Source organism: Candidatus Sororendozoicomonas aggregata (assembly GCF_031528575.1).
Taxonomy (GTDB): domain Bacteria; phylum Pseudomonadota; class Gammaproteobacteria; order Pseudomonadales; family Endozoicomonadaceae; genus Endonucleibacter; species Endonucleibacter aggregata.
Genome location: NZ_JAVLSP010000011.1, coordinates 1 through 57,671, shown reverse-complemented (window position 1 = coordinate 57,671; position 57,671 = coordinate 1). Strand labels below are relative to the sequence as shown.

The following is a 57,671-nucleotide window of genomic DNA, read 5'->3' as shown; positions in this document are numbered from 1 at the left end:
AAATCAGTACACAGTACACTATTTTATCTTGAGGATACCATAGACTGCCTGTTTCTGGGGCTTATTGTTTCCGTAACCTTGTACGTAGCTATACGTTTGATTTCTTTCTGACCACCGACCTGAATCCGGTATTCCGACTACCCCCTTTGACCGGGTACCGGTATACTGTGCGTTTTGATTAAACGAAAGATGGTTCATTGCTTTGTCATCTGAATTGACTAAAAAACTGTACATCAAAACCCACGGTTGCCAGATGAATGAGTATGACTCCGCTCGCATGGCAGACCTGTTGGGCGAAACTCACACGCTTGAGCTGACGGACAATCCTGAAGAAGCTGATGTAGTCCTGGTCAACACTTGCTCTGTGCGTGAGAAAGCGCAGGAAAAGCTCTTTCACCAGCTAGGGCGCTGGAAAAAACTAAAGGCCAACAAACCTGATCTCGTCATTGGTGTTGGCGGCTGTGTGGCCAGTCAGGAAGGTGACGCTATCCGTAAGCGGGCTCCCCATGTGGATGTGGTCTTTGGGCCCCAGACCCTGCATCGTCTACCTGAGATGATTGACGCGACCAAGTCCAGTCACATACCCGTGGTGGATGTTACTTTTCCGGAGATTGAAAAGTTTGACCGCCTGCCAGATCCCAGTGTCGATGGCCCCACTGCTTTTGTATCCATTATGGAGGGGTGCAGTAAATACTGTACATTCTGTATAGTGCCATACACCCGTGGTGCTGAAGTGAGTCGTCCAATGGATGATGTTCTGGCTGAATGTGTCAGTCTTGCTGAAAAAGGCGTTCGGGAAATCAACCTGCTGGGTCAGAATGTGAACGCCTATTGCGGAGAAAAAGACGATGGTACAACCTGCGACCTGGCCGAACTCATCACCATTGTGGCAGCCATTGATGGTATTGACCGTATTCGTTTTACCACCTCCCACCCCATGGAGTTCTCGGAAAGTCTGATCAATGTCTATGCCGATGTACCTGAGCTGGTCAGCCATTTGCACCTTCCTGTGCAAAGTGGTTCAAATCGTATTCTTGCCCTGATGCAGCGAAATCATACCATTGATGAATATACCCGTAAGGTTCGCAGACTCAAGGCTATTCGCCCAAACCTGAGTATGTCTTCTGACTTTATTATTGGCTTCCCCGGAGAAACTGATCAAGATTTTGAAGACACCATGAACCTGATTGCTGAGGTAGGCTTTGATACGTCATTCAGCTTTATCTATAGCAAACGCCCTGGCACACCAGCCTCGGATATGCCCGATGATGTACCCGGGACAGTGAAAAAACAGCGCCTGAAAATTCTGCAAGATCGCATCAACCAGCATGCCATGCAAATCAGCCGCCGCCTGGTGGGTTCAACACAAAAGATCCTGGTGACCGGTTACTCGAAAAAAGATCCGGGGCAATTGACCGGTCGAACGCAGTGCAACCGCATTGTCAATTTTCCTTGTGATGACCCGCGTCTGATCAGCCACTTTGCCGAAGTGGAAATCACAGAAGCGCTCCCTCATTCCCTGCGTGGCTGCTTGACAGGTTCTGAGTTAGACACTTTGTCTCAAACAACTTGACGTGACGCGCCAGCCCATATCGCTGCGCGCATTAGCACATTAAATGACACCCTCGGGGCATCAGAATTTAAGGCAGATTTTCAGGGGAGGGAGGTTCGCAAAGCCTGTGAACCTGGTTTTCCCAACAGTCCAATTCGGCCACTGATCCTCAGGGTGAGCAGTTGAACGCCGCTTTCCCTGTGAAGAATAAGGCTCCCCGCAAGTTAACAGCGATCAATTGCTGAACTCAGGTGCGTCACGCCATGGGAATGACTTCCCACTACGACTCTTTGACAACATCGGCTCGAGACGAAATCCCAAACTCTTCCGACAGCATCCCTTTTTCTTCCGGCTTGTTTTTCGGAGCGTAGTCTTTTGGCTGCTCAACTGTTTTTGAGCGCACTGTATGGCCTTTGGTGAGCTTGCCAGAGACAAACGAATTGCTTCTCAGCAGTGCGTCACCCAGGCCTCTGTGTACTGACTCATTCTGGCACAGGCTGTCAGCCCCGTTAGCCATATGTTCATGGACTTCTTTGTAGGTGTCGGTCATCTTGTTGATCAGATGGGCAGTGGTTGTAAAATGGTCAGACACTTTGTCTTTATATTCCATATACTCACGCTGCACATCGTCCAACTGACTGGTTAGCTTACCGTTTCGGGCGTTAGAGCCAGCAAAAATATGGTACAAAAGCGCACCACAAAGAGCTCCTACCAGAAACGCCAGACTACCTACCAGCCAGATTTCATTGATATTATCCACTGTGTTGCCTCACTCGGTGGGGCTTTGCCCGTTTAACTCACTTGTCTGTTTTTGTTGACACAAGTTCATCCTAGTTGCTGTGCCAGCATACCACAGGTACATTGTATGTGCTTTTTTCACTATCCTCATTGAGAGTTTTGCCCAGATGCCAGCGACACCCGAACAACGTTACCAAAAGGACTTATCAGAACACGGGTTCAAGCCAGATCCGGCGCAGGCTAAAGCCATTGAACACTTGCAAGCCGTGTTTGAGCAACTCATCTTACCGGAAAAACGTTCATTGAATCCATTAAAATGGATAAAAGGTAACGCAGTAACACCCGTTAAGGGGTTGTATCTTTGGGGTGGTGTCGGCAGGGGGAAAACCTGGCTGATGGATACCTTTTACGATTGCCTGCCGTTTAAGAACAAGCGCCGAATGCACTTCCACCATTTCATGAAGTATACGCACGATGAGCTTCGTCACCTGGCAGGGCGGAAAAATCCCCTAAAAGAAGTCGCTAGAAGACTGGCTGGTCAAGCCCGGGTAATTTGCTTCGATGAATTTTTTGTGACAGATATTGCCGATGCCATGATTTTAGGGGGGCTGCTTGAACATTTATTCAACCAGGGCGTCACACTGGTTACCACCTCAAACATTGAGCCTGACGGACTTTACCAAGATGGCCTGCAACGGGCGCGATTTTTGCCCGCGATTGCCTTGCTTAATAAAAACACGGTAGTGCTGAATGTTGATAGTGGCACAGATTACCGCTTGCGTATTTTGGAGCAGGCGGAAACCTATTATTTTCCTCTCGGGCAATCTGCCAGCAAGCGGCTACAGAATACCTTTGATAATCTGGTGCCGGACCCTGCACACAGGGTCAATGACAGGCCACTGCTCATTGCCGGTCGCCATATCCCCTGTAAACACCAGGGCAATGGCATCGGCTGGTTTACCTTCCTGGCACTGTGCGACGGGCCACGCAGTCAGAACGATTATATTGAAATAGCCTGCCTGTTTCATACGGTACTTTTGGAGGGGCTGCCTGTACTTTCATCTGCCACTGATGACCAGGCCCGGCGCTTTATCAGCCTGGTGGATGAGTTTTATGATCGTCATGTCACGCTGATTATTTCAGCAGATACCCCTATTCATGGTATTTATACGGGGTCAAAGTTAGCCTTTGCTTTTGAGCGCACCATCAGCCGGTTGCAGGAAATGCAGTCGACTGCATTTTTATCACGGGAGCATATCGGTGGATAATGCCCGGTTGTAATGCATTGGCCGTGTATGCAGCCAAAAGAGAATCTGATAATGAGCGGTATGTGGCGCTTGATGGCAAAAAGGCATTGCCCAGAGACAGGGTGAGGTGTTTTGATACACCCCCCCACAGGGAAACTCCAGGAAAAGTAGAGTTACAGAAAAATACATATTGACCTTGCCACCGGGTATGAAATCAGTTTTTGTAGGCCTCCGTTTCTTCAGGGTCACAACTGATGGCAGCATGGGGCTGCCCCTGAAGCAATTTTTTGAACTGCGCTTTTGCAAGCCGGATCAATTCACGGTGATTGCCCGCTTCTACATAAAGGTCCTGCAGGGAGTTCAATTCATCATCCCAACAGCTATACAGACCATAAGCTGTGCCAATGGCGGGCACTGCCCCCTGCTCACAATCCGGGAAAAGGGCATTTAGCTGTGCCTCTGTGGTCAGATGAAGCTGGCGGTCTATCCTGCTATTTAACCATGGCAGCATCAACTTGTTTCTTGACGGCATTATAGCCATTACATATCCACTGTCGTCATTAAGTATGACACCTTTTGTCATATTTTTTACAGGAATACAGGCTGAGTGTGCCGTACTGACTGCTCTTTCTGAATAGGGATGGCTGACGACTTCATATTCTATATGATTATCCCTGAGGAACGTCTGAAGTTTTCTGGCGATGGACATAAAAACCTCATTTTAGCTACAGTATGATTTGAGCCCAAAGTACCACTACAAAAGTGTATATCTAATTAGCTAAAACTGTGTTTTTACAGCGTATGGATTGAATAAAAAAATTATCGAAAGCAGGTAAAACCCCATACACCCTGTGCGGGAGCGTTAGCTAGGAGCCTGACGGAGTTAAGACAATTTCGGCCTGAAATCCAGAAAGCGCGAGAAAGCGCGGCCAGAATTTCCGATCAATTTGCTTAAATAGGTCAACTATTCGCACAAATTTATCGAAAATTCTGACTCGCCCTACTGAATTTTATACTCGAAAGCATAAGTCCGACAGGCTCCTGGGGGAAAGCGGCTTGAGTCAGTGCCATCAGCCAATGACCGGGAGTATTTCTACTCGCTGGCAGTTTGATTATATCCAGAGGATGGCTCCTCTCGTTCCACTGACCCTGATACAACAGTGCCTTATGGGTCGGGACCCAAAGGTCAGCCAGCGTTATTCCACAAGCAGTACTTGGAACCAGTCTTAAAAATCATGCTCCTATTGCGGCTACGATAAATGGATCTAAAAAGTCGCTTTTGTTCGTCAAATAGTCCCGCTATTCTCCTCACAAAAGCGACTTTTTATCCGCCATTTCTCGCAGTCCTCGCAACGGGCAGACTTTTAAGACTGCTTCTTACAACTGAAGCAAATTTTTTTTAAAGTGACTACACTACTCATTAATGAATTCAAAGATGGGCGTTTTACCGCAGGTGAGCACTTTGTCGTTACTATGCTCGTCCACAGGTAGCAAGGTGAATGTCTGTTTTTGGCAAAACATCCACCCTAGCCCGGATATTTCATAAACATGCTCCTAGCCTTGCTTGCTCCTTGCGGCTCTAAGGGAGTTTTGCTCAGTCGACCGTACTCCCCGGTACGGCGCTCCTTCGCGAAATTCCTTGGAGCCGCAAGGTTCCGCGCAATTCTCAGGGCAGTTTATGAAATATCCGGGCTAGATTAATGGCTTAAGTGTTGTCGGCAGTAAAATAAAGTACAACTTTAGAAGAGGAGACAGGGTATCTTGGAGGACAGGTTATCTCTAAAAGAAAATGACCCTGATTATACTTGAGTAAATTTTTCTTATTACTGTTTTTGGTTTGTCAAATTGCTGTAGCTGGTAAGGGTAAGGATGGGAAAAAGCCAGAAGAAAGCGCGGCACGTTTAATTGATTGCCACGTTGCTAATGGTCACTTGTTTTGCCAGCAACGCAATATAAATGAAGAGACATATTCACAAGAGCACAGGATACGGCTTAATAGTCTGCCGGGAATAAACACACCCTCTTCGGTTGTTAGAATTGATGAGGGAGAAAAGCCGACTTTCTGTGTCCTGGATAGTAAACTGGGAGCGAAGGATGTTATAGCGACTGTCCTCAACAGCCAGGTCACTGATTGTAATAGCGCACAGTTGCTGACAACAGATCAAGAAAGTAGTCAATGTGAGTTAATGTCATTGACTATTGCCGGTGGTGAAATCGAGCCTTTATTTAATGGAGAACTGCTGCGAGAAGAAGATATAAACAAATCGCAGGTTAATTATTTATGTGATAATTGCGCTAAAAATTTTCAAACGTCAGAAGCCTGCAATGAGCACAGAATCAAATGCGGAAAAAGTGACAACACAAGGCCCAGTGATAATCAGCCCCACAAAAACAAGCCTGATAATGCTTGTCAGAGGAAAAAAGTTGCCTGCATTGCGCCCGGGTGTGATAAGGTATTCACTACTAATAGTCATATGAAAACACACCATAAAGTCGCCCATGAGGGTAAACGATATCCCTGCGATATCTGTGATAAGTCATTCACCTCCATGGCTCATATGAAAAGACACAAGATAAGCTTGCATCAGGGGGGGTGCTCAGAGTGTGGCAAGTTCTTCGCTCACGTCACTGATCTGAGAGCGCACAAAAAAAATGAGCACCAAGGGGAACGGCATACCTGCGCTGAGCCCAAGTGTAATCGATCATTCGCTTCGGTCGCTGCTCTGAAAGCGCACTGTGAAAACATTCATCAGGGTAAACGATATGCCTGCGCTAAGCCCGGATGTGATGAGGAATTCACTACAAAGGGTAACCTGAAAGAACATCTTCGCAGCGTCCATAACAGGACACGATATGCCTGCAAAGCGCCCGGATGTAAAAAGTCATACTCTCGGAAATATACTCTGGAAAAACATCAAAAAGAATGCCATTAACATCAAGTTCCATCTAAGTCAGGAAAAAGAAAATAGTCGGGTGTATTATCACCCAAGCCCTGATGAGGCGGCTCAGACTAAAAATACACCTTCAGCTTTTGTTCAGCTGCGCTGTTATACGCCTTCAGTTAAAAACGTTCTTTTTTATACTGAACCATAGCCGTTTAACAAAATATTTTCCCGATAACGCCCTTAACCATCCTCAACGTCGTGCGCCTTGAGCGCACCGGTAAAAGCGTCAGCATCCGTGCGGTAGATACTCGCCAGACCATTTCAGTGCCCATGGACGTTATTTAAAAAAACAAAGCTGAACAAAAGCTGAACAAAAGTTGAACAATAAACAAACAAAGAGATTTCAAGTCAGATTGAGTATTAGAATAGCCACGACATATTCATAAGGAAGCAATAATGTTGACAAGCAAACAATTGGTTTCAGCAGGTGTTTTAGCAAGCGCACCAGCACCTGCTTTTGCCAGTGATGGCATACTTCACATGACACAAAACCCTATTGCCTGGGCCTGTGTAGCCGTCTTCATTTTGGCGTACTGTGCTGTGATTGCCGAAGAGCAGCTTAACCTGCGTAAATCCAAGCCCGTGATGCTTGCGGCGGGAATTATCTGGGCGTTGATTGCCTGGTTAGCCAACAGTGAGGGAGTGTCCCATGAGCTGCTGAAGAAAGCCGTTATGCACGACCTGGAAGAGTATGCGGCGATGTTTCTGTTTCTTTTGGTGGCGATGACGTATATCAATGCCATGGAAGAGAGAGGTGTTTTTTCTGCACTAAGAAGCTGGCTGGTAAGGCAGGGATTAAACTTCAGACAGTTATTTTGGGTGACGGGGGGACTGGCATTTTGTATTTCACCCATAGCGGATAATTTGACCACGGCCCTGTTGATGGGTGCTGTGATCATGGCAGTAGGAGTGGGCAACTCACGGTTTGTTACCATGGCAATGATCAATGTGGTGGTGGCCGCCAATGCCGGTGGTGCCTTCAGCCCATTTGGGGATATTACCACGCTTATGGTATGGCAGGCAGGCAAGGTTGAGTTTTTCACCTTCTTTGCGCTGTTTTTGCCCTCTGTGGCTAACTTCCTGGTGCCCGCTTTGATTATGAATGGCTTTATTGATAAAGGGCTGCCCACCGCCGTGGATGAGAGAACACCCATCAAGCATGGCGGGATAGGCATTTGCGTTTTGTTTCTGATTACCATTGTTCTCGCTGTATCTTTTGAGAACTTTTTTGGGCTACCGCCGTTTATGGGCATGATGACCGGACTGGCGTTGTTGATGATTTATACCTGGTTCCTGAAAGCAGGTGGGCTGACCAGCAGTCGTCGAATTGACTCACACCATGGTGAAGATATTTATATTTATGAGCGCGTGGCACATGCCGAGTGGGATACCTTGCTGTTCTTCTTTGGTGTTATCTTTTCTGTGGGTGGGTTACGGTACCTTGGCTTTTTAGATCTGGCATCCCAAACCATGTACACCGACCTTGGTGCCAGCTGGACTAATATTATCGCGGGGGTGATTTCTGCCATTGTTGATAATATCCCGGTAATGTTTGCTATTTTGGGAATGAACCCGCAAATGGACGTATTCCAATGGTTACTGGTAACGCTAACGGCAGGTGTAGGTGGCAGTTTACTGTCAGTAGGTTCTGCGGCAGGGGTTGCTTTAATGGGAGCCTCAAAAGGCAACTACACGTTTATGAGTCACCTGCGGTGGAGTTGGGCTATTGCTCTGGGTTATGGAGCGAGCATTGCTGTCCATTTCCTGGTGAATGGTTAACTGTCCGCCAAATTAAGAAGATAAGCGCCCAACACTGTTTTTTGTGCTAGGAGCGTGTCGGGCTTAAGCTTTCGAGCATGAAATTCAGTAGAGCGAGTCAGATTTTTCGATGGATTTCAGGCCGAAATTGCCTTAAGTCCGACAGCCTCCTAGGTGGGGAAGCGTAGCCGGAAGGCTACGCGTTATCCCAATGGAGAAACGGCATTACAGGCAATCATTAATGCACGTCTTTCCAGTATTCACGCTTCAGCAGATAAGCAAATACCAAAAATACCAGCAGGAACAGGAAAACATAAATGCCTAACTGTTGACGCTCCGTGCGCATTGGCTCAGCAGAGTAGGACAGGAAGTTGGTCAGGTCATACATGGCCAAATCAAACTCTTCCGGTGTCATACTTCCTTTACGCTTTGGATCTACCACCAAACCACACATTTTGTCCCCCGTCAGTGGGTCACGCGCTGTTGGATCTGCGCCCTGACAGGTATCAACCTGAACCCCTTGAAGTTCCATTAATGCGTGAGGCATGCCTACATCAGGAAAGACCTTGTTATTCACGCCCCAGGGACGTTTAGGGTCCTCATAGAAAGAGCGCAGATAGGTGTACAACCATTCTTCACCCCGCACACGGGAAACCAGTGTCAAGTCAGGCGGTGCGCTACCAAACCATTGCTTGGCTTCTTTGGCATCCATACTGTTGGTCATCAGGTCACCAATTTTGGCGCCCTTGTTAAAGACCAGGTTGTCCAGCATCAAGTCATGGGGAATACCCAGATCATCAGCTACCCGCTCATAACGCTGAAAGCCAGTGGCGTGACAGCCTGAGCAATAGTTCTGATACAGTGCCGCGCCACGCTGTAATGACGCCTTGTCAGAATGGTCTGTCTCAATGGGGTCCAGTGGGTAACCGCTGCCACCGGCAGCTGCCGCCATCCCCGAAACAAGGGTTAACATCAGAGTCAGAAATACGTGCTTCATTATCCGGTCACCCTCTCCGGTACAGGTTTAGTTTTCTCCCATCGGGTATAAAATGGCATCAACAGGAAGAACGCGAAGTAAAGTAGTGTACACAGCTGCGCAACCAGTGTTCTGCCTTCAGTGGCGGACTGGGTGCCAAGATAAGTCAGAACCATAAAGACGAGGGCAAAAATCACCGTGCTCGTCTTGCTAATCCAGCCTTTGTAGCGCCAGGATTTCACTGGGCTGCGGTCCAGCCAGGGCAGAACAAACAAAATGGCTATGGCACCACCCATGGCAATAACGCCACCGAGCTTCGCTTCAATAAAGCCAATATCAAAGGTAATGGCTCTGAGGATGGAATAAAATGCGCCGAAATACCAGACAGGGGCAATATGCTCGGGTGTTTTAAGACCGTTAGCCTGCTCAAAGTTAGCGTACTCCAGGAACATGCCACCCATCTCTGGCATAAAGAACACGACGCCACAGAATACAAACAGGAACACAACTACACCGACAGTGTCTTTTACGGTGTAATAAGGGTGGAAAGGAATACCATCTAATGGCACACCGTCAGGCCCTTTGTTCTTCTTGATTTCAATACCGTCCGGGTTATTGGAACCCACTTCGTGCAAGGCAATAATGTGCAGAAACACGAGGCCCAACAGGACAATAGGCAGCGCAATCACATGCAGCGCAAAGAAGCGATTGAGGGTAATGCCGGAAATCAGGAAGTCACCACGGATAAATTGCTGAATATCCGCCCCTATCACCGGAATGGCGCCAAACAGGGAGATGATCACCTGTGCGCCCCAGTAAGACATCTGTCCCCAGGGGAGCAGGTAGCCCATAAAAGCTTCTGCCATCAACACCAGATAAATAGCCATACCAAAAATCCACACCAGCTCACGTGGCGCACGGTAAGAACCATAAATCAAGCCCCGGAACATATGCAGATACACCACAACAAAAAACATGGAGGCACCCGTGGAGTGCAAATAACGGATGAGCCAGCCGTACTCCACGTCCCGCATAATGTATTCCACCGAGGCGAAGGCCTGCTCAGCGCTTGGCGTATAGCTCATGGTCAGCCAGACACCGGTCAGTAGCTGATTGACCAGCACTAACAGTGCCAGGGAGCCAAAATAGTAGAAGAAGTTAAAGTTTTTTGGTGCGTAGTATTTGCTGAGGTGATCTTCCCAGACTTTTGTCACTGGTAGCCGGGCATTGACCCAGTCTAATAATTTCCCTGACATTATGCAGTCCCCTCACTACCGATTATCAGAATATCATTTGTCTCAAATACATAGGGAGGGATTTCCAGGTTGGTAGGGGCCGGTACACCTTGATACACACGCCCTGCCAGGTCAAAGCGAGAACCGTGACATGGACAGAAATAGCCCCCTTGCCACTTGGCATCAAACTCCATGGGCTTGACCTCTGGCATAAACTTGGGTGAACACCCCAGGTGCGTGCAAATCCCCAATAATACCAGATATTCGTCTTTTAATGCCCGCGCCGGATTCTTCGCGTACTCAGGCTGAGTCGACTTTTCAGAGAGCGGGTCACGTAAACGGTCATCTTGCGTTTTCAGTGTCGCCAGCATCTCCGGTGTTCTTCGTACCACAAAGACCGGCTTGCCTCGCCATTCGTAAACCACCTGTTGACCCGGTTGCAGCTTGCTGACGTTCACCTTCACTGGAGCGCCAGCCGCTTTCGCTTTGGCACTTGGATTCCAAGACTTTACAAAAGGTGTGGCTACCCCTACAGCTCCAGCGGCCCCGACCACTGAAGTTGCTGCCACGAGGAAGCGGCGTCGGCTAGTATTTACGCCGTTATCACTCATCAATGACTCTCCCACTGAATTCACTCTATTAATGTCATTCTTGTATCGATGATTTTTTATCAGTACCGAATATTGTCGTGTATCAAAATCACCTTACTTTCTGAGGGTAATGATACTTCTTTTGCTTAGTTCGAAAAAGTCTATGTGGAGTGTCAGTCAAAGAATTACGGAAAGTGCGTAAAACCTTTTACTTTGAGGACGGTGAAGAAGGTGAGGAGAAAGGTGAGGCATGCGCAGCAAGCCCCTTGTGCTATTTTTTACGATGCAGCCTGATTTTGTCGTATGCCCCCTGAATCTCCTGCGTCTTTTGTTTGGCTACCTCCATCATCTCCTCTGGTAAGCCTTTGGCAACCAGCTTGTCGGGGTGGTGCTGGCTCATCAGTTTGCGGTATGCCTTCTTTATTTCCGCATCGGTCGCGGTGCTGGCTACGCCCAATACGTCGTAAGCATGTTTCAGCTCATCAGCGGTGCTGGAGCGCTGGAAATTACCCTGATGACGCGAATGCCCCTGATAAAAAGACCTTTGTGCCAGAAAGCGGTTGTGCAACATGTCAAAACTGAGACTACTAATACCTAGCGTACGACAGATAGAGCTAAACACATCTCGCTCTGCCTGTGTTAAATCCCCATCGGCATACGCTGCCTGTAGTTGTATCTCAAGAAACATTGGAATCAAGGTGGTGGAGCCTGCAATCTGACGAAAGGCGCGAATAGCCTCTTCAATATTCGTATCAACTGCCTTGCCCTGGTTGAACAGCTCAATCGCCATGCGGCGCTGGTGATGAGATAACCGCATTTCCTGCATAATGGTGGAGGCCATTTGAATCTCGTCTTCACTGACACGACCGTCAGCTTTGGCCAGCCGCCCCATCACCAGGAAGGTGGCATTAAAAAAGGCACTTTGTGCCTGCTGCCGGTCAAAGCCTGTGCGACGCGTATTACGGGGGTTGTTCTGGAGGTAATTGTTGTTGATCCAGGCGCCGAGCATGCCTCCAAACAGAGCACCAAATGGTCCACCAAACGACAACCCTAAAAAGACACCTATCAGTATCGCGGTCATGAAATATTCTCTTACCTCCTGGCCAGACTCTATACAAACGGTTTTTAATGGATGTAGGGTAGTTGAAGGACTAACCTGTGCTCAACTGCTTTTCCAATTGTTGCAGCCGCTCCAGAGTGCCGACATCTACCCAGTGCCCTTTGTAAAGTTCACCGGAAACCTGTTGATGAGTCATTGCCCGGCGCAACAAGGGGATCAAACTGAAACGGCCTGGCTGACAGTGCGCAAACAAGGCTTTAGAGAGCACGCTGATACCACTGAAGGTGTGCAGCGGTGAACCTTGCTCTGAGACAAAGCCATCGGAACAGGCAAAATCCCCCGTCGTCTTGAACGACGGGTTATCCACCAGCACAAGGTGAGCCTGACCTGGCAAAGGGCGGCGTAAATTTTTCATGGGGTAGTCGGTATACACATCGCCATTAACCACAACGAAGGTGTCCTGGTGCTCCGTCAGTCTGGGCAGTGCCTGTAGAACTCCTCCACCGGTCTCCAGTGGTTCCGTTTCGGCGCAATAGCTCAGGTTCACGCCCCAGCGAGCACCATCACCCAGAGCACAGAGCAGTTGCTCACCGAGCCAGCAATGATTGATCACAATATCATCAAAACCCGCTTTTGCGAGGTTTTCAATATGGTAAACAATCAGAGGCTTACCCAAAACCGGCACAAGGGGTTTGGGCATAGTCAGTGTTAATGGCCGCAGACGCTTTCCCAACCCGGCAGCCAGTATCATCGCTTTCATGCTGTACTCACTTCTTTTTTAACCCGGTCAATACTGGCTGACAATACTGGCGCCACCCGCTCGCGCAACCACTTGGCATGGTGTTTCAGTTCCGGGTATTGCTGACAGGCAGTGATCACATAGTCCAGTGTTTTGGGGAGTTCGCCTAAATAACCTGAGCGACCATCCCGTAGCCATAATCGGGAAAAAATGCCCAGGCATTTCAAGTGGCGCTGAAGCCCCAGCCAGTCGAACCATTGCTTCTGGGTTGTTGTCGATACCTGTGCCAGTTCCGGCATTCCATTGGTGAAAAGTTGGAACCATTGATTCACTTTCTCTTCCGGCCAACAGTGATAACAGTCCTTCAACAAAGATACAATGTCGTATAACAAAGGCCCGTGTAAAGCACCTTGAAAATCAATCACCCCTAACTGACCATCAGGGCATAACATCAAGTTACGTGAGTGATAATCCCGGTGAACAGTCACCCGGGGCTGTGCCAGCGCACTAGTGACCAGGTTATCAAATAATCGATGCAATGCCTGTTTTTCAGTGGCACTCAATGCCAACCCCAGCAGCCCCTCCAAAAACCATTCAGGATAAAGAGACAACTCAAGCCGCAACAGGGGTTCATTATATTCAGGTAACGTGTCGGCAGGTAGTTGCTGGATGTTTTTTAGTACGCCTATAGCTTCACTGTACAGGCTGTCGGATGACCCTTTATGAAGTCGATCACCCAGCAGGCAGTCACCAAAATCCTCCAACAACATAAAACCCCGTGCCAGATCAACACTGTATACTTCAGGTACTTTGATCCCTTCTTGTTTCCACTGCCTGGCAATAGTAACAAACGCTGCGGTGTCTTCTGTTTCAGGGGGTGCGTCCACGGCAATAACTTCGCCATGCACGCCCTGAACCCGGTAGTATTGACGAAAGCTGGCATCGTTGCCCATAGGTTTTAACAGGCTGGCTTGCGCGCCCGGTGCCAGTTGCTGTCCCACCCAGGTGGCCAGCTGGCTGTGTCGCTCAGACGCCTGTGAGCTTCGGAGAGCTTGACTTTTTTGCTTGTTTACCATGAACTCAACGACCCTGCTCTGTACACCTGGTTTGGGAAACGCTTACGGGTAATTCTGCCAGCACTTTATTGTGCGACATTGCGCAACATGAATGGTGCGACATGAATGGTGCGACATGAATGACTCGAAGCGACACAGTGTTAGAAGATTTCATTGAAACTATACCAATTGCATTACTGGACTACGACTACAAAGGTAACAAATTTTCCCTTCATTGCACGGGTAATTGGTATTGACAGCAATCAATGGTAAGTTATTGCATAGGAGCCTGTCGGACTTAAGACAATTTCGGCCTAAAATTCAGAAAGTGCGGCCAGGATTTTATGCTCGAAAGCATAAGTCCGACAGGCTCATAGGAAATTAAGAATATCACAGACTGAAAACAAATCGTTGACTGAAAACATCCCATCCCTGAGGGCGGATGCTCTGTTGCCTGTTCTGACGTCTGTTGTCGGATTCTTTTAAGAATCTACTGATAATCTAATAGCCATCATGCGCTGGTGAGGGCATCGAAAATCATGCTCAGTGCAATGCACCTTACGCAGGCTGATCATTAGGCGTATACTCCAGCTACTTTAAACAGGCACGGTCAGTGAATGTAAAAACCCGCCCCAGGATTGTCGAACTTATGGAGATGCATCCATTACCTTTCACGCCCAAGACGCTGGCTTTGGCGATTGCCGCAGGATTGCTGGTCAGTCAATCGGTAACAAAAGCCCATGCCGACAGTCCACCCGAAAATGAATGGATCTGTTCTCCCGATGCGCAAGGAGGCTGGTCCTGTGGCTTGGCGCCAAAAAAGAAAAGTGCGATCAAACGCTCCCCTCTGCCCGCGGAGGTAGTCACCGTTAATAACATTGCCCCTGGCATGCAAAAAGATACCGCAAAAAAAGTATCAGCAAAAACCAGGACCGCGCCTCCTGCCACAGAAACAGTGGCAGTAAGCCCGGCACAAACAGCCTTGCGGAAAACGCTTGACTGGGTACCGGCTTCCCAGCTGACACCTGCTCAGCGCGCTGGGCAGCAATTTTACAGCTGTGGCGCCTACATCGAGCCTGAGCGCCCGGGAAAAGATTTCAAGGGCAACCCTGATACACAGCCCATTCATATTGACGCGGACGATGTGAAATATGACCAGGAATCCATCGCAAGACTCAACGGCAATGTCACACTCCGTCAGGCTAATCGCCTGTTTGAGGGCGACAACCTGACTCTCAATAAACTGGAAAACACAGCAACCTTCAGGGGAAATACACGCGTCAGGGAACCCGGCCTGCTGGTATTAGGTCAATATGGCAGCGCCAACCTGAATACCGGAGAGGCTACTGTTGATGATGCGGCCTATGTGGTCCATGCCAGCAATGTCAGGGGGCAGGCAAAACGGGTTGTCCGTAATGGTGATGCCACCATAGAGCTGACGGATGCCACTTATACCAGCTGCCCGCCAAGTAATAACGGGTGGCTGTTATCTGGTCAGAAGGTCAGACTTAATCCGAACACGGGCTTTGGTTCAGCAACCAACGCTACAGTTAAGGTGCATGGGATTCCGGTACTGTACACACCTTATATCTACTTTCCCATTGATGACCGCAGACAATCCGGCTTTCTCTACCCTACCATTGGCTCCAGCAGCAACAATGGCTTTGATGCGTCTATTCCTTATTATTTCAACCTGGCCCCCAACTACGATGCTACGTTGACGCCACGTATTATGTCCAAGCGGGGAGCGCACCTTGAAGGTCAGGCACGTTATCTCACGGCGCAAAATAAAGGTGAGATAGGTGCTGCCGCTCTGGCAGGGAAAGATGCCTTGAAAAAGGAAAACCGCTATTACGATCAACAAAGGTGGTTAATCAGCTGGAATCACACAACGACACTGACACCCCGCTGGACGATGGGTATTGATTATGCCAATGCCAGTGACAAACAATATATTGATGATTTTGGCACACAGCTGAACCTGAGCAGTTCAGGCCCTCTCAACCAGCGGGTGGGGACAAAATATCTGGGCGGGGATGCTGACCATGACTGGCAGCTGAAACTCGATGCCCATAAATTCAAAAACATGAGTGAAACCAGTGACGACCCTTACGACAAGCTGCCACAAATTGAGCTTAAGGGCACCTGGTTTACTGCTGCTGAAATCAATGTCAATTATCTCGTCGACTACACCCGATTCTCCCGTAGCGATAACTGGCACTACGTAAATGAGGTGCCTGACCCTGACTTTAACCCCGGGGATGACGTCAAAAAAAGCCTTTACGACCAGGGCTACGGTATTGAGCGGGCTGAAGGTGACCGGGCGTATTTTGAAAGTGGGGCCAGCTTCCCATTCACTGCCAGCTATGGTTTTATTACACCGGCAGTGAAAGTTCAGCATGTTCAGTACTCGTTGACCAACCTGAACAAGCAGGAAGTGATTGACGACTTAAAACACTACGGCTTCAAAGAAGACGACTACACAAAAACCCCTAGTACAACAGTACCGACTTTCAGCCTGGACTCTGGCCTGTATTTTGACCGGCAAATCACCTTTGAAGAAACGGCCTATACCCATACCTTTGAGCCGCGCGTGAAGTATCTTTACGCGCCCTCTGTTGAGGGGCAGGCAATGAACCCTGTCTTCGACACCGCATTGATGGATTTCACCTACAGTTCCCTGTGGCGTGACAGCCGTTTTACTGGCTATGACCGCCTTGGTGATGCTAACCAGCTATCCATTGGTTTCTCCAGCAGCTTGCTGAGGGAGAAGGACGGCTTCGAACGCCTGCGCTTTGCTCTGGGTCAAACACTCTATTTTAAAGATCGCGACGTTTATATTGACCCTCGGACAGGTGAGAAAAATAAAATCCACTGGGATATTAATGAACAGGAGCAGTACGCTCGCCTCAAGGATGAAATGGAGGAACCAACATCTCCGCTGGTCTCTGAGCTGGTCTACACTATCAACCGGGCGAGCAGTGTCCAACAGGATCTGGCCTGGAATACCAATAGCAACCAGTTGGATAATTACGGTATTTATTACCGCTATCACCCGCAGTCCCGAAAAGTTTTTAATATTGGCTACCGCTTCCGCAGTCAAGCTGACCGTTATGTCAAGGATGAGTTTGATAACAACGTGATAGACAGTGCCGGCCATTACGAGACTGCATCCAACGACTTAAGCCTCAGTGATGTCTCCGTTGCCTGGCCCATAAACAACCAGTGGTCAGCACTCGGTCGCTGGCAGTATGATTTCACCAACAAGCGAAACTTTGAGGTGATGTCGGGTATCGAATATAACAGCTGCTGTTACCAGTTGCGTGTGCTGTGGCGCTCCTGGATAGAGCCGGATGACAATATTGATCATCCAACCAAGAAAAGTGGCGTCTTCCTGCAATTTGTCCTGCGTGGACTGGGAGGGCTGTCAAGTGGTTCCGTTTCCAATTATCTCAGTGGCATACAAGGCTACGAGCAAGACGAGAAGTAATCATGAAGGGATTGAAGCAATTAATAGTTACGGCTTTATGTCTGCTGGCTTTTAGCAGCCAGGTAGTCAATGGCAAAGTAATACCCCTGGACGCCATTGTCGCCGTTGTCGACAAGGATGTGGTGATGAAAAGTGAGCTTGACAACCGGATGGCTGCTGTCAAACGGCAGCTACAAGGGCGTAATATCCCCATGCCTCCTGACGCCGTTTTGGCTGAACAGGTTCTCGAGCAGCTGATTCTGGAAAACATTCAGTTGCAAATAGGACAACGTGCTGGTATCAACATTGACGACCTGACCCTGAACGATGCCATTAGCAAGATTGCCCAGCGCAACGGTATGGATTTGCAGCAATTTAAGACCAAGCTGGAATCTGATGGTATCTCTTTTGCCCAGGCGCGGAATGATATTCGCCGGGAGATGATTATCAACCGTGTACGCCAGCGATTGGTGGCAGAACGTGTGCATATCAGTGAACAGGAAATTGATAACTTTCTTAAATCCCCGGAGGGCCAGTCCCAGTTGGAAACCGAGTACCGTCTGGGACATATTTTGATACCCACCCCGGAAAATGCCAGCCCCGCTCAAATCAAAGCGGCTCAGAAACAAGCAGATGAGGTGATGGCACAGCTGAAAAAAGGCGCTAACTTCCCAGAATTGGCACTCACCTACTCGAAAGGACAAAATGCTCTCCAGGGAGGGGATCTCGGCTGGCGTAAGGCGGATCAGCTACCGACACTGTTTGTCGAACAGGCCATGACCCTGGAGCAGGGGCAGGTGTCCGGCCCTGTGCGCAGCCCTAATGGTTTTCACATTTTCAAACTTCTCGGTTTGAAAGGGGATGTTAAACATGTGCAAGAGCAGGTAAATGTGCGCCATATTCTGATAAAGCCCAATGAGATTCGCAGTAATCTGGAGGCTAAAATGCTGGCGGAACAGCTATACAAGCGCATAGAGAATGGGGAGAGTTTCAGTGAACTGGCCAAAGCCTATTCAGACGATACGGCTTCAACCCTTAATGGAGGAAATCTGGGCTGGGTGAATCCAGCGTCTCTTGTTCCCGAGTTTCAGGTGGTGATGAAAAATGAGCCATTGAACACAGTGAGTCAACCCTTTAAAACAGCGTATGGCTGGCACATTCTGGAAGTCCTGGGTAAACGCAAGTCTGACATCAGTGACGAGGTGCTTCGTAACCAGGTGCGTACACTGCTGGGCAACCGCAAATTTGAAGAAGAACTATCCGTCTGGTTACGTGAAATCCGCAGCCAGGCTTACGTTGAAAACCGTTTGAAAGAAAAATGACAAGCACTTCCCATCCCATCCCCCGGCTGGGTATTACTGCCGGGGAGCCTGCGGGTATCGGTCCTGATCTCTGTCTGGCTATTGCCAGTCAGGCATTCCCGGCACAGCTTGTGATCATTGCTGACCCTGAAATGTTGGCAGCGCGTGCGCATACCCTGGGTTTATCCATTGAGTTCACTTTGTTTGACCCTGAAGAGCGGACACCTGCGAGGCCAGGGGAACTTATTGTCCTGCCGGTACCCCTGGCCGCCCCCTGCCGCGCCGGCATCCTTAATACAGACAATGGTCACTATGTGCTGAAAACACTGGAGATTGCCGCCCAGGGCTGCGTTTCCGGTTTATTTGATGCCATGGTAACGGCACCTGTAAATAAAGAAGTGATTAATAATGCCGGTATACCTTTCAGTGGACACACTGAATTTCTGGCCCGGCAAACACACGCTGAAACCGTGGTGATGATGCTGGCGACGAAAGGTCTTCGAGTTGCCCTGGCCACCACTCATCTCCCGTTGGCACAAGTCCCTGGTGCTATTACCCGGGCATCACTGACCACCGTTATCACGATTGTTGATCATAATCTGCGAGATAAATTTGGTATTGCTCAGCCGCGTATCTTGGTCTGTGGTTTAAACCCCCATGCGGGTGAAGGCGGGCATATGGGGATGGAGGAGATCGAAACCATTACGCCTGTCATTAAAGAACTTAACGCAAAAGGTATGAATCTGGTTGGTCCTCTCCCGGCAGATACCCTGTTTACGCCAAAACACCTGGAACATTGTGATGCGGTCCTGGCCATGTACCACGACCAGGGATTGCCTGTATTAAAGTTTAAAGGATTTGGTCATGCGGTGAATATCACCCTGGGTCTGCCAATTATTCGTACATCTGTCGACCATGGTACTGCTCTCGATTTGGCCGGCAGCGGAAATGCTTATAATGGCAGTTTGCTGGCTGCAATTAGCGCAGCCCTTGATATGGTCGTCAGAAGAAGGCCAGGTGACCTGTAATAGTGAACTATTGCCAGGAGCCTGTCGGACTTAAGACAATTTCGGCCTAAAATCCAGAAAGTGCGAGAAAGTGCGAGAAAGTGCGAGAAGCTGAAAAACTAAGTCAGCAATTATTCAAGAACAGTAACGACAAAAACCGGTTTATGGATAAAATACGAAATCAGCTTGTTAATAAAGTGTCCCAAGGGCTAAAGTCACCTGACGTTAAACTAAAAGAAGAACGAATTATCAAGCAAGAAAAGGAGATAGAAAATGCCAGATGAAATACTCAAGCTAAATACTCCAGGAACCATTATAGAAGTTTCCCGGGAGGAAGCTGAAGAACTGGGAGCCTTTGAAGAGGATGCTCTCAGTGAAGAGGATGCATTGGACGCGATTGAAGAAGAACAAGAGGAATAGGGATGGCCAGGGGAAAGGAGGTTAAAAAACGCTACTACGAAGAAAGTGCGAGAGGGTGCGGCCAGAACTTCCGATCAATTTGCTTAAATAGGTCAACTATTCGCACAAATTGATCGAAAATTCTGACTCGCCCTACTGAATTTTATGCTCGAAAGCATAAGTCCGACAGGCTCCGAGGTGTTTCAACGCAAAAAATAGCGTGGTTGGAAAAGAGCATTGGCATAGCTCCTGCGTTGCCGATACGCGTAAACTGAAAAGAGGTACGAATAAACCGCATTGTGCAATACCCGATGCTTGCTACTTTTAAAGTATTGTTGTTGGTGAAATAGACGGTTTAGCTATGAAATACCTTTTCAGAAAATCTCTACTGTGTACGTGTATTAGCTTTTTATTGACGACACCGCTTTTTGCTAACGATACTATTACACTGTCTTCCGGTTACAAGTTTGGTTTATGTACTGTCGATGTTACCAATAAAACCGGGCTTGACATTTCTGACTACTACACTAACTTTTCCAATCCGTTTGCCTTTCACACTAACCCTAAATACCCGGGGGTGACTCTGCCAGGCCCTGAGCGACAGGCGCGTTGTGACTGGACGACAGGCAAGCCAAAAAAAGGCCAAACCCAGTTCACCTGGAATAAGCAAAAGGAGCAGTGCATTTTAAACGGTAACTATGGCTACTTCCCGACAAAAGGCAGTTGCTCCACTGGTGAGCCGTCAAAAATGAGCAAAGCGGATCTTCTTCTATGGAAGAAGGAGGCAGAGTCTGGTCGGTTGGTGTACCTGAAAGGCATTCCTGGCACCACTACAGATACGCCCGTCATGATTGCCTATGGTCATGGTGTCCTCAATAGCCCATGTGGCGGGGTAACATTGGTGAAAAATACCGCGCGTGGCGCGACCAATTATGCTGTCGTATTGGAAGTGGGTGCCCGCGCCTGGAGTTATGAGATTTCTTCACCCGCCAGCGGTCACCTGGCTGCCGACAATTTCGGCGGGACTTGCTATATCCCGGCTGTATTCCAGCTCAATGACAGTGATGTACAGAAAATCACCCATCAGCTGTAAGTCAGCTGTAAAAAGTACCCTCTGTACAGTAGACGGTGTTCTGTATACAGGTTGAATGATCTTAACTCCCGTTAGCTGTCGGCTAGCGGGAGGATTGTTACGTAACCTCAACAAGTTTCAAGCGGTGGTTTGCTAAGCTGTCTGTGAGGCAGTGAACCCTGCAAGGGGGGCTTCTTGGTGGATTCCAGCCTTCGCGGGAATGATGGACTGCGGGTATTTACCCTGATAGTTTTTGATGGACTCAAACGGAGGATTCAAACTCAAAATTTTTATCGCAAGTTTTCTCTAAATAATAGTGCAATGTTACTGAAGGACATGACCAGTATCCATAATTGGGTATGACACTTTCGGAACGCCAATCCATTTCTTTTTCGGCTGCCTGCGTCTCCGGGGATGCCGACCAGTCAAACACTTTAAATGTCTTCTCAATGTGATTCAGATCTGATTCCTTGAGTGTGCTTGAGGAAAGCAACCCTTTCTTCAGGCGAGAGGTGTCCAGATTTGGGCGGAAACCATGGGCTACCATAAAGTCGTAATAGTGGAAATCATCTGGTGTGCGTATATACACGTAGTTAACGAAACTTCTATGCAGTTCATGATTGGCAATGAACAGCAATAACGCAAATACTCTGATCTTATCGTCAGATGTTAGAGACCAGTTTACAATAAATCCCTCTGCCTCTAGTTTATTGTAATCCATACAAGCAGGTCGTGAATAATGGACATAGGCAGACCCATGTTCTTTGCTTCCTTCGAATATCCTAAACAAATGTGTTTCTTTAACGAGTGATGGGTCGGTGACAAAGCGGCAAGGGAGAACCTCCCTTGTAAGCATATAGGTTTTCCCCTCCTCACTTTTTTCAATGAAACGCGCGCCGGTTTGAAACGAGAAGTCGGGAACGTTCATCTTGAAGGTACCTTTGATACAGTCTATAGGTGTGCCAGGCGATGCCCTGTGAGAGTCGGCTATACCAATCTGCGACTCTAAGGGAGTTTTGCTCAGTCGACCGTACTCCCCGGTACGGCGCTCCCTCGCAAAATCCCTTAGAACCGCAAGGTTCCGCGCAATTCTCAGGGCAGTTTATGAAATATCCGGGCTAACAAAAAACCCGGCTTTTGCCGGGTTTTTTGTTGTATCTGTCATCAATGCACCCGAAGGTACAACTGATTAACGCTTGGAGAACTGTGGACGCTTACGCGCTTTGCGCAGACCCACTTTCTTACGTTCAACTTCACGGGCATCACGAGTAACATAACCTGCCTTACGCAGAGAAGAGCGCAAAGTCTCATCGTACTGCATCAGCGCACGGGTGATACCGTGACGGATAGCGCCTGCCTGGCCGGAACCACCACCACCGGAAACGGTGATGTTAATGTCGAACTTCTCAGTCAGTTCAGTCAACTCAAGGGGCTGACGAACAACCATACGAGCGGTTTCACGACCGAAGTACTCGTCAAGAGCACGACCATTAACCGTAATGCTGCCAGTACCAGAGCGCAGAAAAACACGAGCAGTAGAGGACTTGCGGCGCCCTGTTCCGTAGTATTGAGTCACAGACATAGTTATTCCCGATTAAATTTCCAGTGGCTGAGGTTGCTGAGCAGCATGTGGATGCGCGTTACCGGCATACACTTTCAGTTTGCTGTACATCGCACGGCCCAGAGGGTTACGTGGCAGCATGCCTTTCACCGCCAGTTCGATAATCATTTCGGGCTTGCGGCTCTGTAGCTTTTCGAAGCTCGCAGAACGCAGGCCACCGGGGAAACCGGTGTGACGGTAATACATCTTGTCAGTGGTCTTGCGGCCAGAGACACGCACTTTCTCAGCGTTAACAACAACGATGTAATCGCCGGTGTCTACGTGAGGGGTATATTCTGGCTTATGCTTACCGCGCAGGCGGGTAGCAATTTCAGTGGCCAAACGACCCAGCGTTTTGTTTTCTGCATCAATAACGAACCAGTCGCGCTTGACTGATTCTGGCTTTGCGCTAAAAGTTTTCATTCAATTTTCGCCTTAACGGAGTTGCTAACACAACATCCTGTTCTTACCTGGCCACCCTGAAAAGCGGATCAGGCTAATAATCCGCCAGAGCTGGCCCGCATAAACATAGGCGCTCAAATAGGGAAACGGTGAAGTATTATAGCGCCTGACCATGAGAAATAAACCCCCTGTATTTAACAAAACAGTATAATAGGGGTTTCTAAGAAACAGTCTTAAAAATCGTGCTGCTACTGTGCTCTGGGGTCAACGGATCTAAAAAACCGATTTTGTTTATTAAATAGCAGGCTTTCGCCTGTGATAATCGACCTTTAATCCTTTCGTTTCCCTTGACTCTTTTTACGCGCGAACCTTTAAGACGTTTAATACAGTTCAGCGCAGGAGCCGGTTAATGGACTTATTGGAAACCACTATTCCCTTCTGGGTACTCGCCTTGACAGGTGTTTTTCTTTTTGCCTGCATACTGAGCATTGGTTTGTCCCGGTTTCTGAAAAAACTGGCCAATCATTCGCGGATTCGCGGTACCGTCTGGAATCATGCTTTACTCGTCGGCTTCCGAAAGCCTGCCTTTTTCCTCGTGTGGTTTGCCTGTGCTGGCTGGACTATCAAGATTGCCATGAGCATACTTGAGGCGCCAGTACTGGATGAACTGCTTGATTTCAACCGGGTGGTATTGATTATTCTCCTGTGCTGGGCCCTCGTCCGCACGATTCGCCAGGTGGAGTCGAATTTTTTGGACCCAACGAAAACCAGCATAAAGGAGGTTGATCCAACAAGCGTTACCGCCATAGGGCGACTGTTTCGGGTGACGACTTTCATCATCACTGCTCTGATTATTATGCAGGTGCTCGGCTTCAGTATTTCTGGTTTGCTGGCTTTTGGGGGTGCCGGTGGCTTAGTGATAGGTTACGGCGCCAAGGACATGCTGGCCAACTTGTTTGGCGGCCTGTTTATTTATATGGATAAGCCATTTGGTGTCGGAGACTGGGTGCGCTCACCGGATAAGAACATTGAGGGCACCGTCGAGTACATTGGCTGGCGCCAGACTCGCATCCGCACCTTCGACAAGCGCCCGCTGTATGTCCCCAATGCCACGTTTACCAATATTTCCGTGGAAAACCCGTCCCGTATGCAAAATCGCCGTATCAAAGAAACAGTGGGATTGCGATACAGTGACAGCACCTGCATTGATGCTATTTTAGCGGAAACACGAATTTACCTACAGCAGCATGAAGCCATTGACCAAGATAAAATCGTTATGGTGAACCTGAACCGCTTCGGTCCTTCGAGTCTGGACTTTTTTATTTATTGCTTTACCAAAACCACCGACTGGGCCACCTTTCATACCATCAAGGAGAGGGTATTGCTGGATGTGCTGGCTATTATTCACCACCATGGCGCTGATGTTGCCTTCCCTACCCAGACACTGGATTTGCCGAAAGAAGCACTCATAACCACTCGGAAAAACTAGGAGCCTGACCGAGAATAGCGCCCTTAGCGAGGATTGTGAGAAATTGAGGATAAAATTTCTGCTTCTGAGGAGAATAGCGTGGCTATTTGATGAAGAAGCAGGGATTTTTAGACCAATTTATCGCAACCGCAGTAGGGCAGTCTATTCTCGGTCAGGCTCCTAGCCGTTGACACAGGTCATTGGCTACGCACAGACTTTTAAGATTGCTTCCAGGAAAGGAACTCTGGCCATAGATAAAGCCGATGCTGTGGGGTAAGCGCTTCTGGAGTCCAGGCTATTGCCGTGTTTCTGGATGGGGCTGGTTTAGAGCATGGCTAACGCCTTACTGAGCTTTACTTGCCATTAAAAGAGGATGATTGCGCCCGGTTTTCGTTCAACACACTTCCTTGCTCTGAAAGTCCGGGGTTTTACGCGATTTCCATAAACCGTTACAATGCACCGCACTGTTGACAGGAAGCCTGTGTATGCGCGACTTTATTATAGCCCCGAGTATTCTCTCAGCAAACTTTGCCCGCCTTGGTGAAGAGGTAGATAATGTACTTGAGTCTGGTGCGGACTGGGTGCATTTTGATGTTATGGATAACCATTATGTTCCTAACCTGACGCTGGGGCCCATGGTGTGTAAAGCACTTCGCAACCACGGCGTTACGGCACCCATTGATGTTCATTTAATGGTATCCCCTGTTGACCGGATGATACGTGATTTTATTGATGCCGATGCCAGTTTAATTACTTTTCACCCCGAGGCTTCCGACCATATTGACCGCAGCCTGCAATTAATTCGAGAAGGGGGCTGTCAAGCCGGATTGGTGCTGAACCCCGCCACTAGCCCTGAGGTTCTTGAGTATGTTATCGACAAACTGGACATGGTGTTACTCATGTCCGTCAATCCTGGTTTTGGCGGGCAAAAATTTATTCCGTCAACACTGAAAAAATTACGTCATGTGCGAAAAATGATTGATGAAAGCGGGCTGAATATCCGGCTTGAGGTTGATGGTGGGGTCGGTGTTAACAATATTCGCCAGATTGCAGAAGCCGGGGCTGATGCCTTTGTGGCAGGGTCGGCTATCTTTAAGGCAGATGATTACCGGGCGGTTATTGAAACAATGAGAAACGAGCTGGAAAAAGCTCAGCTTTTATAACCCGTGTTACACCAGCACCCTGTCGGACTTATGCTTTCGAGCATAAAATTCTGGCCGCACTTTCTGGATTTTAGGCCGAAATTGCCTCAAGTCCGACAGGCTTCCAGAAAGACTGCACGACAAGGTCAACGAGGGAGTCATCTCAAGAACGTGGTATCAACCTGTTTGAAATATGACCAAAAATGAGATCGCCCCGCCTATACCAAGACGAATGTGGAAACGCAGGCACATCAGGTGTTTTGGCGCTTTTTCCTACCCCTTCAGGTTGTGCTACTTCTATCCTCCAGATCGTTTGGCATCATACCCCTGTTTTTTTAACATATCGATCAGAGTGTCTACGTGATCGCCCTGAAGTTCAATAGTGTCACCTTTGACTGCCCCACCACCGCCACAACGTTTTTTTAATTGTTTGGCCAAGGCTTTCAGATCATTTCCATTCATAGGCAGCCCACTGATCACAGTCACTATTTTACCTCCCCGCCCTTTTTTCTCAGGGCATACACGGACTGCGCCATCACCTAAAACGGCATTATTGTCACTTTTCTTTTCTTTGATCCGCCCCTGATCAGTGGAATAGACGAGTCGGCTGTTACCATCACTTTTTACCATACTAAACCCTTTTTACCGCTTTCGAGGTAGATATTAACACTGACTCTTATGTAAAGGACAGTTGTCAGGCAAACGCTGATCCATGGGCAAGACACTGGCATACAACCGGGAGGTAAGCCGCTCAAGTGTTTTCTCACACGAAAGAAGTAGGGCGTGATTGTATCGCCCGAATGATTATTGACTCGATGGTGCCTGAAGGCTACTGGACTGTTTGTTTTGACGCGCCTTCCCAAACAGAGCCTATCCAACATGGGTGATCGAGCCACATTATTAACACGTGAAGTAAGCTTGACCCGGTCGAACCATCCACTACGGCCCTGTATACTCAGTATTTCGGCAGGAGCTGCACCCAGTGGACTTACCCTGCCTCGATCAAAACTTGCTTGTTTTTCTGTATGAAAAATCACCCTATTGTTGTACTTTCGTCTAAAATTAGTTTATTGACTAAAGAAACAGGACAGAAGTCTTGTTTCAAAAAAATAAAAAACAAAAAAATCATAGTATTAAGGAGAGTTGCTATGAAAAAATTACTGCTACCCCTGGCTTTAGCCCTTTCAAGTTCTAACATATTCGCCTCTGATATTGAAAACTCCTCGGCAGAGATTTCTATGGATGTAGCTTTATATGCATCAATTACAGGACTCGATACGTTGGAATTGTCCACCAGTGACGCAGGTGGTTCTGAAGGGGCTGTATATTCCGCTAGCGATTCATTTAATCTTGAAAGTAATGGTCAGGTACGGTTAGTGCTAGCTGGATCAGATCTGAAAATAGGAGAAAATCATACGATACCAACAACCTTTTCTTTGAACGGTGGCGGCACTTCCTTAGATACGGCCACTGATTCTGTTCATAATCAAGCCCACACTGTTTCAGCAAGTGCAACGCTTGGCGCTATTTCTGATCAATTATCAGGCGATTACGAAATAGGTATTTCTTTAACTGTTACAGCTATGTGACTTTCAATAGGGGGGAAACTTTCTTTCCCCCAGGGATATTAGCTGTGCGCAGCCAAATAAAACCGGATGAAGATGAAGCAGCGGATATCTGTGATTATTTGCACGAACTTTAATCAGTGTTGAGCAAGCTGCCAAAGTCTCAAGCGGCGTCCATGCTCCTGACGCAACCGATGCTAAGTCTATACAACAGTTTTATTGACTCAGGATAAAAATATCAGTAGCCAATAAAATCGCCCCGACGGCCTGATTCTGTTAACTCAAGCGTGCAAACTCAGCAACGCCTACAGCTTTTGTTTTATTGCACAATGCCAACCAGTGAATAATAAGCAGCCTCGAGGTCTGTTCTTGCTCCTACCAGCAAATCAGCCACTTCTCTGGCAACACCCTGCCCTCCCTTAGCTTCTGTAACAATCCGCGCGGACTGTTTTACCAGCGGGTAAGCGTCAGCAGGGGCAATAGCAAGACCCACAGTATTCATTACAGATAAATCCAACACGTCATCTCCCACATAGGCCGCCTCTTCATCCACTACTGATAATTGTTGCTTTAATCGTTCATACACGGTTATTTTATCGGAGCAACCTGGAAAAAAATGGTTAATCTTTAAATCTTTCATTCTTTGAGCCAGGGGCGCTGACTCTTTTGCTGTAATCACTGCCACAGCCACACCGTTACCCTGCAACAAACCAAAACCTACGCCATCTTTGACATTAAAAGGTTTGACACATTCACCCTCTGCACCGTAATACAACGTGCCGTCGGTCAGCACGCCGTCAATATCAAAAATAACCAGTTTTATCGTTTCAAGAGCTACTGTGGGGGTTGCCATTACTGAAAACCTGAAGAAAAAGCGCAGTGTACCTTATTTTATGGTCTTAATCTTCCATAACCAACGTTACGCACTCAGAAGCTGTTCGGTAATGGGCCAAAGGCGTGGTCAGGCGATAGAAACGTTACAAATTATCCCCCTTTCCATATAACCATTCGTCGTTCATAGTTAAACAAGCAGACAGTTGTGTTTGTTCACTACAACCACCCGTAGTTCTAGGAGGCTGTCGGACTTATGCTTTCGAGCTTGTCTTAAGTCCGACAGGCTCCTGGTGCAACTAAGAGGAAAACGAACTCACCCCAAGACAGTGACGACACGATTTTATTATCGTCGCACCAATGATCAGCCCAAACGGGAAAATAATGAAAAAAAATACTATTTCTACTTATGTCAACCCTGTAGGCAGCATGCGCGTCCTCTCGAGCCGGGAAGTAAGCCGACTCCATGATACCAGCCAAACCGGTCTTTACCAATTATTCAGACAATGTGCACTGGCAGTGCTAAACGGCGAGCAAAGTGGTGATGATGCTGAAGCTCTGATGCGGTCCTTCCATGATTTTGATATTCAAATTAAGCAGGAACACCGTGGACTTAAATTAGAACTTATGAATGCGCCTGCGACAGCCTTTGTGGAAGGTCATCTCATTTTAGGTGTCAGAGAAAACCTGTTTTCTGTACTTCGAGATATTCTTTATGTCGCCACCCATATCACCGATGACCCTGGCTTTGATATCAGCAGCTCTACCGACATCACCCATCAAGCTTTTGAAATATTGCGCAATGCCAATGCCTTTATTGCCAAGCAATTACCTAATATTGTCGTATGCTGGGGGGGGCACTCTATTAGTCGCCCTGAGTACGAATACACCAAGAAAGTGGGTTATCAGTTAGGGCTTCGAGGTTTTAATATTTGCACTGGCTGCGGGCCTGGAGCCATGAAAGGACCGATGAAAGGCGCTTATATCGGCCACGCCAAACAACGTGTCAAACAGGGTCGATTTATTGGACTCTCTGAGCCGGGCATCATTGCTGCCGAATCACCTAATCCTATCGTCAATGAGTTGGTAATCATGCCTGATATCGAAAAAAGACTGGAAGCCTTTGTTCGACTTGGTCATGGAATTATTGTTTTCCCCGGTGGGGCGGGTACCTGTGAGGAAATTCTCTATATACTGGGTATCTTGCTCCATCCAGCGAATAAGGACATGCCCATGCCCTTGGTCTTTACCGGGCCAGCTTCTGCTAAAGGGTACTTTGAACACATTGACCGGTTTATTAACAACACGCTTGGTAAAGAAGCGCAGGCTCACTATCAAATTATTATTGACAACCCTGAAAAAGTAGGCGAAACAATGCGGAAGGGTCTTGATAAGGTCACACGCTTCCGCCGAAAACACGGTGACGCCTACTACTTTAACTGGCTATTAAAAATTGATAAGGAATTTCAGCTGCCTTTCATACCTTCTCACCAAAATATGACGAATCTTGAACTTTCACAAGACTTGCCTACACACCAGCTAGCAGCCAACATAAGACGACTAATGTCAGGTATTGTCTCTGGCAATATTAAAGAAGAAGGCGTAAACCGCATTCGAAAACACGGACCTTACAAGCTATCAGGCTCTCCGGCACTGATGGATCAGGTAGACCAGCTACTTACAGCTTTTATACAGCAATCAAGAATGAAGTTGCCAGGGAGCGTCTATACCCCCTGCTATGAAATTGTAAGATAATCCCGAATTGTGCAGTTGACCGCTTTTAATTTGCTCGAAGCCCGTTCCTCAGGGAAAAAACGGCTGTCAACTGCCCATCGAGGGTGAACAAAGCACACTCTATCACCTCAGAAAAGTGACAAAAAAACAAGGAGGGACTCACGCCTCTACCTTACGACGCCCGGCAAGTGCGTGAGCCAAAGTACCCCCATCAACGAACTCTAGCTCACCCCCAAGAGGAACGCCGTGAGCAATACGCGTGGTAGACACACCTGATGCCTTTAAGGCATCAGCAATATAATGGGCGGTAGCCTCCCCTTCTATGGTAGGGTTAGTGGCCAAAATCACTTCTGAGATATTGCTGCTTTTTACCTGTGTTAACAGTTCATCCACACCAATTTCAGCAGGGCCAATGCCATCGATTGGCGACAGTCGGCCCATCAACACAAAATAACGACCGGCGAAACCGCCTGCCTGCTCCAGGGCAATCACATCTGACGGGTTCTCTACCACACACAGCTGAGCATTATCTCTGCCCGGGCTTTCACATATATGACACAGCTCAGACTCACACAAGGTACGGCAACGCTGACAACGGCCCACGTGCTCAGCAGCATCCATCAAAGCCTGCGCCAGGCGCCGCGCGCCTTCCCTGTCTCGCTCCAGCATATGCAGTGCCATTCGCTGTGCAGAGCGCGGCCCCACGCCTGGCAGGCACCTTAATGCCTCTAACAACTCCCGGATTAACGGACTGAACATGGCAACCGCTACCTCTTACCTGGTTAGAATGGCATCCTGAAGCCTTCAGGCAATCCCATGCCAGAAGACATCTGCGCCATTTTTTCCTTGTTATTGTTTTCGACTTTACGCACGGCATCATTCACGGCAGCGGCCAACAAGTCTTCGAGCATTTCCTTTTCTTCCTTCAGCAGGTCAGGATCAACCCATACCCGCTTGACATCATATCGACCTGTCATGGTCACTTTCACCATACCTGCGCCTGACTCACCTGAGACTTCTGCATTGGCCAGCTCTTCCTGAACCTTCTGCATATCTTCCTGGATTTTCTGGGCTTGCTTCATCAAATTGCCCATACCGCCTTTAAACATAACAGCCTCTCAATCAATCAAAACGGGTCAGGATTTTCTCACATCCGTCAGCCTGACCATGCAAACCAGTATTATCGCATGAGTCGGTGCATCGAATAAAACGGTAACACATAAAATTGCAACACCTTTAATTAAACACTCTCTCCAACCGGAGCAATGCTGTCATCAAGCACTGTGGCAGAAAAGTCCTGAATCAGCATTTTCACAAAAGGGTCACTGTAAACACTGGTTTTTGCCTGCGCCAGGCGCTCGGCAGCCTTTCGGGCACACCACTGGGCGGGTGTTTCTGTTTTGATATCGCCAATAGTAATATCGACCCGCACAGGCTGACCAAAATAATCTGTTAACTTCTCTGCTATTCGCATTCGGTGCGTATCGTTATAAAGGGTACTGCGTTTGCTGTCGAGACGAAGGCGCACCAAATCCCCTTCATGGCTATGGTATTCACAATGGGAAGTCAGTGTGCCTGTCACGCCACCGAGGGATAAACCACGGTATACGGCAATCCACCCGGATGGATCAAGTTTTTCCAGAGGGAGTCGTGAGTCACCCTTGAGCACAACATCAGAAAGCGGAACAACTGCTGCCGGTGAGTCACCAATAAAAGATAATGGCGTCGGCTTAACAGCCGATGAAGGCCCGTTTTCCGGTATGCTTTCAACCCTGTCAACCGACTCGGACTGAGGGGCTGACACGTCATCATAGGCCGATAATGGCGGTAATCCTTCCATCATGTGCGGTGGCGTATGTTCCTGAGAGGGCAGTTCCTGTATCGCAGCCGGTTCAGGCTCAGGGGCGGCAGGAGGGGCAGGCTCTGGTTCTGGTTCAGCCGAGGATTCTGGCTCGCTGACAACCTGCTCATTATTTGCGTCATGCTCCCGCGACACTTTTAATACCTGCCCTTGTGGCACAGGCAGCGCCTCAGGACGAAAAGCCAGCATACGCAGCAAAGCCATCTCAAAGCCGCTGCGCGGACTCGGCGCCAGGGGCAGATCTTTTTTACCGACCAGTCCCACCTGGTAGTAAAGTTGCACATCTTCTGCCCGGACACGCTGGGCCAGGGCAACCACTTGCTCCCGGTCTCCCAGGCTGTTATCAACAGCCTCAGGCACCGCCTGGGCCACTGCAATACGGTGCAGTATGGCGAGCATATCATCAAGCACAGCCAGATAATCGGGTGAATGATCTGCCAGTTCAGACACTGCCTGCAAGACATCTGTAGCATTGGCGCTGACAAGGGCGTTCACCACGCGCATGACCTGGTCTTTATCAAGGGTTCCCAGCATCGCACTGACATCAGCGGCTTTTACCCTACCCTCACCAAAGGCAATGGCCTGATCAGTTAAACTCAGGGCATCACGCATACTGCCATCCGCCGCAATGGCCAATTGCCATAATGCGGGCGCTTCAAAAGGGATGGCTTCCTCCCCCAGGACATGCTTAAGGTGCCCGGCTACCCGCTCAGGTGAAATGCTTTTCAGACTAAACTGTAAACAACGTGACAGGATCGTCACGGGCAGCTTCTGGGGATCAGTGGTTGCCAGCAGAAACTTCACATGGGGCGGCGGCTCTTCCAGTGTTTTCAACAGGGCGTTAAAGCTGTGGGTTGACAGCATGTGCACCTCGTCAATCAGGTACACTTTATAGCGGCCATGGGTCGGGGCGTACTGGACATTCTCCAGTAATTCTCGCGTATCCTCCACTTTAGTTCGAGAGGCCGCATCGACTTCAATCAAGTCAACAAAACGACCATCGTTAATGGCCTGACAAGACGAGCACTCACCGCAAGGCGTAGAACTCACCCCGTTATCACAGTTCAGGCATTTGGCAAAAATACGGGCAATGGTGGTTTTACCAACCCCGCGCGTTCCCGTGAACAGGTAAGCATGGTGGAGGCGATCCTGATCCAGCGCATTGACCAGCGCCTGAAGCACATGGGTCTGCCCTACCAGTTCAGCAAACGATTGCGGACGCCACTTGCGCGCAAGCACCTGATAGCTCATAAATGCCTTAATAACCCGATTCCAGAAAATAATGCCTATATGCTAGGCTTTGTTGATGCGAGAATGCAAACTCAGCATGTATGTGGGGGGGGTAGACAAGGGATGAAGGAGGCAAACCCTGCCAGCCAACACCCCGGCACATGATGTCACTGCTACCGTTGCTCCCTTCCGGGCCTGGCGGGGTTGACAGCTGATCATTGCGGGGGGACCGACAGAGTCCACCATAACGACAGGCGTGTGCCTGAGTGCGATGTATTATCCATAAAGGCTCCGGCAGGGTCAACCCCAAAAGCGGCTTCCATTAAAATCAGCCGGCGCTCTTGGCAGGGGTTTGCCTTTCGCCTCTCAATCCTGTATCAAATAGCACCATTGGTTGGTATATGGTTGTTATATCTGACTTTTACAAAAAACAGTCTCAAACGTCGTGCAGCTACTGCGGTCTGAGATAAACGGGTCAAAAAGCCGATTTTATTCGTTCAATAGTGGGCTATTGCCTTTTAATATCGACTTTTTCTCTTCTGTTTCTCTCGATCCTCGCTACGCGCAGAGTGTTAAGACTGCCTCTGAGAAATTATAAAAAGGAAATGGAGTACTTATGCCCGACACTCAATACGTCGTCATCGGCACCTTTTGTATTTACCTTATTGCCATGCTAGCCATCGGCTATATTGCCTGGAAGCGGACGGCCTGCGCGTCTGATTATTTCCTCGGTGGCCGCTCGTTAGGTCCCTGGCCCGCAGCACTGAGTGCTGGCGCCTCCGATATGAGTGGCTGGTTGCTGCTGGGATTACCCGGTTATGCGTTCGCAGCCGGTATGGAAGCGATCTGGCTGGCCCTCGGTTTGCTTATCGGCTCCTGGCTCAACTGGTTGGTGATGGCCCGTCGCCTGCGCGCGTACAGCATTGTGGCCAACGATTCCCTGACCTTGCCAGAGTTTTTCACTAACCGCTTTAAAGATACCTCAAAGTCCTTGCAAGTGATTTCTGCCTTCTTTATTTTGTTATTCTTTTTGTTCTATACCAGCTCCGGTCTGGTCGCTGGCGGTAAACTGTTTGAAACAGTATTTGGTCTGGATTATCAGGTCGCTGTGATTATCGGTACTGCATGCATTATTTCCTACACCTTATTTGGCGGCTTTCTTGCTGTATCCTGGACGGATCTTGTGCAGGGGCTATTGATGGCAGCAGCGCTATTGATTGTGCCTGTCACTGCCATACAGCTCGAAGGCGGTGCTGCGCAGGTTTTCAACCAAGTGAAGGCGATCAATCCAGAACTGCTAAACCCTTTTACACAGATAAGCGGTGAAGCCGTCAGTTGGATCACCATTATTTCGCTGCTAGGCTGGGGGCTGGGTTATTTTGGTCAACCGCATATTCTGGCCCGATTCACTGCCGTCCGTTCTGAACAGGATATTCCCACAGCTCGCCGGATTGCTGTCTCATGGACCGGTATCTCAATGCTCGGCGCGTTTATGGTGGGCCTCGCTGGCATGACCCACATTACGGGGACAACAAGTGGCACCCTCGATGACCCGGAAACCATCTTTATGGTGCTGGTTAACACCCTGTTCCATCCGGCGATTTCGGGCATTTTATTAGCCGCTATTCTGGCAGCGATCATGAGCACGGCTGACTCTCAATTACTGGTGTCTTCCTCAGCTCTGGCTGAAGATTTCTATAAAGCCGTGTTCCGTAAAAGCGCCTCTCAAAAAGAGGTGATGAACGTAGGGCGCGTCGCTGTTATTGTACTGGCATTAATTGCCCTGGCTCTGGCGATGACGCCTGACAGCTCTGTTCTGGGACTGGTCTCCTATGCCTGGGCAGGTTTCGGGGCAGCATTTGGCCCGGCTTTACTGATGAGCCTGTTCTGGAAGCGAATGACAGGCAGTGGCGCCCTGGCTGGCATTATTACTGGCGCAGTGACCGTGGTGGTATGGAAGCAGTTAACGGGCGGGCTGTTTGACCTGTACGAAATTATTCCCGGTATTATCATTGCGACTATTAGCATTGTGGCTGTGAGCCTGATCTCTGCTGAGCCCGAGGCTGAAATTATTGCAACGTTTGATCAAGCGGCTGATGGTGTGAAGTAATACCCATCAAACTTTCTAACCCCGTTATGAGCATGGCTATCCAGGCGGAAAGACAAGGCGAAATCCTCGTGATAGCTGGGCTATTACTCATCGTTTCTACTGGTCTGACGCCCAATTTGCCAGCCCTTACGGTGGTTAGAAAAGACGGTTGGTATTATATCAACAGAACCAGGAGCCTGACCGGGAATAGCGCCCTTGGCGAGGATTGTGAGAAATTAAGGATAAAAATTTCTGCTTCTGAGGATAATAGCGGGGCTATTTGACGAAGAAGCAGGAATTTTTAGACCAATTTATCGCAACCGCAGTAGCGCAGTCTGTTCTCGGTCAGGCTCCTAGGAGCCTGACCGAGAATAGCGCCCGTAGCGAGGATTACGAGAAATTGAGGATAAAAATTTCTACTTCTGAGGATAATAGTGGGGCTATTTGACGAAGAAGCAGGAATTTTTAGACCAATTTATCGCAACCGCAGTAGGGTAGTCTATTCTCGGACAGGCTCCTAGACAACACGACCATTTAAGATTCTTTCCAAGGCTCTTTCTCTGGCACCGGCCATTATGTGAGAGTCAGAGAATATTACACGCGCAACCTTTGCGTGTCTGCTTTTCAGGCTGATTGCCTGGTTGTGAGCTGGCAGACTCCGGTTTCTTCCACGAACGAATATTCCAAACCCTGCTTTGGTCCACTTTTACTTTCCCTAACGGAAAAGCAATTTTCTGCAGCCAGCTTGTTGAGTTAAGAAACCAAAGACTCAATGGCTGATCAGGGTCAATCGCCTTAGCAATCTTGTTTCTTTCGTCATTAGGAGACAACATCTTTAATACATTAATATTGTCCAGGATCACAGTCACTTCTTTTTCAAACAAGACAGAAATTTCGTGGTTTTGACAAAATAACCTGGCGACAGACATGCGGAAGTTAGTGTAAATTTTACGATTGAACCCCAGTGAATAAAACATGACCGGGTGCTTCGGCCAAGCCACTGCTACCAGTCCCATTTCCGGCTGCAAACAGTGTGTTAACTGATTGTGGCGCCCCTCCCTTTCGATCCAGTCAGTAACATAGACTCTGATTCCATTTAGGCACTGGAGTGGACCAATGGGCTCTAGTAACTCTACATCCCAGTCCATTTTTATACATCCGTCACTAAGCGTCTTAACGCCGGCCGACGCACAGACCTTGTCACAATTAAACATGGCCATGCATTGTATCGCATCCATAAGAATAAAAAGTGAATTGATTTCCCGCACATTAGTACAGAAGCAACTCCAATCCAGCATGTCTGGGTCGCAATCTGTCGGGTCAACACGCAGAATAAAATTCCCTTCCTGATTCTTCCCTTCGGTAATTTTAATACCAAAAGCCGAGAGTTGAGGGAGCAGTTCTTTCATATCAACTGAGTAAGCATTTTCATTTTTCTGAACCAGTTTTTTTATCTGTGATTCCAATCCTTCATTGGCCAGCGAGCTATGCATGAGAATGATGGCAGGCCGTGATCTGTCAATGGCGCAGTTATTGTTAAAAATACGAATAGCTCTTTTATCAATGCGTGTCTGATCATCCATACAATAAAATTGATAAAACAGTGGCGTATCCGCAGGTAGCGTTTCCAGATAAGGGATGTCTTCTCCGATAGTGATTTTAGTTTGCTCACTGATATACTGCTGCATAGCGTCCATCTCTTCTACTGACAAAAGTCTCTTTTCTGCCTCACTCATCAAAGACTCTGGCGACAGTATTTCCTGTGAAGGCGCTGGTGGTTTAACCAGGTTACGTAGAGAGTGACAATAAACAGCAGCGTAATCACTCAGTGTTCTTATGGGTTGATCAGTGGATGAAGAAGCGGCCATCATCAATACTGTCGGATCAGTTTGTTTGACGCGAGACATTTTTTCCTGCTTAAAAACCATTGATGCTTTCAATGTATTTATGACGCTGCCTTCTCCCCTTGAAATATTCTCAGTTATATGACAGCCAAGTAAATGTTGTAAATTATCTTTATTATAATCCTGTAACCCATTAAACGTCGGTTTTCTATAAAACTTGTTTTCTGGTTTAAACAATACATCCAACACAGGCCAAGGGGATGGCACTGACAACAAATGAAAGTTAGCGCACGGCACTGTAAAAATTATACACGACAATATATGGAATCTAAATAATAGCAGATAGTTTAACAATACTTTTAGATGTTTCATAAAATGCCTAGTGATTAATTTTTCATTTAATCATTTTATTTTTTTAAAATTAATAGATGGGTTGATTGAATAAAATAGCTCATAATAGAATAGAATGCTTCAATTTACAGTGATTGCTACTCGCTTAAGCCAAGCGTTTCATTGTGTCCGCCACTGTTTCAGACTTTTTGGTATCCACTTTGCTCATAAGAGTAAAGCGACTTTTTCGGTCAACCAAGGTGACCAAGTGGGCGTTTTGCCCATAAACAGTATCGCCTTCGCCTCCCAGACGAGATGGAAGCTCTATCACTTCTGATCGTCCAGTAATAGCAGCCTGTCTGGTATTACTGAGCAACCTGCTTTACGATTGCCACCTTTACAACAGCGCTTTTCAAAGCAGGGCAGTTTTAATGCACTGCAATCAGGCAAAGAGCCAGTGAAGCTGACTCATCCTCTATTTATCGCCGATAAAATGTCTCCTCCCCCACTGGCCGGGTTTTAAACCGCCGGTGTAGCCACATATACTGCTCCGGGTGCTCCCTGACTCGCTCCTCAATAAATGCATTTAACTGGGTCGCATCTGTTTTGTTGTCATTTCCCGCGGCCCATTCTAACGGTGCATGTATTTTTACGACATAGCCTTCGGTGCCTGGTAATCGCGCCATGGTCATGGGGACAACACGGGCATTGCCGATATGCGCCAGCCGCGACGTCCCGGTGACGGTTGCCGCCTGAACGCCAAAAAAGGGAGCGAACACACTTTGTTTAGGGCCATAATCCTGATCCGGTGAATACCAAACGGTTCCACCTGCACGCAACACACGCAACATACCTCGTATATCACGCCGCTCAATTAACCGACCGGTATTATTAATACCGTACCGCTGTCGCTTTCTGCGTTGCATGTATTCAAACACCTGATTTTTGTGTGTCCGATACGTGCCATGCAAGTTATGGCGTAAGGCAATCGCTGCCCCGGCAATTTCAATGGTGGTGAAGTGGAGCACCATCAAAATCGTCCCCTGGCCCTGGTTATTCTTCAGGTGCTCCAACCCCTCAAAACAAATTTTCCGCTCCAGGCGTTTGAGTGGCCACCACCAGGCCATCAATACCTCCATGACACCTACTCCAACGGATTCACAGTTACTTTTCAACAAAACCTCTAAAGCTTCGTCGGTTTTATCCGGAAAACAGCGTTGCAAGTTGGTACGGGCGATATATACCCTGCGGCCACCAAACTGATAGAAAAGACGTCCCAACAGACGTCCAAATGCCAGCATCCATGAAAAAGGCAGCAGTGACAATAACGCTGTCAAAGCCAGCCCAAACCAGGTGAGCCAATATTTTGGATGCAAAAAAAACCATTGAAAGCAATCAGCCTGTGCTGAGCGCGAGTGCTGTTTTCCCATAGTAGTAATGATCAACTGTTGTGTACCAAGAACCTTCCCCAAGCACTGCTGACATAAGCGTTTGACTCAGCAAGGCGATGAACCTTATCTCCTGGTGTCGAGGAAAGCCCTTCTTAGAGGTTGTCTTAATAGCCGTACTCCGGTCGTGAGAAGTGGAGGGGCTTTCAAGACGACTTTCAAGACAGCCTCTTAGCCAAAAGAAACCAGATTTTTTACTATAATAACATCACCTTCCCTGTTAGAAAGCATATGCGGTTCCAGGTGACGTCTCCTATCGTTACGACCACGGGGATAAACGGAGTTGGCACATGGTGTGTCAATGCGGGTGGTGAAAACAACCCGGTTAAAATCATCACAGTAGACTAGCGCCAGACCAAAGCTATGCGTTAGCATGTTGTGATATCAATATGTAGCTGGTTCAGTTTTATCTTTAAGCACATGACCATTTGCTTTTCAAGTTGGTCTACACGCCTTGCAAGGCCTGCCAGCAAGAAAATATATGTGTTCATTTGGTCATGTACTTACTCAGGTATTGGTTCTGGATAGCTGCATTATGCGATAAGGTGTTAAGAAATGCGTAAGTCATTCATCTTTGCGGCACTGCTTTGCGCGGCTTCTATTGCTAGCGCTAATACTGAGACAAATACTGAGGTCATCACCAAAGGGAACACGGCTGATATTCACTATATGACGCCAAATGGCGTTTCATCCAGCAAAGCGGGCACAAACCAAACGCCAGGCCCATACGATACTCATAGATCAATAGTTTGTCATCCAGGGCTGCACGTGATAGCTCTTAACCAAATGGTAGTATGTCCTTATGGTCACAGTTGTGTATGGGAGACTTATTCAGTTCAATGCGGCTATTAACTATAAAGCCATTTTAGGGCAGTGGCATTATAAAACTTACCAATAAACCGTCATTCCTGCGAAGCAGGAATCCATCATGACCTTTAACCCTGCTGTTGCGGGAACGACGTTGGTATAATTTATTTTGCTACGCCCCTAAGTGTATGTGTTTAGTGAATTACCGCCCCGCAGGGGATGGACAAAAACTAGGAGCCTGTCGGGCTTAAGCTTTCGAGCATGAAATTCAGTAGAGCGAGCCAGATTTTTCGATGGATTTGTGCGAATAGTTGACCTGTTTAAGCAAATTCATCGGAAAATATGGTCGCTCTTTCTGGATTTCAGGCCGAAATTGCCTTAAGTCCGACAGGCTCCTAGAGATAAAATGTCTGAACATATACGTTAAAGGAGGCACAAATTAACCATTTAACAAGGCTATAATGCCATGAATTCAGATCTGCAACCCCAGAATGCCTTGGTGGCTTTCCAGATAAAAGGTGACAGCTATACACTGACCACACTGGAATTACATGCCACAGACAGCGCACAGATAAAACAACAATTGCACACTATAACCCGTAAGGCTCCTAATTTTTTTCAACAAACCCCTGTCATTTTGGCCCTTGAAACACTGGCTCAGCCTCAGGCATCATTAAACCTTGGCTCCCTGCGACAACTGTTCCATGAGTTTGGCATGTTACTGGTTGCCGTCCGGGGGGGAACAGACAAGCACAGGACAGAAGCCTCACTGAACGACATAGCCTGGCTACCCGCTGAAAAAATAAAAAACAGCCTCACCCCTGGCACTGGTGAGGAAGATACTACAACTAACGCCAATGTTGTTCGCATCAAGACACGAGATCACAACCACCTGCTGGAAGGGGCTCAACAGAACCATCTTGACAGCCCCCCAGAAACCGCTGAAGATACAACAACAATGATCATTGACCGGCCTGTTCGCTCAGGCCAGCAGGTTTATGCCCCAGGAGACCTGATTGTACTCGGGCCTGTCAGTACCGGTTCAGAATTACTCGCTGGCGGTCATATTCATGTTTATGGTCCTTTACGCGGGCGCGCCCTGGCCGGAATCAATGGCAATCATGCAGCCCGGCTCTTTTGCCGCCAGTTTGAAGCGGAATTGATTTCCATCTGCGGCCATTACAAACTGCCCGCTCAGGCAGATAAATCCCACTGGGGTAAATCCGTAGTGGTCAGCCTCACCGATGAAAACTTGCACATCACGGAACTTTAAGAAATACTGGTCTGGTATACAAGATTAACCAGACTAGACTGCTGTTTAATAAACAAATACTGCGGACAGTTTTTGATGCTTAAAGCCCACGGCTGCCAAAGGTTTGAAGGTGTATCGTTATTTTATGGCAACTCACGCCTACCGTTGAGTTACCATAAAATCGCCCCCTTGAGCTGTAGGCCTTGTAGCATCAGACACCAGACTGTCTAAAACTGTCCGCGGTATTGATAAACAAAAGTCACATTAAACTTTTTATTATTGCCTCAGGGTCACTGCATTTCAGAAAATACCAACAGCCTGTCATTCCTGTGGAGGCAGGAATCCACTACGACAATGGATTCCCGCATCCGCCAAGACGACGCTGTTATTCTTTTCATTGCCACTGCCCTTAGTGAAAACAGGACTATCTTTTGACTCGCATCATCGTAGTAACCTCAGGTAAAGGTGGAGTCGGTAAAACCACAACCAGCGCGTCATTTGCCTCAGGTCTTGCCATGCAAGGGCATCCTACAGTGGTAATTGACTTTGATGTCGGGCTTCGCAACCTCGACCTGATCATGGGTTGCGAACGCAGAGTGGTGTATGATCTAGTTAATGTCATTAACGGTGAGGCTGCACTCCATCAGGCACTTATTAAAGATAAACACACTGAGAATCTGTCTGTACTGCCTGCCTCGCAAACGCGCGATAAGGATGCTCTGTCAAAAGAAGGCCTTGAGAAAATTCTGAACGACCTTGCCAAAGATTTTGACTATATTATCTGCGATTCACCAGCGGGCATAGAACACGGCGCGCTGATGGCGCTCTACTTTGCTGATGAAGCGATTATCACAACCAACCCGGAAGTATCATCGGTTCGTGACTCTGACCGAATACTGGGTATTTTGCAAAGCAAGTCCCGGCGGGCAGAAGGCAAGCTGGACCCCGTTAAAGAGCATTTATTGCTGACCCGCTACAACCCGAGCCGGGTTCAGCGTGGTGATATGTTGAATGTCTCCGATGTGGAAGACATCCTTGCCATTCCCTTACTTGGGGTAATACCTGAATCCAGCAGTGTCCTGAAAGCCTCCAATCAGGGTATACCGGTTATACACCAGTCAGAAACCGATGCTGGGCAGGCATACAGTGATATGGTTAGCCGCTTCCTGGGCGAACAGCGCCCCCATCGTTTTCTCGAAGCCAAGAAAAAAAGTCTTCTCAAACGTGTGTTTGGAGACCGTGTCTGATGAACCTGATGCAGCTCTTTCGTTCCGCCAACCAATCAAACAAAGAAGGCAGTGCTTCAGTGGCCAAAGAGCGACTCCAGATTCTAGTCGCCCACGAACGTATAAGCCGGGCAAGCCATGAGTTTTTACCTGCCATGCAAAAAGATATTCTTGAGGTGGTGCAAAAATACATTGAAGTGGCCCAGGAGCATATCAATATTCGCCTGGACAACGAGGGTGACTGCTCCATTTTAGAGGTGAATGTGCAGTTGCCAGAAGGCGAACAAACCTCACCCCCTTCATAGGAGCCTGTTCATAATCTTCTCAAGTAGACTCAATGCGTAAATTGAAGGCTTGTGCTCAGTTTACGCCGGTATTTTTTAAAAATGATGATAAGTACATGACCATTTGCTTTTCAAGTTGGTCTACAGGCCTTGCAAGGCCTGCCAGCAAGAAAATATATGTTTTCATTTGGTCATGTACTTAGAGCCAGAAACAGAGGGAGCGAGTTTTAATAGGGCTACAATCGGATACAATAAAAAAAAGAAACTATTTGCCAGCTCTTGGCTGAATAAGCGGCCCGCCTGTAAACGGGTGTTCGGTGGATTGCGTGCGCCACCGAATGATGGTCAAACTCATACCCATCGTCTTTTATTGCTTTAGAGGCTCGATAAAGCGCTATAAACCGTTCTTGCGACCTTGGATGACAGGCTGTCATGCCAAGCTGCTAAAGGTGTTCAGGCGTTTGGTTTCATTTACAGCATGTCTTTTTACAGCATGTCTTTTATGCTATTTATGGCTTGGATAGCAGATAGAGCATTGCAAATTTGCTCATTCCGGCTGTCAACCACCATACCCAGACCGTTCATGAACAAGGCCATAGGCTGAACTAGCAAGCTTGGTAAATCACGTTCCAGAATCACGGCGGCGATATAAATCAGCCCTTGGTATGCAGGGTCTTGCTTATTCCGACTGTCGGCCACCTTGCCCAGACAGTTGGCGACCATGGACAGAGACTGTGCTGGCCAATTTGTTAAATCACGCCCCATAACCACTTTGGCAATATAAGTCAGTGCCGGATGAGTGAGGTCTTGCTTATTCTGACTGTCAGCCACCTTGCCTAGGGCGTTGGCAAGGATGGCCAGAGGCTGTGCAGGCCAGCTTGCCAAATTACATCTCAGAACCACTTTGGTGATATAAGCCAGTGCTTGATAAACAGGGCTTTGCTGATTCTGGCTGTCGGCCACTTTGCTCAGACCGTTGGTGACCATGCTCAGATCATGTGCTGTCCAGTTTGCTAAATCACAACTCAGAAGCACAGAGGCAATAGCGATCAATGCTTGGTGAGCAGGGTCTTGCTCATGCTGGCTGTCGGCCATCCTGCTCAGACCGTTGATGGCCATGGCCAGATCCTTTGTTGAAGCGCTTGCTAAATCATATCGCGTAACTACAGTGGCCAGATAAGTCAACGCTTTATAAGCAGGGTCTTGCTTATTCTGGTTGTTGACTACCTTGCTCAAACCGTTGATAACTACGGCCAGAGGCTTTGTTGCCCACCTTGCTATACCATTGTCCAGAACAAAGGTCGCGATAGAAATCAGGGCCGAGTAAAAAGGGTCTTGCTCATTCTGGCTGTCGGCCACCCTGCTCAAAGCATCGACGACCATGCCCAAATACCATGCTATCCAGTCCTTTTTATTTGTTCTCAGGGTCTTCAATGTCATCACTTCAGCAATAAACATCATGGCCCGATAAGCAGGGGCTTGTTTATTCTGGCTGTCGATTATCTTGCCCAGACCGTTGGCGACCATAGCCATATGCTGTGCTGTCCAGTCCTTTTGATTTATTGCTAAAGCCTCCGGTGTAATCACTTCAGCAATAGCAATCAGGGCTTGATAAATTGGACATTGCTCATTCTGCCTGTCGACCACCTTGCCTAAACCGTTGATGGCCATGGCCAGATGCTGTGCTGTCCAGTCCCCTTGATTTGTTGCTAAAGCCCCTGGTGTAATCACGTTAGCAACAGCAATCAGGGCTTGGTAGGCAGGGCATTGTTGATTCTGCCTGTCGGCCACCTTGCCCAGAGCGTTGGCGATCATAGCCAGATGGTGTGCTGTCCAGTCCCCTTGATTTGTTGCTAAAGCCTCCGGTGTAATCACTTCAGCGATAGAAATCAGGGCTTGGTAAGTAGGGCCTTGTTCATACTGACTGTCGGTCAGCTTCCCCAGAGCGTTGGCGAGCATGGCCAGATGCTGTGGTGTCCAGCTTGCTAAATCACATTCCAGAATCACGATGGCGATAGCAATCAGAGCCTGGTAAGCAGGGTCTTGTTTATTTCGGCTGTTGGCTACCTTGCCCAGACCATTGGCGACCATGGCCAGAGGCTGTTCTGTCCAGTCCGCTAATTCACACGCCAGAATCTCAGTGGCCATAGCCGTCAAAAAGTTAGCAAAGTGCTGGCAGTTCCCGGGGCTGGAAAAATTACTGACGATTAATGACAAATCTTTAGCTGAATGCTGTTTATGACAAAAATAAAGGTGATGAGCAATATTTATGGAATAGTTTGTTAATTGTTCAATATTATTTCTATTTTTTTTAACAAGGTTATAATCAAAAAAAAACATCACAAATGGGAATAACCGATTTTTTTCTATAAGGCTGTAAGCGGGTATCACTTTTACTTTTACCCGCGAGATAAGTTAAATTCCCTGTATATTCTCTTTTGCCGGCGTACCCTCTATCGATTGAAAAAATCAACAAAGAAACGAAAACCAATGATAAGTATTTATACAATTTTGCTAACTCTAGAGCTTATAACTAATTACAGCCTTTTCTGATATCTTTTATTTCTCAGAAACCTGGCTTCCCATACAGCAGAGCACCACAAATAGTTGAACTCATACGCCAAACTGACCAGCACTGACGGATGTTGTATCAAAATAAAAAATCCATCTTGCGGCCTGTTGTCTGAAGAGTATCGACAGAGTGCTCATTTGCGCTCAAAGGTGATAGGTTACGCCATCTTTGAGTGCAGTAATGAGCAGTATAGTGACTTTAACAAAATTTTCTTCCTTTTTAAGCAAATATGAAAATAGGGTGAAAATATAGGATGAAGAAATATGACGAAATATGCGGAAAAACGAAATATGGAACGGAATATAGGATGCCCATAGTTTTAATCATATAAGATAAGGGTAGGTTTATGGGTATCCTTTAATTTATATTCTCTTTCTTTTAATTCTCTTTGGGTGTCCTTTGATTATTTTTTAATTCTGTTATTTTTGAACGTTAGTATGACTCATTCTTTGCGTCTGTGCCCGTATTTTAGTGGCGTACGCGTTACCACGTGAAGCGAGGGTGTCGCGAAACGGGTATAGACAGGCAATCACCTTTACTTTTGTCATTCCTGCAAAATTGGCATTACACGGTTGGCATGGATTCTTGCCTTCGCAGTAATGACAGAAGAGAAACAAACAGTCGTATTTAGCCTTTTTGCGATACCCTCGGAGCGTGGGGGAACGTCTACCTCCAGCGCTTTATAGAAAGTCCTTTACACACTTTATGGCTTGCATAGCCGATAGAGCATTGCAGATTTGCTCATTCTGGCTGTCGGCCACCTTACCCAGACCGTTCATGAACAAGGCCTGAGGCTGAATCAGCAGGCTTGTTAAATCACGTTCCAGAATCACGGTGGCGATAGCAATCAGCGCCTGGTAAGCAGGGGCTTTTTTATTCCAGCTGTTGGCTACCTTGCCCAGACCATTGGCGACCATTGCCAGAGGCTGTGCTGGCCAACTTGCTAAATCACGCCGCAGAATTACTTTGGCGATATAAGTCAGTGCCCGGTGAGCAGGGCTTTGTTTAATCTGGCTGTCGGCTATCTTGCTCAGACCGTTGGCAACCATGGCCAGAGGTTGTGAGGGCCAGCTTGCCAAATCACATTTCAGAATCACTTTGGCGATATAAGTCAGTGCCTGACAAGCAGGGCTTTGCTGATTCTGACTGTCGGCTATTTTGCTCAGACCGTTGGTGACCATGCTCAGATCCTGTGCTGTCCAGTTTGTTAAATCACATCTCAGAATCACCATGGCCATAGCAATCAGTGCTCGGTAGGCAGGGTCTTGCTCATCCTGGGTGTTGACCACCTTGCTCAGACCGTTGGTGGTCATGGCCAGTTCCTGCTCTGGCCATCTTGCTAAATCACATCCCAGAATCACGATGGCCATAGCAATCAGCGCTCGGTAGGCAGGGTCTTGCTCATTCTGGCTTTTGATCACTTTGCCCAAACCATTGGCGACCATGGCCAGAGGCTTTGCTGACCAGCTTGCCAAATCACATTCCAAAACAAAATTCGCGATAGAAATCAGGGCTGGGTAAAAAGGGCCCTGCTCATTCTGATTGTCGGTCACCCTACTCATAACATTGGTGACCATACCCAAATGCTGTGCTGCCCAATCCTTTTTATTTGTTTTTAGGGCCCTCAATGTAATCAGTTCAGCAATAAACATCATGGCCTGGTAAGCAGGGTCTTGTTTATTCTGGCTGTCGGCTATCTTGCTCAGACCGTTGGCGACCATAGCCAGATTCTGTCCTGTCCAGTTCTTTTGGTTGGTTCTTATCAGATCCGGTTTAATCACTTTAGCAATAGCAATCAGGACTTGATGAATTGGACATTGCTTATTCTGCCTGTCGACTACCTTGCCTAAACCATTGGTGACCATAGTTAGATGCTGTGCTGTCCAGTCCCTTTGATTTATTGCTAAAGCCTCCGGTGTAATCACTTCAGCAATAGCCATCAGGGCCTGGTAGGCAGGGCATTGTTCATTCTGCCTGTCGGCCACCTTGCCCAGACCGTTGACCATCATAGCCAGATGCTGTGCTGTCCAGTCCTTTTGATGGGTTCTTAGCAGGCTTGGTGTAATCACTTTAGCAATAGCCATCAGGGCTTGGTAAGCAGGGTTCTGTTCATTCTGCCTCTCGGCCACCTTGCCCAGAGCGTCGGCGAGCATAGCCAGAGGCTGCGCTGGCCAGTTTGTTAAGTCACCTTCGATAACCACGGTGGCGATAGCAGTCAGGGCTTGGTATATAGGGTCTTGCTCATTGTGGCTATCAGCCACCTTGACCAAACCGTTGATAGCTAAAGCCAGATGCTGTGGTACCCAACTTGCTAAATCACATCCCAGAATCACGTTGGCGATAGCAACCAGAGCCAGGTAATCAGGGTCTTGTTTATTTCGGCTGTTGGCTACCTTGCCGAAACCATTGGCGACCACAGCCAGTGGCTCTGCTGGCCAGTTTGCTAAATCACATACCAGAATCTTGAAGGCGACAATAGACAAAAAATTAGCAAAGTGCTGGCTCTTACTGAGGCTGGAAAAAACACTGACGATTGACGCCAGGTCTTCAGATGAATGCTGTTTATTACAAAAATAAAGGTGATCAGTAATACCTCTGGAATAGTCTGTTAATTGTTGAATATTACCTCTATTTTTTCTAAAAAAGTGATGATCAAAAAAAAATTATCACAAATGGGAACAACCGGATTTCCGCTATAAGAATGTGAGCTGGTATCACTTTTATTTTTACCCATGAGATGGGTTGAATTTCCTGTATATTCATATTCTCTTTTGCCGGCGTATCCTTTATCAATTGAAAAAAATACTAAAGAAACGAAAGCTAATGATAGGTATTTATACAATTTTGCTAACTCTGAAGTTTATAACCAATTAAAGCCTTTACTGATATTTTTTATTTCTCAGAAACCGGGCTTCCCACACATCAGAACACCACGAACACTTGAACTCATACGCCAAACTGACCAGCACTCATGGAGGTTCTATCAAAAGAAAAAATCCATCTTGCGGCCTGTTGTCTGAAGAGCATCGACAGAGTGCTGACCTGCACTCAAAAGTGATGGGGTTCGCCATCTTTGAGTGCAGTAATGAGCAGTATAGTTACTTTAATAAAATGTTCTTTCTTTTTAAGCAAATATGGAAATAGGATGAAAATATAGGATGACGAAATATGACGAAATATACTGAAAAACGAAATATAAGATGCCCATAATTTTAATGATATAAGATAAGGGTAGGTTTATGGGTATCGTTTAATTTATATTCTCTTTTCTTTAATTCTCTTTGGGTGTCCTTTGATTATTTTTTGATTATTTTTAATTCTGTTATTTTTGAACGTTAGTATGACTCATTCTTTGCGCCTGTGCCCGTATTTTAGTGGCGTATGCGTTACCACGCGAAGCGAGGGTGTCGCGAAACTGGTATAGACAGGCAATCACCTTTACTTTTGTCATTTCTACAAAGTTGGAATTACACGGTTGGCATGGATTCTTGCCTTCGCAGGCGTCCATTTTCTGGTAGATTCCCGCCTTCGCGGGAATGCGACTGTATGGGTATTAGCGCTTTATAGAAAGCCCTTTACACTCTTTATGGCTTGTATAGCAGATAGAGCATTGTAAATTCGCTCATCATGGCTGTCGACCACCATACCCAGACCGTCCGCAGCCAAGTCCAGGTGCTGTATTCGCCAGTTTGCTAAATCATCTTCCAGAATCACGGTCGCGATAGAAATCAGAATTTGGTAAGCAGGGTCTTGCTCATTTTGTCGGTCAGCCACCTTGCCAAGACCGTTGGCCATCATGGCCAGAGGCTGTACTGCCCAACTTGCTAAATCACGTTTCAGAACCACTTTGGCGATATAAGCCAGTGCCGAATGAGTGGGGTTTTGCTTATTCTGGCTGTCAGTTACCTTGCCCAGACCGTTGGCCATCATGGCCAGAGAGTTTGCGGGCCAGCTTGCCAAATCACATTCCAGAACCACTTTAGCAATATAAGTCAGTGTCTGGTAAATAGGGTCCTGGTCATTCTGACTGTCAGCCACCTTGGCCAGACCGTTGGTGATCGTACTCAGATCATGTGCTGTCCAGCTTACTAAATCACATCTCAGAAGCAGGGGGGCGATAGAAACCAGTGCCTGATAAGCAGAATCTTGTTTATTCTGGATACTGGCTATCTTGCTCAGACCGCTCGCGACCATGGCCAGCTCCTTTGCCTGCCAGCTTGCCAAATCACACTTCAGAACCACTTTGGCCATACGAGTCAGTGCCCGATAAGTAGGGTCTTGCTTATTCTGGTTATTGACTACCTTGCTCAAACCGTTGATAGTCATGGCCAGGGACTTTGGTGCCCACCTTGATACATCATATCTCAGAACCACAGTCGCGATAGCAATCAGGGTCTTGTAAGCAGGGTCTTGCTCATTGTGGCTGTCAGCCACCTTGCCTAAAGCGTTGGCGACTAGCGACAAGTGACCGGCTGTCCAGTCCTTTTGATTTGTTCTTAGCGCCCTCAATGTGATGACTTCAGCAATAAAAAGCAGGGCCCGGTGAGCAGGTTCTCGTCTATTCTGGTTATCGGCTATCTTGCTCAGACCGCTGGCAAGCATGGCCAAATGCTTTGCTGTCCAGTTCTTTTGGTGGGTTCTTAGCACCTCCGGTGTAATCAGTTCAGCAATAGAAACCAGGGCTTGGTATATTGAACCCTCTTTAATTTTGCTGTCGACTACCTTGCCCAGACCGCCGGCGACCATGGCCAGATGCCAAGCTGTCCAGTCGTTTCGATTCATTTTAAGAACTCGCGGTGTAATCACTTCAGCGATAGCAATCAGGGCTTGGTAGGCAGGGTCTTCTTCATTCTGACTGTAAGCCATCTTGGCCAGGCCGTTGACGACCATAGCCAGATGCTGTGCTGTCCAGTCCTCTCGATTAGCTTCAAGAGTTTGTGGTGTAATCACTCTAGCGATAGCAATCATAGCCGGGTAAACGGGGTTTTGTGTCTTCGATCTGTGAACCACCTTGCCCAGGGAGTTGGCGAGCATGGCCAAAGGCTGAACTGGCCAGTTTGCTAACTCACCTCTTAGAACCATGGGGGCGATGGAAATCAGGCCTTGGCAGGCAGGGTCTTGTTCATTCTGGCTGTCAGCCACCTTGGCTAAACCGTTGGCAACCAAAGCCAAATACTGTGCTGACCAGTTTGTTAACTCACGTCCCACAACCACGATGGCAATAGCAGTCAGAACCTGGTAAGCAGGGTCTTGCTTATTCTGGTCGTCAACCACCTTGCCCAAACCGTTAGCGACCATGGACAGAGGCTTTACTGGCCAGCTCGCTAAATCACACTTCAGAATCTCGGTGGCGATAATAGACAAAAAATTAACAAAGTGCTGGCCATTATTGAAGCTGGAAAAAACACTGACGATTAACGCCAAATCTTTAGCTGAATGCTGTTTATCACAAACAGAATAGTGACTAGCGACACCTCTGTAATGCTTTTTTAATTGTTGAATATCAATTTTGATGCTTTTAAAAAAGCGGTAATCAAAAACATAATCACAAAGGGGGCTGGCCAGTTTTTTACTCCTGTCAGGTTGTATACCAGTATCACTTTTACTTATACCCTTAAGAGAAATAACGCCCCCTGTATATTCACCTTCAACTTTTTCAACTTTGCCAGCGTACACGTTATTGATTGAAAAAACCAATAAAGAGATGAATAACAATGACACGTATTTATATTTATACAATTTTTCTAACTCTAGCGCTTATAACTAATTACAGCCTTTTCTGACATCTTCTATTTTTCAGAAACCTGGCCGCCCGTATATCAGAACACCATCAGCACTTATGATCATACTCGAAACTGACCAACCCTGGTGAACCCTGGTGGATATCCTATTAAAAGAAGTCCATCTTGCGGCCTGTTGTCTTGCCTGGCATCAACAGGGTGCTCACCTACAATCAAACAATGATGAGTTACACTACCTTTGAGTGTGGTAATGAGCAGTGTAGTCACTTTAAAAAAACTTTCTTTATTTTTAAGTACCAATTGTGCGCTACCTGCGGAAAAAGCTGACTGACCAGGATAAATAGGGGAAATAAATAAATATGGGACACCCATAATTTCAACCATAGTAAGATGAGGATAAATTTATGGGGGATTTATAGGTGTCCTTTAATTCTTGGGTATCCTTTAATTATTCTTAATTATTGTCTGTTAATTCCTTCCCGTATTCTGGTGACGTATGCGTTACCACGGAGCGTGGGAACGAGACAAACGTTTTAATCATTACTTCTACCTCTAGCCCGGATATTTCATAAACATGCTCCTGGCCTTGCTTGCTCCTTGCGGCTCTAAGGGCAGTTTATGAAATATCCGGGCTAGGAGCCTGTCCGAGAATAGACTACCCTACTGCGGTTGCGATAAATGGGTCTAAAAATTCCTGCCTATTCATCAAATAGCCCCGCTATTATCCTCAGAAGCAGAAATTTTTATCCTCAATTTCTCGTAATCCTCGCTACGGGCGCTATTCTCGGTCAGGCTCCTGGCGCTTTATAGAAAGTCATTTACACACTTTATGGCTTGTATAGCAGAAAGCGCATTGTAAATTTGCTCATTCTGACTGTTGACCACTTTATCCAAAGCGTTGGCGACCGTGTCCAGATACGGTGTTGGCCAGTTTACCAGATCAGCTTCCAGAATCACGGTTGCAATAGAAACCAGAGTCTGGTAGGCAGGATTTTTCCCATTTTGTCCGTCAGCCATCTTGCTCAAACCGTTGGCAACCATGGCCAGAGGCTGTGCTGACCAACTTGCTAAATCACGCCTCAGAACCACTTTGGCGATATAAGTCAGTGCCAGATGAGTAGATTCTTGCTTATTCTGGCTGTCAGAAACCTTGCCCAACGCGTTGGCAACCATGGCCAGAGGCTGTGCGGGCCAGCTTGTTACATCACATTCCAGAATGACTTTGGCGATATAAATCAGTGCCTGGTAGATAGGGTTTTGCTTATTCTGGCTGTCAACCACCTTGGCCAGACCGTTGGTGATCATACTCAGATCATGTGCTGTCCAGTTAGCTAAATCACATCCCAGAAGCACAGAGGCGATAGCAATCAATGCTCGGTAAGCAGGGTCTTGCTCATTCTGGCTGTCGGCCATCCTGCACAGACCGTTGGTGGCCATGGCCAGATCCTTTGTTGAACTACTTGCAAAATCACATTGCAGAACCACGGTGGCCAAATAAGTCAGAGCTTTATAGACAGGGTCTTGCTTATTCTGGTTGTTGACCACTTTGCCCAAACCGTTGATAACCATGGCCAGAGGTTTTGTTGTCCACTTTGCTACATCATATCTCGGAACCACAGTCGCGATAGAAATAAGGGTCTTGTAAGCTGTGTCGTGCTCATTCTGGCTGTCAGCCACCCTGCCCAAAGCGTTGGTGACCACGCCCAAATACTGTGCTAGCCAGCCCTTTTGATTTGTTCTTAGCCACTTCAATGTAATCACGTCAGCAATAAGAATCAGGGCTTTGTAAGCAGGGTCTTGTTGATTCTGGCTGTCGGCTATTTTGCTTAGACTGCCGGCGACCATGGCGAAATTCTGTGCTGTCCAGTACTTTTTATTGGTTCTCAGCGCTTCTGGTGTAATCACTTCAGCAATAGCAATCAGGGCTTGGTAAACTGGACCTTGTTTAATCCTGCCATCGGCTGTCTTGCCCAGACCACTGGCGACCATAGCCAGATGCCGTGCTGTCCAGTTCTCTTGATTTGTCGCTAAAGCCTCCGGTGTAATCACTTCAGCGATAGCGATCAGGGCTTGGTAGGTAGGGTCTTGTTCAATCTGGCTGTCAGCCACCTTGCCCAGGCCGTTGACGACCATAGCCAGATGCTGTGGTGTCCAGTCCGTTCGATTTGTTTTAAGAGCCTGTGGTGTAATCACTCCAGCCATAGCAATCAGAGCCTGATAAACAGGGTGTTGTTTCTCCCATCTGTCAACCACCTTGCCCAGGGCGTTGGTGAGCATGGCCAAAGACTGAACGGGCCAGCTTGTTAACTCACCTCTTAGGGCCACGATGGCGATAAAAACCACGGCTTGGTAGGCAGGGTCTTGTTCATTCTGGCTGTCAGCCACCTTGACCAAACCGTTGGAAACCGAAGCCAGATACTGTGCTGGCCAGTTTGCTAACTCAAACCCCAGAATCACGGTGGCAATAGCAGTCAGAACCTGGTAAAAGGGGCCTTGCTCATTCTGGCTGTCAACCACTTTGCCCAGGCCGTTGGCGACCATGACAAGGGGCTGTTCTGTCCAACTTGTTAAATCACATTCCAGAATCCTGTTGGCGATAAAAGTCAAAAAATCAACAAAGTGCTGGCAATTGCAGGGGTTAGAAAAAATATTGACGATTAATGCCAAAATTTTATCTGAATGCTGTCTCTTACAAGACAAAAAGTGATGAGCGATTTTTGTGGAATGGTGGGTTAATTCTCGAACATTATGTTTCATTTCTTTTAAATATAAATAATCAAAAAAAAACTATCACAAATAGGCTCAGCCAATCTTATGTTCGTATTAGGTGGCAGGCTGGTATGACTGTTACTTATACCTGGGAGATAAACAAAATTCCCGGTATATTCATATTCACCTTTACCAGCGTAGACTCTATCGGTTAAAAAAAACGACAAAGACATGAAGAAAAACAATAAGTATTTATTCAATTTTTATAACTCTGGAGCTTATAACCAATTACAGCCTTTTCTGACATCTGCTATTTTTCAGAAACGTGGCTTCCCGTACATTGGAACACCCTTAATACTTAAGCTCATACTCCAAACCGACCAACTGTGGTGGATGCTCTACCAAAAGAGGAAATCCATACGTGCCTGGCATCAGCAAGGTGCTCGTCCGCAATCAAACGATATCAAACAAAAATGGGCTACACCACCTTTGAGTGTGGTAATGAACAGTGTAGTCACTTTAAAAAAACTTTCTTCATTTTTAAGTGCGATTGTGCACTATTTGCGAAAAAAACTGACTGACCAGTGAATCGCCACCGAGAAAGCCATGCTGCCTCTTGCGAGTGACCGCCTGACAATTTCACCGGCCCGCCGCCGGTCAGCCTTGGGTGGAGCACCGTGTGCGCCCCACTTCCAAGGGGGAAGTCTTGGCAGGTCAAGATTAAAGTTGAATGAGTTTATTAACACAGCCCCACAGCATTATTTGGCATCCGGAAAAAGATTTGGGTATTCTGTTTTGATATATTTATCGAGGTCTCTCCTTTTTATCTTTATTAAAACAGCAGAAGCTTTTCTAAAACTGACTCTCGCTTTTTCGTTCTCTTCAATCCATTCAAAAAAGAGTTTTGCCTTTTCGTATAATTTACCATTTGCTTTGGCAGAGATTGTTTTTTTCAAATCCTCTTGTTCACTTTTAAGGATGTTGCTATGTTCTACCAAATAAAAATGCATAAAATGATCTATAGTGCTGACAACCCGGCTTGCTTCTGCCAGACACGTTGTCAGGTAATCTACTATGTGCTCAGGTAACGGATCATCCAGGGTTGCTTCTTTATAGTTTCTATCTGCCACTCGTTTCTCAAGCGTCTTAATTTCATCGGACCACAAGGCAATAGGGTAATTATACATTAAGTGTGCAGAAGCAATGACAGGATCGTCGTTAGCAGCTAATTTCATGTGTTCATAAATTATTCCTGTTTTGTCATGCTCTGATAAAAACAGATTGAGAAACGCAGGTTCTTCCTGATATACTTCATGGGATATCTTCTTCATTTCGTAAGTTTCCAAAAGAATAAACAATGACTTTTTCAAAAAACCACTGAATGTCAGCGTACTTTTTTCACCTTCCAAATTCAGCTTTTCAACTTTGTAACTCAGCCTTTCGCCTTTCCAACTTAGCCCCTGAAAAATAGGACATGGGTATACTGGGCTTATAGCGCATAATATTTCTGGTAGTGTCAGAAAAGGATTACTGTGCTTGCATCCCGATTTTAGTGTGCTATCTACAAATACAGTTCGTGAAGGGTCATATCCTGTTAAAGCGGTTTCAAATGCATCGACTATAGCCGTGAAATTTACCAATGCTTTGTCGACTAATTCTTTTGTTTTATGGTGACTGTCAGCATCAGAGAGCTTACGGTGTTGGTTTTTCCAGGCAGTACAAAGGTAGTAACACCAAATTATTGAGCTATAAAAACGAGAATAATAATTCCCGCCATTTTCTTGAAATAGAGTGAAGACACCTTCAGCCGCTTCCTCTGGCGTTTTCCACGTGATAAACTTACGGTATAATTCATGAAGTTTTTCGGTATCCAATTCCTTCATATTATTTTTCTCCCCCAAAAAAGACCAGGCGCCTGTCAAGCTGTTGAATTCATCTTTTTTCATAGCAGGTATTTTTTCTTCGTCACTGGAAAACCAGTGTTTTTTTTCCTGCCTTTTCATTTCCACATAAATGCTGGGAAGCAATAGTTTAAAGCCTTCCTCAGTCAGCGTTAAATCACCTGATATTTGCGCATGTATATTTGCTATCGCGCTATCTGTACTTATATCTAATTGTTCAGATGAGCATGACTCTGGATCCATCATCGACAAAGCAGTGGATGAGTAAAAAAAAAGAACCAAAGCTATTTTTATGGGGGCTTTTATGGGAGCCTTTAAGAGAGCAACGTCACGCGCTCGCTGACTGATACTCACTAGTTGACAAAATAACACTATAACCTGAGACATTTTTTTCACCCGTACCGATTATTTTTACTTTTTACTACAGATGAAATACTCTAGGTTATTTTTTCGATTTTACCAGTTAAATAATTTTATATGGCTTTACTTATATGGTTTTACTGAACCATCTGGTCACAGCACCCCCAGGAGCCTGTCGGATTTATTGCTTGAATCGAGCACCGCTTCAAAGCTGACTGGCAGTTTGCAGCAGAACCATTTTATTAACGCATGTTTTCTTCCAGCTGAATTTCTCTACTTTTTAACTTTTTATCGGTAACATTCCTATATCCTATATATGTGAACATATAAGCGATAATGATATATACAGCTATAGCTACAGCGATATAAAGTTTTGATTCCAATTCTGCTAACTCAACATAAGCACTTCCAAATCTTAAAAAAATACAGGTTGTCAACAGTATATAGAATGTACTTTCCTTGAATGTAAACGGTGCGTTCTTAAAAGCTTCCGGGTATTTTTTAGGCAGTTTAAACGCGGCAACAATTAAAATACCTTCACATAGTTGGTCAAAACCTATCCCCATATCGGCTATCGTTTTTAAGTCAAGTCCAGTAATAATAGGGACGATTCCCACTATAAAGAAAAATCCTAATAATAATACTGGCGTTCCTCCTTTATTTTCCTTAGCAAAAGCGTCTGGAAGCCAACCCTCTTTTGCTGCTGCCTGAAGGCCCCTGGTTACCCAGGACAGTGTTCCATTAAGTGTTGTCAATAACGCAAACATCGCTCCACCTACGACAAAGAAAACATATAGCCATGGAGGAAATATATTCTGCGCAACAAGGGTCAGATTTTTAAAAGCCACCTCTTCTATTGGTAATACACTACTTGCCACAATGCCTAACAACGCATAAAGTGCGCACGCACCTAGTGTTGACGTTATCATTGCCTTTGGAATTGTTTTTCCTGGCTCTTCTATTTCCTCTCCATTTTCTGCTACATACCTGGCACCTCCTGCCGCAAATGAGAGTAATATTGCGCCATGAATAAACTCCTTAAATCCATTTGGCATAATATTAGCCGTAGTTATGGCGAGATTTGACCACTCTACTTGTGGAAGACCAAATATGACAAAAGCTAATAAAGAGACTATCAGTAATCCAACCATCGTCTTTTGTGCCTTTGCGGACGTCTTTAACCCTATCAGGTTGATAGCTGTACACAGTATCAGAACACCTATGGCGATGGTATTTTCATTAAATGTTGGAAACAAAGAGACAAAGTAACTGCCAAATCCCTTTGCGAATGTTGCTATAAGCAATTGAGTTAATACAAACATAAAAAGGTACATAAACCCTGCTTTATCGCCGAGGAGCTTCTTGACATAACTGAATCCCGCGCCACTGGCGGGTATAGTAGAGGCTAATACAGCGCTAGGTAGCATTACAACTAAAGCATAGAATGCGGAAACTATAAAGGCATAAGGTGTTCCATGTCCTGTGAACCCTATGACAACACCTGTTAAGACGAATATTCCAGATCCTATAATCTGGCCTGTACAAAATCCAAGACAATCAAAATACGTTAACTTTTTTTTGTTCTTCCCTTTATTCATACGACTATTCACTTTTAACGGCTAAATAAAATTTCTTTCTTATGTTCAGCCCCTGCTCTATTCTTGTTCTTTGACATCGACTATTAAAGAATAACGGGGCTTAACTGACCGAAAAGAGCGTCAAGCCCAGTACTTTTAGTACTGGGAAGGAAAGCTAGGAGTCCGTCAGGACTCCTAATGTGGTCTATTCTGCTGCTCGATGTATTGCTTGAGGATGCCTATTGGCGCTCCTCCTACTGAACCCGCAAAATAACTCGGACTCCATAAAGACACATCTTCTACCCTTTCTCAATTCCATTAGACCAATCTTGTAAATAGCCATTTAAGTCTTTATATTAAACTATTATGAGCATTCAGACCAAAACACTATCAGTCAGAGTAAAAGACAAACACGCAAAGGTTCCGCGTGAGATGGCTTATGAAGTCAATCAAGTATTCAATCTGGCTAATGAGCTAACCATGAAAGCCAATCGTCGCACCAGCGACTATGGGCCGGTTAAGCCTGTTTGGTTGTCTGCTTATGATGTCCAGAAG

Annotated in this window: 46 protein-coding genes, 1 other RNA gene and 2 pseudogenes; 21 read left to right on the top strand and 28 right to left on the bottom strand. The window is 47.0% G+C overall.

The genetic code is table 11. The annotated features are described in order from the left end of the window. The first annotated feature begins 214 nt into the window (after positions 1 to 214). Complete coding sequence (gene miaB / locus V4C51_RS03900; RefSeq protein WP_330924831.1) at positions 215 to 1,573, top strand: tRNA (N6-isopentenyl adenosine(37)-C2)-methylthiotransferase MiaB; 1,359 nt, start codon at positions 215 to 217, stop codon at positions 1,571 to 1,573. A 259-nt stretch (positions 1,574 to 1,832) separates the two neighbouring features. Here the strand turns inward: miaB and V4C51_RS03895 are convergent, their stop codons facing one another. Next, positions 1,833 to 2,312, bottom strand: coding sequence for a Z-ring associated ZapG family protein (locus V4C51_RS03895; RefSeq protein ID WP_330924817.1), 480 nt, complete (start codon positions 2,310 to 2,312; stop codon positions 1,833 to 1,835). A gap of 145 nt (positions 2,313 to 2,457) precedes the next feature. On the opposite strand from V4C51_RS03895, the gene zapE reads away from it, so the two are divergent. Next, on the top strand, positions 2,458 to 3,558 hold the full coding sequence (gene zapE / locus V4C51_RS03890; RefSeq protein ID WP_330924816.1) for a cell division protein ZapE: 1,101 nt from the start codon (positions 2,458 to 2,460) through the stop codon (positions 3,556 to 3,558). A gap of 193 nt (positions 3,559 to 3,751) precedes the next feature. Here zapE and V4C51_RS03885 read toward each other — a convergent pair whose 3' ends face one another. Further along, on the bottom strand, positions 3,752 to 4,246 hold the full coding sequence (locus V4C51_RS03885) for an aminoacyl-tRNA deacylase (RefSeq protein ID WP_330924815.1): 495 nt from the start codon (positions 4,244 to 4,246) through the stop codon (positions 3,752 to 3,754). Positions 4,247 to 5,342: 1,096 nt separating this feature from the next. On the opposite strand from V4C51_RS03885, the gene V4C51_RS03880 reads away from it, so the two are divergent. Both V4C51_RS03880 and nhaD read left to right on the top strand, forming a co-directional pair. Further along, positions 5,343 to 6,470, top strand: a complete 1,128-nt coding sequence (locus V4C51_RS03880) for a C2H2-type zinc finger protein (protein ID WP_330924814.1) — start codon at positions 5,343 to 5,345, stop codon at positions 6,468 to 6,470. 408 nt (positions 6,471 to 6,878) lie between these two features. Further along, on the top strand, positions 6,879 to 8,261 hold the full coding sequence (gene nhaD / locus V4C51_RS03875; RefSeq protein WP_330924813.1) for a sodium:proton antiporter NhaD: 1,383 nt from the start codon (positions 6,879 to 6,881) through the stop codon (positions 8,259 to 8,261). Positions 8,262 to 8,478: 217 nt separating this feature from the next. On the opposite strand, the gene V4C51_RS03870 is transcribed toward nhaD, so the two are convergent. From V4C51_RS03870 to V4C51_RS03845, 6 genes are all read right to left on the bottom strand, one after another. Beyond that, on the bottom strand, positions 8,479 to 9,237 hold the full coding sequence (locus V4C51_RS03870) for a cytochrome c1 (protein WP_330924812.1): 759 nt from the start codon (positions 9,235 to 9,237) through the stop codon (positions 8,479 to 8,481). Then, the gene (locus tag V4C51_RS03865) at positions 9,237 to 10,472 is read right to left on the bottom strand and encodes a cytochrome b (RefSeq protein ID WP_330924811.1); all 1,236 of its coding nucleotides are present in this window, start codon (positions 10,470 to 10,472) and stop codon (positions 9,237 to 9,239) included. Before V4C51_RS03865 ends, V4C51_RS03870 begins: the two co-directional genes overlap by 1 nt. Then, positions 10,472 to 11,062, bottom strand: coding sequence for a ubiquinol-cytochrome c reductase iron-sulfur subunit (petA, locus tag V4C51_RS03860; protein WP_330924810.1), 591 nt, complete (start codon positions 11,060 to 11,062; stop codon positions 10,472 to 10,474). The genes V4C51_RS03865 and petA overlap by 1 nt, the downstream gene beginning before the upstream one ends. Positions 11,063 to 11,312: 250 nt before the next feature. Then, positions 11,313 to 12,122, bottom strand: a complete 810-nt coding sequence (gene djlA, locus V4C51_RS03855; protein WP_330924809.1) for a co-chaperone DjlA — start codon at positions 12,120 to 12,122, stop codon at positions 11,313 to 11,315. A 70-nt stretch (positions 12,123 to 12,192) separates the two neighbouring features. Beyond that, complete coding sequence (murU, locus tag V4C51_RS03850) at positions 12,193 to 12,861, bottom strand: N-acetylmuramate alpha-1-phosphate uridylyltransferase MurU (protein ID WP_330924808.1); 669 nt, start codon at positions 12,859 to 12,861, stop codon at positions 12,193 to 12,195. Beyond that, positions 12,858 to 13,916: an aminoglycoside phosphotransferase family protein gene (locus tag V4C51_RS03845; protein ID WP_330924807.1), complete on the bottom strand. Its 1,059-nt coding sequence runs from the start codon at positions 13,914 to 13,916 to the stop codon at positions 12,858 to 12,860. The genes murU and V4C51_RS03845 overlap by 4 nt, the downstream gene beginning before the upstream one ends. Before the next feature lie 628 nt (positions 13,917 to 14,544). Between V4C51_RS03845 and V4C51_RS03840 the strand changes: the two genes are divergently transcribed. From V4C51_RS03840 to V4C51_RS03815, 6 genes are all read left to right on the top strand, one after another. After that, entirely contained in the window at positions 14,545 to 17,385 is a 2,841-nt protein-coding gene (locus V4C51_RS03840) for an LPS-assembly protein LptD (RefSeq protein WP_330924806.1), read from the top strand. Positions 17,386 to 17,387: 2 nt separating this feature from the next. Continuing rightward, positions 17,388 to 18,686, top strand: coding sequence for a peptidylprolyl isomerase (locus V4C51_RS03835; protein ID WP_330924805.1), 1,299 nt, complete (start codon positions 17,388 to 17,390; stop codon positions 18,684 to 18,686). After that, positions 18,683 to 19,693, top strand: coding sequence for a 4-hydroxythreonine-4-phosphate dehydrogenase PdxA (pdxA, locus tag V4C51_RS03830; protein ID WP_330924804.1), 1,011 nt, complete (start codon positions 18,683 to 18,685; stop codon positions 19,691 to 19,693). Before V4C51_RS03835 ends, pdxA begins: the two co-directional genes overlap by 4 nt. Positions 19,694 to 19,773: 80 nt before the next feature. Then, positions 19,774 to 19,956, top strand: coding sequence for a hypothetical protein (locus tag V4C51_RS03825; RefSeq protein WP_330924803.1), 183 nt, complete (start codon positions 19,774 to 19,776; stop codon positions 19,954 to 19,956). After that, positions 19,946 to 20,092 carry a conjugal transfer protein TraD gene (locus V4C51_RS03820; RefSeq protein ID WP_330924802.1) on the top strand — a complete coding sequence of 49 codons (147 nt, stop codon included), beginning with the start codon at positions 19,946 to 19,948 and terminating at the stop codon, positions 20,090 to 20,092. The genes V4C51_RS03825 and V4C51_RS03820 overlap by 11 nt, the downstream gene beginning before the upstream one ends. A gap of 340 nt (positions 20,093 to 20,432) precedes the next feature. Further along, positions 20,433 to 21,164 carry a hypothetical protein gene (locus V4C51_RS03815; protein WP_330924801.1) on the top strand — a complete coding sequence of 244 codons (732 nt, stop codon included), beginning with the start codon at positions 20,433 to 20,435 and terminating at the stop codon, positions 21,162 to 21,164. Positions 21,165 to 21,405: 241 nt separating this feature from the next. On the opposite strand, the gene V4C51_RS03810 is transcribed toward V4C51_RS03815, so the two are convergent. The 3 genes from V4C51_RS03810 to rplM all read right to left on the bottom strand — a co-directional run bounded on the left by V4C51_RS03810 (position 21,406) and on the right by rplM (position 23,166). Next, on the bottom strand, positions 21,406 to 22,071 hold the full coding sequence (locus V4C51_RS03810) for a hypothetical protein (RefSeq protein ID WP_330924800.1): 666 nt from the start codon (positions 22,069 to 22,071) through the stop codon (positions 21,406 to 21,408). A gap of 261 nt (positions 22,072 to 22,332) precedes the next feature. Beyond that, complete coding sequence (gene rpsI / locus V4C51_RS03805; RefSeq protein WP_330924799.1) at positions 22,333 to 22,725, bottom strand: 30S ribosomal protein S9; 393 nt, start codon at positions 22,723 to 22,725, stop codon at positions 22,333 to 22,335. 12 nt (positions 22,726 to 22,737) lie between these two features. Beyond that, on the bottom strand, positions 22,738 to 23,166 hold the full coding sequence (rplM, locus tag V4C51_RS03800) for a 50S ribosomal protein L13 (protein ID WP_330924798.1): 429 nt from the start codon (positions 23,164 to 23,166) through the stop codon (positions 22,738 to 22,740). 388 nt (positions 23,167 to 23,554) lie between these two features. Between rplM and V4C51_RS03795 the strand changes: the two genes are divergently transcribed. Then, positions 23,555 to 24,634 carry a mechanosensitive ion channel family protein gene (locus V4C51_RS03795; RefSeq protein WP_330924797.1) on the top strand — a complete coding sequence of 360 codons (1,080 nt, stop codon included), beginning with the start codon at positions 23,555 to 23,557 and terminating at the stop codon, positions 24,632 to 24,634. Positions 24,635 to 25,098: 464 nt separating this feature from the next. After that, positions 25,099 to 25,776: a ribulose-phosphate 3-epimerase gene (rpe, locus tag V4C51_RS03790; RefSeq protein WP_330924796.1), complete on the top strand. Its 678-nt coding sequence runs from the start codon at positions 25,099 to 25,101 to the stop codon at positions 25,774 to 25,776. 276 nt (positions 25,777 to 26,052) lie between these two features. Here rpe and yciH read toward each other — a convergent pair whose 3' ends face one another. Continuing rightward, positions 26,053 to 26,385, bottom strand: coding sequence for a stress response translation initiation inhibitor YciH (gene yciH / locus V4C51_RS03785; RefSeq protein WP_330924795.1), 333 nt, complete (start codon positions 26,383 to 26,385; stop codon positions 26,053 to 26,055). A 395-nt stretch (positions 26,386 to 26,780) separates the two neighbouring features. Here yciH and V4C51_RS03780 point away from each other — a divergent pair, with 395 nt between their 5' ends. Next, entirely contained in the window at positions 26,781 to 27,344 is a 564-nt protein-coding gene (locus tag V4C51_RS03780) for a hypothetical protein (RefSeq protein WP_330924794.1), read from the top strand. Between the two features lie 295 nt (positions 27,345 to 27,639). On the opposite strand, the gene V4C51_RS03775 is transcribed toward V4C51_RS03780, so the two are convergent. Beyond that, positions 27,640 to 28,173: a KdsC family phosphatase gene (locus tag V4C51_RS03775; RefSeq protein WP_330924793.1), complete on the bottom strand. Its 534-nt coding sequence runs from the start codon at positions 28,171 to 28,173 to the stop codon at positions 27,640 to 27,642. A gap of 362 nt (positions 28,174 to 28,535) precedes the next feature. On the opposite strand from V4C51_RS03775, the gene ppnN reads away from it, so the two are divergent. Beyond that, positions 28,536 to 29,906 (top strand): nucleotide 5'-monophosphate nucleosidase PpnN, encoded by a 1,371-nt coding sequence (gene ppnN / locus V4C51_RS03770; RefSeq protein ID WP_330924792.1) that lies wholly within the window; start codon positions 28,536 to 28,538, stop codon positions 29,904 to 29,906. 138 nt (positions 29,907 to 30,044) lie between these two features. On the opposite strand, the gene recR is transcribed toward ppnN, so the two are convergent. From recR to ffs, 4 genes are all read right to left on the bottom strand, one after another. Continuing rightward, positions 30,045 to 30,644, bottom strand: a complete 600-nt coding sequence (gene recR, locus V4C51_RS03765) for a recombination mediator RecR (protein ID WP_330924791.1) — start codon at positions 30,642 to 30,644, stop codon at positions 30,045 to 30,047. 23 nt (positions 30,645 to 30,667) lie between these two features. Further along, complete coding sequence (locus tag V4C51_RS03760; protein WP_330924790.1) at positions 30,668 to 30,994, bottom strand: YbaB/EbfC family nucleoid-associated protein; 327 nt, start codon at positions 30,992 to 30,994, stop codon at positions 30,668 to 30,670. 131 nt (positions 30,995 to 31,125) lie between these two features. Further along, positions 31,126 to 32,997, bottom strand: a complete 1,872-nt coding sequence (dnaX, locus tag V4C51_RS03755) for a DNA polymerase III subunit gamma/tau (protein ID WP_330924789.1) — start codon at positions 32,995 to 32,997, stop codon at positions 31,126 to 31,128. A 116-nt stretch (positions 32,998 to 33,113) separates the two neighbouring features. Beyond that, positions 33,114 to 33,211: signal recognition particle sRNA small type (gene ffs, locus V4C51_RS03750), an RNA gene on the bottom strand. A gap of 381 nt (positions 33,212 to 33,592) precedes the next feature. Between ffs and putP the strand changes: the two genes are divergently transcribed. Beyond that, positions 33,593 to 35,086 carry a sodium/proline symporter PutP gene (putP, locus tag V4C51_RS03745; RefSeq protein WP_330924788.1) on the top strand — a complete coding sequence of 498 codons (1,494 nt, stop codon included), beginning with the start codon at positions 33,593 to 33,595 and terminating at the stop codon, positions 35,084 to 35,086. A gap of 563 nt (positions 35,087 to 35,649) precedes the next feature. Here the strand turns inward: putP and V4C51_RS03740 are convergent. The 4 genes and pseudogenes from V4C51_RS03740 to V4C51_RS03730 form a co-directional block, all read right to left on the bottom strand. After that, positions 35,650 to 36,972, bottom strand: coding sequence for a hypothetical protein (locus V4C51_RS03740; RefSeq protein ID WP_330924787.1), 1,323 nt, complete (start codon positions 36,970 to 36,972; stop codon positions 35,650 to 35,652). Between the two features lie 439 nt (positions 36,973 to 37,411). Next, positions 37,412 to 37,668: pseudogene (locus V4C51_RS17855) on the bottom strand (IS30 family transposase); the annotation flags it as partial. Positions 37,669 to 37,718: 50 nt separating this feature from the next. Further along, complete coding sequence (lpxL, locus tag V4C51_RS03735; RefSeq protein WP_330924786.1) at positions 37,719 to 38,669, bottom strand: LpxL/LpxP family Kdo(2)-lipid IV(A) lauroyl/palmitoleoyl acyltransferase; 951 nt, start codon at positions 38,667 to 38,669, stop codon at positions 37,719 to 37,721. 189 nt (positions 38,670 to 38,858) lie between these two features. Beyond that, a complete protein-coding gene (locus V4C51_RS03730; RefSeq protein WP_330924785.1) occupies positions 38,859 to 39,062 on the bottom strand; it encodes a hypothetical protein in 204 nt (67 codons plus the stop codon). Between the two features lie 180 nt (positions 39,063 to 39,242). Between V4C51_RS03730 and V4C51_RS03725 the strand changes: the two genes are divergently transcribed. The 4 genes from V4C51_RS03725 to minE all read left to right on the top strand — a co-directional run bounded on the left by V4C51_RS03725 (position 39,243) and on the right by minE (position 42,277). Further along, the gene (locus V4C51_RS03725) at positions 39,243 to 39,539 is read left to right on the top strand and encodes a hypothetical protein (protein ID WP_330924784.1); all 297 of its coding nucleotides are present in this window, start codon (positions 39,243 to 39,245) and stop codon (positions 39,537 to 39,539) included. 421 nt (positions 39,540 to 39,960) lie between these two features. Next, positions 39,961 to 40,767, top strand: coding sequence for a septum site-determining protein MinC (minC, locus tag V4C51_RS03720; protein WP_330924783.1), 807 nt, complete (start codon positions 39,961 to 39,963; stop codon positions 40,765 to 40,767). Between the two features lie 410 nt (positions 40,768 to 41,177). Further along, positions 41,178 to 41,993, top strand: coding sequence for a septum site-determining protein MinD (gene minD, locus V4C51_RS03715; RefSeq protein ID WP_330924782.1), 816 nt, complete (start codon positions 41,178 to 41,180; stop codon positions 41,991 to 41,993). Beyond that, positions 41,993 to 42,277: a cell division topological specificity factor MinE gene (gene minE, locus V4C51_RS03710; protein WP_420797628.1), complete on the top strand. Its 285-nt coding sequence runs from the start codon at positions 41,993 to 41,995 to the stop codon at positions 42,275 to 42,277. The genes minD and minE overlap by 1 nt, the downstream gene beginning before the upstream one ends. 465 nt (positions 42,278 to 42,742) lie before the next feature. Here the strand turns inward: minE and V4C51_RS03705 are convergent, their stop codons facing one another. From V4C51_RS03705 to V4C51_RS03690, 4 genes are all read right to left on the bottom strand, one after another. After that, positions 42,743 to 44,599 (bottom strand): hypothetical protein, encoded by a 1,857-nt coding sequence (locus tag V4C51_RS03705; protein WP_330924781.1) that lies wholly within the window; start codon positions 44,597 to 44,599, stop codon positions 42,743 to 42,745. A gap of 909 nt (positions 44,600 to 45,508) precedes the next feature. Then, positions 45,509 to 47,311, bottom strand: coding sequence for a hypothetical protein (locus V4C51_RS03700; RefSeq protein ID WP_330924780.1), 1,803 nt, complete (start codon positions 47,309 to 47,311; stop codon positions 45,509 to 45,511). Positions 47,312 to 48,389: 1,078 nt separating this feature from the next. Further along, the gene (locus V4C51_RS03695; RefSeq protein WP_330924779.1) at positions 48,390 to 50,567 is read right to left on the bottom strand and encodes a hypothetical protein; all 2,178 of its coding nucleotides are present in this window, start codon (positions 50,565 to 50,567) and stop codon (positions 48,390 to 48,392) included. An 806-nt stretch (positions 50,568 to 51,373) separates the two neighbouring features. After that, positions 51,374 to 53,236: a hypothetical protein gene (locus tag V4C51_RS03690; protein ID WP_330924778.1), complete on the bottom strand. Its 1,863-nt coding sequence runs from the start codon at positions 53,234 to 53,236 to the stop codon at positions 51,374 to 51,376. 273 nt (positions 53,237 to 53,509) lie between these two features. On the opposite strand from V4C51_RS03690, the gene V4C51_RS03685 reads away from it, so the two are divergent. Then, a complete protein-coding gene (locus V4C51_RS03685; RefSeq protein ID WP_330924777.1) occupies positions 53,510 to 53,866 on the top strand; it encodes a hypothetical protein in 357 nt (118 codons plus the stop codon). A gap of 170 nt (positions 53,867 to 54,036) precedes the next feature. Here V4C51_RS03685 and V4C51_RS03680 read toward each other — a convergent pair whose 3' ends face one another. From V4C51_RS03680 to V4C51_RS03670, 3 genes and pseudogenes are all read right to left on the bottom strand, one after another. Further along, positions 54,037 to 55,566 (bottom strand): hypothetical protein, encoded by a 1,530-nt coding sequence (locus V4C51_RS03680; protein WP_330924776.1) that lies wholly within the window; start codon positions 55,564 to 55,566, stop codon positions 54,037 to 54,039. Positions 55,567 to 55,781: 215 nt separating this feature from the next. After that, the gene (locus V4C51_RS03675) at positions 55,782 to 57,137 is read right to left on the bottom strand and encodes an APC family permease (protein WP_330924775.1); all 1,356 of its coding nucleotides are present in this window, start codon (positions 57,135 to 57,137) and stop codon (positions 55,782 to 55,784) included. Positions 57,138 to 57,311: 174 nt separating this feature from the next. Further along, positions 57,312 to 57,407: pseudogene (locus tag V4C51_RS03670) on the bottom strand (transposase); the annotation flags it as partial. 75 nt (positions 57,408 to 57,482) lie between these two features. Here V4C51_RS03670 and V4C51_RS03665 point away from each other — a divergent pair. After that, the coding region (locus tag V4C51_RS03665) for a hypothetical protein (protein WP_330924774.1) at positions 57,483 to 57,671 on the top strand (189 nt) is incomplete at its 3' end.

Bases quoted from the DNA above. Each gene is read 5' to 3' on its own strand.
- zapE (WP_330924816.1), top strand. From the start codon at position 2,458: ATGCCAGCGACACCCGAACAACGTTACCAAAAGGACTTATCAGAACAC.
- V4C51_RS03885 (WP_330924815.1), bottom strand. From the start codon at position 4,246: ATGTCCATCGCCAGAAAACTTCAGACGTTCCTCAGGGATAATCATATA.
- nhaD (WP_330924813.1), top strand. From the start codon at position 6,879: ATGTTGACAAGCAAACAATTGGTTTCAGCAGGTGTTTTAGCAAGCGCA.
- V4C51_RS03870 (WP_330924812.1), bottom strand. From the start codon at position 9,237: ATGAAGCACGTATTTCTGACTCTGATGTTAACCCTTGTTTCGGGGATG.
- V4C51_RS03865 (WP_330924811.1), bottom strand. From the start codon at position 10,472: ATGTCAGGGAAATTATTAGACTGGGTCAATGCCCGGCTACCAGTGACA.
- petA (WP_330924810.1), bottom strand. From the start codon at position 11,062: ATGAGTGATAACGGCGTAAATACTAGCCGACGCCGCTTCCTCGTGGCA.
- djlA (WP_330924809.1), bottom strand. From the start codon at position 12,122: ATGACCGCGATACTGATAGGTGTCTTTTTAGGGTTGTCGTTTGGTGGA.
- murU (WP_330924808.1), bottom strand. From the start codon at position 12,861: ATGAAAGCGATGATACTGGCTGCCGGGTTGGGAAAGCGTCTGCGGCCA.
- V4C51_RS03845 (WP_330924807.1), bottom strand. From the start codon at position 13,916: ATGGTAAACAAGCAAAAAAGTCAAGCTCTCCGAAGCTCACAGGCGTCT.
- V4C51_RS03840 (WP_330924806.1), top strand. From the start codon at position 14,545: ATGGAGATGCATCCATTACCTTTCACGCCCAAGACGCTGGCTTTGGCG.
- V4C51_RS03835 (WP_330924805.1), top strand. From the start codon at position 17,388: ATGAAGGGATTGAAGCAATTAATAGTTACGGCTTTATGTCTGCTGGCT.
- pdxA (WP_330924804.1), top strand. From the start codon at position 18,683: ATGACAAGCACTTCCCATCCCATCCCCCGGCTGGGTATTACTGCCGGG.
- V4C51_RS03820 (WP_330924802.1), top strand. From the start codon at position 19,946: ATGCCAGATGAAATACTCAAGCTAAATACTCCAGGAACCATTATAGAA.
- V4C51_RS03815 (WP_330924801.1), top strand. From the start codon at position 20,433: ATGAAATACCTTTTCAGAAAATCTCTACTGTGTACGTGTATTAGCTTT.
- V4C51_RS03810 (WP_330924800.1), bottom strand. From the start codon at position 22,071: ATGAACGTTCCCGACTTCTCGTTTCAAACCGGCGCGCGTTTCATTGAA.
- rpsI (WP_330924799.1), bottom strand. From the start codon at position 22,725: ATGTCTGTGACTCAATACTACGGAACAGGGCGCCGCAAGTCCTCTACT.
- rplM (WP_330924798.1), bottom strand. From the start codon at position 23,166: ATGAAAACTTTTAGCGCAAAGCCAGAATCAGTCAAGCGCGACTGGTTC.
- V4C51_RS03795 (WP_330924797.1), top strand. From the start codon at position 23,555: ATGGACTTATTGGAAACCACTATTCCCTTCTGGGTACTCGCCTTGACA.
- rpe (WP_330924796.1), top strand. From the start codon at position 25,099: ATGCGCGACTTTATTATAGCCCCGAGTATTCTCTCAGCAAACTTTGCC.
- yciH (WP_330924795.1), bottom strand. From the start codon at position 26,385: ATGGTAAAAAGTGATGGTAACAGCCGACTCGTCTATTCCACTGATCAG.
- V4C51_RS03780 (WP_330924794.1), top strand. From the start codon at position 26,781: ATGAAAAATCACCCTATTGTTGTACTTTCGTCTAAAATTAGTTTATTG.
- V4C51_RS03775 (WP_330924793.1), bottom strand. From the start codon at position 28,173: ATGGCAACCCCCACAGTAGCTCTTGAAACGATAAAACTGGTTATTTTT.
- ppnN (WP_330924792.1), top strand. From the start codon at position 28,536: ATGAAAAAAAATACTATTTCTACTTATGTCAACCCTGTAGGCAGCATG.
- recR (WP_330924791.1), bottom strand. From the start codon at position 30,644: ATGTTCAGTCCGTTAATCCGGGAGTTGTTAGAGGCATTAAGGTGCCTG.
- V4C51_RS03760 (WP_330924790.1), bottom strand. From the start codon at position 30,994: ATGTTTAAAGGCGGTATGGGCAATTTGATGAAGCAAGCCCAGAAAATC.
- dnaX (WP_330924789.1), bottom strand. From the start codon at position 32,997: ATGAGCTATCAGGTGCTTGCGCGCAAGTGGCGTCCGCAATCGTTTGCT.
- putP (WP_330924788.1), top strand. From the start codon at position 33,593: ATGCCCGACACTCAATACGTCGTCATCGGCACCTTTTGTATTTACCTT.
- V4C51_RS03740 (WP_330924787.1), bottom strand. From the start codon at position 36,972: ATGTCTCGCGTCAAACAAACTGATCCGACAGTATTGATGATGGCCGCT.
- lpxL (WP_330924786.1), bottom strand. From the start codon at position 38,669: ATGGGAAAACAGCACTCGCGCTCAGCACAGGCTGATTGCTTTCAATGG.
- V4C51_RS03730 (WP_330924785.1), bottom strand. From the start codon at position 39,062: ATGCTAACGCATAGCTTTGGTCTGGCGCTAGTCTACTGTGATGATTTT.
- V4C51_RS03725 (WP_330924784.1), top strand. From the start codon at position 39,243: ATGCGTAAGTCATTCATCTTTGCGGCACTGCTTTGCGCGGCTTCTATT.
- minC (WP_330924783.1), top strand. From the start codon at position 39,961: ATGAATTCAGATCTGCAACCCCAGAATGCCTTGGTGGCTTTCCAGATA.
- minE (WP_420797628.1), top strand. From the start codon at position 41,993: ATGAACCTGATGCAGCTCTTTCGTTCCGCCAACCAATCAAACAAAGAA.
- V4C51_RS03685 (WP_330924777.1), top strand. From the start codon at position 53,510: ATGAAGAAAAACAATAAGTATTTATTCAATTTTTATAACTCTGGAGCT.
- V4C51_RS03680 (WP_330924776.1), bottom strand. From the start codon at position 55,566: ATGTCTCAGGTTATAGTGTTATTTTGTCAACTAGTGAGTATCAGTCAG.
- V4C51_RS03675 (WP_330924775.1), bottom strand. From the start codon at position 57,137: ATGAATAAAGGGAAGAACAAAAAAAAGTTAACGTATTTTGATTGTCTT.